The following is a 57,671-nucleotide window of genomic DNA, read 5'->3' on the forward strand; positions in this document are numbered from 1 at the left end:
CCGTCCCGCGCTGCCCGCCCGTGACGGCGCCCCGCTCTCCGGCGGCCCCCAGCAGACCCCCCAGCACGCCCCCCAGCCGCAGAACGCGCAGCTGGAGCAGACCGGCCGGCTCCCGCAGGTCCCCCCGGCCCCGGGTACCCCCGGCGCCCCGGGCGCCTCGCAGGTCCCGGGCCTCGACGGCATGCGCCCCGGCGGCGGTCTCGGCGGCGCCGCGAGCGCCATCCCGTCCCGTACGGACGTCTGGGGCAACCAGAGCGCTCCGGGCGGCCAGGGTCCCCACAACAGCCAGGGGTTCCAGGGCGGTCAAGGTCTCCAGGGCGGTCAGGGCATCCAGCCCGCCCCGCAGCAGCAGCCGCAGGGCCAGGTGCCGGGACAGCCCGCCGGGTACGAGTTCCCGCGCGCCGAGCTGCCCGGGGGCGCTCCCCAGGAGCCCCGCCCGCAGGCCCCGGCCTGGGGCGACCCGGCGCAGCAGCAGCCGGTGCGGCGCCCGCAGCAGGACATGACCCCGCTGGACGCCCCGCGCGGCCACGAGGAGCCGGAGACGACGGGAACGTTCCCGGTCCCGCAGGGCCCCGGCACGACGGGTCAGTACCCGCGCCCCGAGTTCGACGCGCTCCAGGGTCCCGGCACCACCGGCCAGTACCCGCGCCCGGACTTCGACGCGCCCCAGGGACCGGGCTCCACCGGGCAGTTCGCCCGCCCGGAGTTCGACGCCCCGCAGGGCCCCGGCACCACGGGCCAGTACCCGCGGCCCGAGTTCGAAGCGCAGGGTCCCGGCACCACCGGCCAGTACCCGCGCCCCGACTTCGACGCGCAGGGCCCCGGCTCCACCGGCCAGTACCCGCGCCCCGACTTCGGTGCCCCGCAGCAGCAGCCGCTGGGCCTCCCGCAGACCCCGCAGCAGGCCCCCGCTCCCCAGCAGGCCCCGCAGCCCCAGGCGTACCAGGGCGGTATCCCGGACCCGGCGGCCACGGCGCAGTTCCCGCGCCCGGACTTCGACGCGCCCCAGGGACCGGGCTCCACCGGGCAGTTCGCCCGGCCGGACTTCGGCGCCCCGCACGGCCCCGGCACCACGGGCCAGTACCCGCGGCCCGAGTTCGAAGCGCCCCAGGGTCCCGGCACCACGGGTCAGTACCCGCACCCGGACTTCGGCGCCCCGCAGGGCCCCGGTTCCACCGGCCAGTTCGCGCGGCCCGACTTCGGCGCCCCGCAGCAGCAGGCCCCGCAGGCGTACCAGGGCGGTCAGCAACAGCAGTTCGGCCGACAGCCGTTCGTACCGGGGGCCCCGCAGCAGCCTCAGCAGCCTCAGGCTCCCCAGCAGGCTCAGGAGCCGCGTCAGCCGCAGCTCCAGCAGCCGCGCCGACCGGAGGCACTGCCGCCGGCCGGGGGCGCGGGCGACGGGCGTACGCCGGTCTACGAGGCGCTGGAGACCAACTGGTTCCAGCAGGAGCAGGCCCAGCGACAGGGCCAGGCCCCGGCCTCCCCGCAGCAGCAGCCGGTCCGTCCGGCCGCCGAACCGGCCGCCGACGGCGGCCGCCAGAACGGTGGGGCCGCCTGGCGGTCCTCGCCCAACGACGAGCTGGTGCGCCAGGCGGAGCGGGTGCGCAAGCCCGCGGCCGGCGGCGTCACCACCTCCGGCCTCCCCCGGCGTGTGCCGAAGGCCAACCTCGTACCCGGGACCGCACAGGAGCAGGCGCACAGCGCCGGCCCCCAGGTCTCGCGTGCACCCGACGACGTCCGCGGCCGGCTCACCAATCTGCGCCGCGGCATCCAGCAGGGCCGCCAGGCGGGCAACTCGACCACGGGTAGCATCGACCTCGGTCCGAACCACCAGCAGGAGCGTTAGTTGAACGCGATGAGCCAGGCGGCGCAGAATCTGAACTGGTTGATCACCAACTTCGTGGACAACACCCCTGGGGTGTCGCACACGGTGGTGGTCTCCGCCGACGGACTCCTGCTGGCGATGTCCGAAGGATTCCCCCGCGACCGCGCCGACCAGCTGGCGGCGGTCGCATCCGGACTGACCTCGCTGACCGCGGGCGCGTCACGGATCTTCGAGGGGGGTCCCGTCGCACAGACCGTGGTGGAGATGGAGCGCGGCTTCCTCTTCCTCATGTCGGTCTCCGACGGTTCCTCGCTGGCCGTGCTCGCGCACCCGGAGTGCGACATCGGCCTCGTGGGCTACGAGATGGCGCTGCTGGTCGACCGGGCCGGCAGCGTCCTCACCCCGGATCTCCGTGCGGAGCTTCAGGGCAGCCTGCTGCACTAGCGGGCCATCCCCAGGAACGACCCCACATCCGCACGACTGATCGACAGGGCGGTACGCCCCTCCGTACCGCCTTGAAGCACTGTTCACCGTCCGGCCGCCCACATCCGGCCCCCCACCGGCCCCATCAGACGGCAGAAGTTCGCTGTCACGCCCGGAGGATTCATGACCCCGCCCCCCGCCTCTCACGATCCGTACGGCGCCTCAGTCGACGAGTACGGCCACGAGGGCGACCAGCCGCTGGTGCGTCCGTACGCCATGACCGGCGGCCGGACCCGGCCGCGCTACCAGCTCGCCATCGAGGCGCTGGTCAGCACCACGGCCGACCCGGCGCACCTCGCCACGCTGCTCCCCGAGCACCAGCGGATCTGCCACCTGTGCCGCGAGGTCAAGTCGGTCGCCGAGGTCTCGGCGCTGCTCTCGATGCCGCTCGGCGTCGCGCGCATCCTCGTCGCCGACCTGGCCGAGGCCGGCATGGTGGCGATCCACCAGCCGGGCAACGGAGAGACCGGCGGCACGCCGGACGTGACACTGCTCGAAAGGGTGCTCAGTGGACTTCGCAAGCTCTAGCGGCGGCTCGGCCCGTTCAACCACCAGCGCGAAGATCGTGGTGGCGGGTGGATTCGGCGTGGGCAAGACCACGTTCGTCGGAGCCGTCTCTGAGATCAACCCCCTGCGTACCGAAGCCGTCATGACCTCCGCCTCGGCAGGCATCGACGACCTCACCCACACCGGCGACAAGACCACCACCACCGTCGCCATGGACTTCGGCCGCATCACCCTCGACCAGGACCTCATCCTCTACCTCTTCGGCACCCCCGGACAGGACCGCTTCTGGTTCATGTGGGACGACCTCGTCCGCGGCGCCATCGGCGCCGTCGTCCTCGTCGACACCCGCCGCCTCGCCGACTGCTTCCCCGCCGTCGACTACTTCGAAAACAGCGGCCTCCCCTTCGTCATCGCCCTCAACGGCTTCGACGGAAACCAGCCCTACCAACCCGAAGAAGTACGCGAAGCCCTCCAGATCGGCCCCGACACCCCCATCATCACCACCGACGCCCGCCACCGCGCCGACGCCAAAAGCGCCCTCATCACCCTCGTCGAACACGCCCTCATGGCGCGGCTCAAGTAGGACGAGGGGCCGGTACGGGGGTCCTCCGGGGCACTCCGGGGGCGCTCTGTGTCCTTCGCCACGGGCGCCCGGTTGTTCATAACGTTTCGACAGAGAATGTGGGGCGCCTCGGACACCCGACGCATCCGATCGGTGTCACTGCGCTCACCTGAGCCCCGCCATTTGGCGGGGCTCGCTCTTTATGCCCGTTTTACGTCGGGTCCTGACGGGTCCTGAAGAGGCCCGGGTCTCCTTCCCACTGTTTGGAAGGGAACGCCTTCACGTGCTGCAATTCATGAACTCCCGAGTAGTACGGCCCTGAACGAAACACCGGCACAACGTAGGTGCCGACGCCGAGAGGTTGTTGGTCGAGTGAGGCGAAGCAAGGAAAGCTCCGCGGAGCAGGAGACGCGGGGCAACTTCACGCCGCCGTCACGCACGGCCGCGCCGCCCGCCGACGTGCCCGTCACGCCTCCGCCGACCGCACCCGCCGCCGCCAAGGGGAGCCCCGGCAAGCTGTCGCCGCGCAACTGGCGGGTGCCCACCCGGCTGAACGCGATCCTGCTCGTGCCCGCCACCGTCGGCCTCGTCATGGGCGGCTTCCAGGTCAAGGGGTCCGTCGACACCTGGCAGGAGGCCCAGGAGGCCGAGAAGACCGCGCTCGTCGTGCGGGCCGCCTCGGAGTACAGCACCGCCCTCCTCGACGAGCGCGACCTGACCGCCGCTCCCCTCCTCACCGCGCAGACGGCCGAGGACCGCAGGGTCGAGCAGGTCCAGCAGGCGTACGCGGCGACCGACGCCGCCCGCGCCAAGTTCGACGCGGCGGTCAAGGACCTGCCCCCGGGCGAGGGCCTGGAGCGCAGGCTGCGGCTCTTCAAGGACGAGGAGCCCAAGCTCGAAGCGCTCCGCAAGGCCGCGTACACCCGCTCCCTCGACCCGGTGAACACCCAGCTCGGCTACACCGGGGTCCAGCACTACCTCACCGAGTTCTCCAACGAACTCGGCCTCGGCACCGGCAACGTCACCTCCTACGGCCGCAGCGTCTACGCCATCCAGCTCGCCAAGGGCGCCGAGTCGCTCCAGCGGTCCATCGGCTCCCAGCTCCTGATCCGGCCCAGCCGTCAGGAGGACGTCTTCGCCCAGCAGTCCGTGGCGTTCAACTCGTACAACTACCTGGAGCAGATCGCCCTCGGCGAGTTCTCCTCCGGTGGCGCGCCCGAGGACGCCGAGCTGCTGAAGAAGGTCATGGCGGCCAAGGCGGCCGAGGGCGCCAAGCAGACGCAGTCCGCCGGCGTCGAGCCGCCCAAGGGCAAGGACGGCTCCGTCTACTCCGGGATGGCCTCCGCGATCGGCAGCGCCAAGAACCCGGAGGCCCTCGCGGCCCTGAAGGCCCGGGGGATCACCCCGCAGAGCTGGCTGACGGTCTCCACCGCCAAGTTCGCGGGCTACTCCGAGGTGGAGAAGACCCTCGTCGACAAGGCCGTGGCCGAGGCCGCCGGGATCTCCGACGACGCCCGGACGGACGCCTGGGTCGACGGCGCCATCGTCGTCATCGCCCTGCTCGCCGCCTTCGTGCTGGCCGGGATGATGGCCCGGCAGATGAGCCGCTCGATGCGGGAGCTGCGCACGGCCGCCTTCGGGATCGCCGAGCAGCGGCTGCCGATGCTGGTCGACCAGCTCTCGCGGACCGAGCCCGGCCGGGTCGACACCCGGGTGGAGCCCATCCCGATCGACTCCAGGGACGAGATCGGCGAGGTCGCCCGCGCCTTCGACCAGGTGCACCGGGAGGCCGTCCGGCTCGCCGCCGAGCAGGCCATGCTCCGGGGCAACGTCAACGCGATCTTCACCAACCTCTCGCGCCGCAACCAGTCGCTGATCGAGGGCCAGCTGACCCTCATCACCGATCTGGAGAACAACGAGGCCGACCCGGACCAGCTCCAGAACCTCTTCCGGCTGGACCACCTGGCCACCCGTATGCGCCGCAACGGCGAGAACCTCCTCGTCCTCGCGGGCGAGGACCCGGGCCGCCGCTGGGACCAGCCCGTCCCGCTGGTCGACGTGATGCGCGCCGCCGCCTCCGAGGTGGAGCAGTACGAGCGCGTCGAACTCGCGGGCGTCCCGGAGGCCGAGATCCACGGTCAGGCCGTGACCGACCTCGTGCACCTGCTCGCGGAGCTGCTGGAGAACGCCACCGCGTTCTCCTCCCCGCAGACCAAGGTCCGGGTCACCGCGACCCGGCTCCCCGACGGCCGGGTGATGGTCGAGATCCACGACAAGGGCATCGGCCTCACCGCCGAGGACTTCGCGGACATCAACCACAAGCTGGCCAACCCGCCGACCGTGGACGCGGCCGTCTCCCAGCGCATGGGTCTCTTCGTGGTCGGCAGGCTCGCCGACCGGCACGGCATCCGGGTCCAGCTCCGTCCCTCGGGCGAGCAGGCGGGGACGACCTCGCTCGTCATGCTGCCGGACGCGATCACCCACGGCGGTGGCGGCGAGCAGCCGCTCCAGGACGACTTCACGGTCTCCCAGATCATGCCGGAGCAGTCGGCCGGTTTCGAGGCGGCGCCGCCGCGGCAGCAGCCGGTGCTGACCGCCGCGGATCTCGGCTTCGACGATTCGCGCTACGAGCAGCAGCCGTCCGAGGAGGAGCCTCCGGCCGCCCCGGTGGGCCGCGTCTCGAAGCGGGAGGCCCGGCGCGCCGCCCTGGAGTCCCCGGCGCCGGACGGCGAGCGTCCGCTCTTCCGTGACGAGGCGGAGCCCTCGGCACCGGAGTACGCGCCCCAGTCGCAGTCCCAGCCGCAGCCGCAGCCGCAGCCGCAGTCCCAGGAGTACGCGCCGCAGCCGCAGGAGTACGGGCAGCCGCAGGGGGCCCCGGAGTACCCGGCGGAGCCGTATCCCGCGCAGGGGTACGCGCAGGCACCGGAGCACGGGCAGGGGCACGGGCAGGAGTACGGGCAGGGATACGGCCAGGAGTACGCGGGCTTCCCCCAGCAGAACGGTTACGCCTACCCCGAGCAGGGTTTCGAGGGGTATCCGCAGCAGGCCCATACGGAAGCTTCGTACACGGCTCCGGAGACCGAACACCAGCCGTACGACAGTGCGTTCGATGCCCAGCCCCATCAGGCAGAGTGGCAGGACCCGAGCGCGTACCGGAACGACTGGCCACAGGGGTACGGGACGGAATCGGAATCTGTTCCGGCCGCTCCCGAACAGGCCCCCGACCGCGTAGGCTTCGACCGTCCGGGTCCGACCCCGAGTGCCGCCCCGGATGCCGGTCACGAGCTGACCGGCGCCGGTCTGCCGCGGCGCGGCAGCGTCGCCCCGCCGAACCAGGGGGCGGCGCAGCGGACTGAGCCCGCGCAGCCGGTGCGGGAGCAGCAGCAGGAGGCCGACGGTTCCGAAGCATGGCGGTCGACGAACGACGAACGCTGGCAGCGGGCCGGGAAGCTCAAGGACCCGAAGGCGGGCGGGGTCACCTCGTCCGGTCTCCCCCGCCGGGTCCCGAAGGCCAACCTGGTCGAGGGCAAGGCCGAACAGACACCGCAGGGCGGCCCCCAGGTCTCCCGCGCGCCCGAGGACGTACGGGGCAGGTTGAGCAACCTGCGCCGGGGTGTCCAGCAGGGACGCAACGCGGGATCGGACACGAACGGATCGGGCTTCGGCCCGGGCAGTACCTACAACCAGGAGCGTTAGTGTGAGCATGAGCCAGGCGGCGCAGAATCTGAACTGGTTGATCACCAACTTCGTGGACAACACCCCCGGGGTGTCGCACACGGTGGTGGTCTCCGCCGACGGACTCCTGCTGGCGATGTCCGAGGGCTTCCCCCGGGACCGCGCCGACCAGCTGGCGGCCGTCGCCTCCGGACTGACCTCGCTGACCGCGGGCGCGTCCCGGATCTTCGAGGGGGGTTCGGTCAACCAGACCGTGGTGGAGATGGAGCGCGGCTTCCTCTTCATCATGTCGATCTCGGACGGTTCCTCGCTGGCCGTCCTCGCCCACCCCGAGGCCGACATCGGTCTGGTGGGCTACGAGATGGCCCTGCTCGTGGACCGGGCCGGGACCGTACTGACGCCCGACCTCCGGGCGGAGCTCCAGGGAAGTCTGCTCAACTGACAGATGGACAGTGCGTTCCGCGCCACCGCCCCGTAGGGTGCGGTGGCGCGGCTCCAAGGGACATGGACCGCGAGGCAGTCGGAGGAGGAGACGTGGGCACACCACCGGGTTCGCACCCTTACAACGGTTATGACGCGTACCAGGCCCCCTTGGGCGACACCGCGCACAACCGGTACAACTTCCCCTCCACCCCGAGCAGACCGGCCGCGACCCCGCCCTATCGGCAGTCGCCCGGACCCGCCAGGGGCGCGTACGGTTCCTCACGCACTTCTTCCTCCGCCGGTTCCGGCGGATCCGGCGTCCAGGGCGTCACCGGCGGACACAATCCGCTGGTGCGTCCGTACGCCATGACCGGCGGCCGGACCCGGCCGCGCTACCAGCTCGCCATCGAGGCGCTGGTCAGCACGACGGCCGATCCGTCAAGGTTGCAGGGGCAGTTGCCCGAGCACCAGCGGATCTGCCGGCTGTGCGTCGAGATCAAGTCGGTCGCCGAGATCTCGGCCCTTCTCACCATTCCCCTCGGCGTCGCCCGAATCCTCGTCGCCGACCTGGCGGAGGCCGGACTCGTCGCCATCCACCAGCCAGGCGGCGACGAGGCCGCCGGCGGTCAGCCAGATGTGACACTGCTCGAAAGGGTGCTCAGTGGACTTCGCAAGCTCTAGCGGCGGCTCGGCCCGTTCAACCACCAGCGCGAAGATCGTGGTGGCGGGTGGATTCGGCGTGGGCAAGACCACGTTCGTCGGAGCCGTCTCTGAGATCAACCCCCTGCGTACCGAAGCCGTCATGACCTCCGCCTCGGCAGGCATCGACGACCTCACCCACACCGGCGACAAGACCACCACCACCGTCGCCATGGACTTCGGCCGCATCACCCTCGACCAGGACCTCATCCTCTACCTCTTCGGCACCCCCGGACAGGACCGCTTCTGGTTCATGTGGGACGACCTCGTCCGCGGCGCCATCGGCGCCGTCGTCCTCGTCGACACCCGCCGCCTCGCCGACTGCTTCCCCGCCGTCGACTACTTCGAAAACAGCGGCCTCCCCTTCGTCATCGCCCTCAACGGCTTCGACGGAAACCAGCCCTACCAACCCGAAGAAGTACGCGAAGCCCTCCAGATCGGCCCCGACACCCCCATCATCACCACCGACGCCCGCCACCGCGCCGACGCCAAAAGCGCCCTCATCACCCTCGTCGAACACGCCCTCATGGCCCGACTGCGGTAACAGGCGGCTCCGTTCGCGTACCGAAGGCCGCGCTCCCCTCGCCGGGAGCGCGGCCTTCGGCGTCGAAACCGTTACCCCGGGCGCGCGCGTCCACTACGTTGTCGTCAGACCTCGGGGGAGGCGGTATGAGCGCGTACGACGGCACGGACCGGATCGGGAACTTCACGGTGGTCGGCACGCTGGGCCACGGCGGCATGGGCAAGGTGTACCTGTGCCTGACCCCGGCCGGTCAGCGGCTCGCGGTGAAGGTGATCCGCAAGGAGCTGGCCGACCTCCAGGACATCCGGCAGCGCTTCCTCCGCGAGGTGAACGCCCTCCTCGAAGTCCGCAGCCCCTACACCGTGCCGGTCTACGCCGCCGAGACCCGCCGCCCGCCCCTCTGGCTCGCCACCCGGTACGTCGCGGGGCCCACCCTGGAGAAGAAGGTCGTCCGGGAGGGGCCGCTGCCCGAGCGGAAGGTGATCGCCCTCGGCCGGATGCTGGCGGAGGCGCTCTCCGAGGTCCACGCGCGCGGGGTGATCCACCGGGACGTCAAGCCGAGCAACATCATCCTGGAGGGCGGCGAGCCCCGGCTCATCGACTTCGGGATCGCCCGTACGGCCGCCGGCAAGAAAGCGATCACCATCCCCGGCGCCGTCCTCGGCACCCACGGGTACATGGCGCCCGAGCAGGCCCAGGGGAAGGAACCGACGCCCGCCGTCGACGTGTTCGCGCTGGGCGCGGTCCTCGCTTACGCGGCGACCGGACGCCCTCCCTTCGGCGACGACCAGAGCGCGAGCGGCCCGGCCCTCCCGTACGAGCCGCCCCGTCTGACCGGGATCCGCGAGCCGCTCGCCGCGCTGATCTCCGCCTGCCTCGCCTACCTTCCGTCCGCCCGCCCCCGCCCCACCGCGCTCCTCGCCTCGCTGGGCGAGCTGCTCGTCTCCGAGCGCGGTCCCGGCTCCGGCCGCAAGCACGCCGAAGGGGCCCCGGAGCGCACCGTCCTGGTGGCCGCTCCCCCGCACCGCTGCCATGTGCCCGCCGAGGGCGGCGCGGGCGACCCGTGCGCCCTGCGCCCGGTCGCGGCCCGGATCCTGGCTTCCGGGCTCTCCCCCTCCCTCGTCCGGAAGGCGGTTCTGCGCCATGCCCGCTGACCATGTCGTCGAACTCCGCGACGGCTGGGTGCCGTTGGTACGGGAGTGGGCCCGCCGGATCGGCGAGCCCGTGACCGGGGAGGACGGCGCCCTCTATCTGGAGGCCGGGGCCGGGGGTCCGGCCGGTCCCCGGCTGGGCGTGGACATCAGCCCGGCGGGCCGCTCCCTGGTGGTGGCCGTCAGCGACGGGACGCTGGTCTCCCCCGACCGGCTGGCGCCCACGGTGGCGGCGGCGACCGCCTGGAACTCCCGCGAGGTCACCCCGACCGCCGTCCTGGGCGACGCCCGCAGCGAGGCGCCGCTGCTCTCCGCGGTCCTCACCCTGCCGCTCGCCTCGTATCTGACGGCCGACGGGTTCGCCACGACGCTGGACGCGCTGCTCGTGGACTCGCTCCGGCTGCTCTACGAATGCCACGACCTCGGTTTCGTCCTGCGGAACACCGATGACCTCGCGAACCGGGAGTGACCGGATGGAGTGGGTCGCCGTCTTATTGACGGTCACGGCGGTGCCCCTGGCGGCGGCGCTCGTCGTCATGTGGGTCAGTACGACCTCCTGGCCGCCGGGCTCCCGGGCCGAGAGGGCCCGCGCGGAGGCGGAGGAGGCGGCCCGCAGGGAGGCCGAACGCCAGGCCCGGGAGAGGGAATGGGCCCGCGCGATGGACCGGCGCCGGGAGGCGGAGGCGGCGGAGGCCCTGCGCGAGGCCCAGGAGCAGGCCCGGCGGGCGGCGGAGGTCCTGCGCGAGGCGGAGACCTTCCACAAGGCCGAAGTCCGGCGAGCGGCCGGCCTCCTCCCCGAGCCCGACGCCCTGCGCGGCCCGGACACCCTGCGCGGCCCGGACCCCCTGCGCGGCTCGGACCCCCGGCGTGGCTCGGACCCCCGGCGTGGCTCCGGCACCCGCCCAGGCGCCGACGCCTCGCAGGCCCCGCCCGCACTCCAGGGCCCCGCCGAGGAACCGCCTCCCACCGGCCCGGAGGCTCCACCGTCCCCCGGCCACCGCCCCGAGGTCGGCATCTGGTCGCCCGCCGACTCCTGGCCAGGGCCGGGAGGAGCGCCAGGCACCGGAGAGACATCGGGCAGTGACCGCGCACCGGGCTCCGGGGAGACCTCGGGGACGGGGAGTACGTCGGGGGCCGGGCGTACGTCAGGGGGTGGGCGTACGGCAGAGGCCGTCGCCCCGCCCGGAGCCGACACCGTGAACCTGCCCGTACCGCCCGGCACACCCGCACCGCCCTGCACACCCCCACCGCCGTACGAAGCCGCACCGCCGTACGAAGCCGCACCGCGATACGAGTCCGCGCCGCCGTACGAAGACCCGCCACCGTACGAGTCCACGCCGCCGTACGAGTCCACGCCGCCGTACGAGTCCGCGTCCTGTCCCCCGTCCGAATCCCCCGGAGGCCCCGCGAGCGGCCCCGAGGCCGTCCCCGGGGGGTCTGCCGCCCGGGGCTCCGACGAGGCGCGGGCTTCGGCGGTGTCCGGGCCCCGGCTGCGGGATCGCATCGGCCGGATCCTGGAGGCCGGACGGACCGCCCTCGACCACGCGGGTCCCGCCCACGACCGCGAACCGGCACCCCCGGTCCCCGACCCCCGGACCACCACCGCCCCACCCGCCCGGCGGGAGACCGACACGTCCGGCCACGGCAACCGGGAGACCGGCACATCCGGCCACGCCCAGCGGGAGACCGGTGCCTCCGGCCGCCACGGGCGGGAGACCGGTGCCTCCGGTCACGGCAGGCGGCGGGTCCTGGTGGCGGCCGTGACCTGGTTGCGGCCGTACGGCTACGTCGAGTGGGAGGGCGCCCTGTGCCGGGCCCGCTGGCAGGGTCCCCCTTCGCAGTACCCCCGTCCCGGCGATCTGGTCCGCGTCACCCCCGTACCGGAGTCCGACCCCCCGCTGCTGCACGCCGAGCCGCTGCGCGGCTGAAACCGCTCTCCCCACGCGTCGCATCCGCTCCCCCCACGCCACCCATCCGTCCCCATCGCTCCACGGAGTAGCCGTGACCGTCCCGCCCCAGCCCGACCCGCTCCCCGTGCCGTACATGGGCTTCGAGTTCGACAGCGCCCAGCGTCTGCCGCTCCTGCTCTGCCTGGACACCTCGACCTCCCTGAGCCGGCACGGCGCCATCGCCTCGCTCAACACGGCCCTGCGCTCATGGGCGGAGAGCCTCGCCGAGGACATGGCGCTCAGCGCCGCCGTCGACGTCGCCGTGATCACCTTCGGCGGCGTCGACCGCATCACCGTCTGGCAGGGGGCCACCCCGCTCGGCCCCGTCGCCCCCGAGTGGCCGCACAGCCCGTTCGTACCGGCTCACGAGTTCCGGCCGCCGGTGCTCAAGGCGGACGGCGTGACGCTCCTCGACCGGGCGCTGCGCCTCGCGATGAACGTGGTCGCCGACTACAAGGCGGGGCTCAGGGCCGAGGGCCTGACGTACTACCGGCCGCAGATCTGCGTCGTCACGGACGGGTTCCCCAGCGACGAGGAGGGCCGGCCCTCGCACGCGTACCGCGAACTCCTGCCCGATCTGCGCAAGGCGGAGGAGGAGCGCCGCTTCCGGCTGTTCGCGGTCGGGGTGGGGGAGCACCACCCGGGCGCGGAGGAGGTGCTGCGGGATCTGGCGCCGCACTACCACGCCTGGCTGGAGGGCTTCCCGTTCGCCGAGCTGCTGACCGCGATGTCGCACAGTGCCAAGGCGACGCAGGGCGGCGCTGCGGAGGCCGAGTTCCAGGAGATCTTCGCGCGGCTGAAGCGCCGTCGCGGCGGCGGCCAGGTCCCGGCGTGAACGGCCGGGGCGGGGCGCCCGCCGGCTGGCGGGTGCACGGGACCAGCGCCACCGGCTACCGGCACCAGCGGGAGCGGATGCCCTGCCAGGACGCCTGGGGGTTCCGGGAGTCCGCCGCGGGGCTCGTCCTCGCGGTGGCGGACGGGGCGGGGAGCGCCCCGCGCTCGCGGGACGGCGCCCGGCAGGCCGTGCGGCTCGCCCTCGACGCGTTCGAGCCCTTGGTGGCGCCCTGGCGGCTGCTGCCGGACGCCGCCGCCCGCAAGGAGGAGCTGACCAGGGCGTTCCGGGAGGTGCGGGAGACGTTCCTGCGCTGGTGCGCCGGGCCGCCGGGCCCGTACGCGACGACGCTGACGGTGGTGGTCCTGGCGGAGGGCTGGCTGGGCCAGGTGTCGGTCGGCGACGGCATCGTCGTGGTCCGGGCGGGCGGGACCGGGCCGGGCGCGGGGGCGGAGAGCGGGGAGCCCGCCTCGTACCATCTGCTCCCCCGCGCCCACACCGGCAGCGAGTACGCCAACGAGACCGTCTTCGTGGGCTCGGCCAACGCGCTCGGGCAGCTCCGGGTGGACTGCCTCCGCGACGGGGCGGTGGACGGGGTGCTGCTCTCCACCGACGGGCTGACCCACGCGCTGTTGCGGCGGGCGCCCGCCGTGCCCCACCCGCTGCCGCACGACGCGTTCCTCGGGCACCTCTTCGACCGGCTCGCCCGGCCCGACTACGACCACGACGAGGAGGAACGGCGGCTCTCCGACTTCCTCGGCTCGGACCAGATCACCCGGGTGACCGGGGACGACAAGACTCTCCTGTGGGCGATTAGGACATGACTTCCGCTGACCAGAACGCCGATGGGAACGCGAACGCCGCGACCACCGGAACCACCGAGGACACCGATCTGTACGGGTATCCCGAACTGACGCTCGGGGACGGCACCCGGGTCACCCGGGGTCCGAAGCCGCTGGGCTCCGGCGGCCAGGGCAGCGTGTGGGAACTCAACGAGCGCGCCGACCTCGCCGCCAAGATCTACGACCGGGCCCCCGACGCCGCCCGGCAGCGCCGGCTCGTCGCGATGCTGCGGGCCGATCCGCTGGCCCGGGAGACGCTGGCGCCGGGCCAGCCGCCGATGCTGGTGTGGCCGGTGGTGCTGATCCAGGCGGGTGAGCTGCCGATCGGCTACGGCATGCCGTATCTGGACCCGGCGGCGCACACCTCGCTGAGCGGGCTGCTCCAGAAGAAGGGGCGGCTGCGCCGCTTCGAGGGGCGGGCCGACTGGCGGTTCCTCCTGACGGTCGCGTCGAACCTGGCGTACATGACGGCCGAGCTGCACCAGCAGGGCTTCGTCGTGGGCGATCTGTCGAGCGCCAACGCCGTCGTCGACCGGAAGGGCTACGTCACCTTCCTCGACTGTGACTCGTTCTCCTTCACCGACTCCCAGACCGGCGAGTTCTTCGGCTGCGAGGTGCTGACGGACGACTACGCGAGCCCGGAGCGGCAGCGCGGGGAGGAGCCGACCCGCCAGTCCGACGACTTCGCGCTCGCCGTCCTCGTCTACCAGCTGCTCACCTGCGGCAACCATCCCTTCGACGGCACTCCGCGCTACGGGGAGACGGAGGCGATCCGCAAGGAGAACATCCTCGCCGGGCTCTCCTTCCTGGTCGTCCCCGACCAGGTGCAGGTGCCCGCGCGGCTGCTTCCCCCGGAGGTGCTGCCGCCCCGGCTCCTGGAGCTGGCCCGCCGCACCTTCGGTCCGGGCCTCGGGGATCCCCGGCGGCGCCCGTCCTCGGCCGCCTGGCTGGAGGCGCTCGACGAGGCGCGGGGCGAGGTGGCGTCGTGCGACACCGTCCCCGAGCACCGGTACGGCCGGCATCTCGCCGCCTGTCCGTGGTGCGCGCGGCGGGGGGCGGGGCAGCCGGACCCGTTCGTCGCGACGGCGGGTGGTCCGGGGACGGCGTCCTGGGGGCCGGACTCCCCGTCGGCCGGGGCGTCGGCGGGGGCGTCTGGCGGGGCGTCGGCGGCGGCGTCTGGCGGGGCTTCCGTGAGTCCTTCGGTCCCGGCGGGGCCCTCCGCCTCGGTGAAGCCCTCGGTCTCCGTCCCGGCGGGCTCCTCGGTTCCCGCCGGGTCCCCGGGCGGCGCCACCGAGCGGTCCGGTGCCGGGTCCCGGGAGGTGAAGCCGCTGACCAGGGGCGACATCGCGTTCGCCGGGGCGGCCCTCGTGATCCTGCTCGGTCTCGTCGCGGCCGCCGTCTGGGGCGTGATCGCGCTGGCCCATGTGATCTGGCCGTAGGGCCGGGGCCACGGCGAAGGGCCGGGCCCCGGTGGTGTTCACCGGGGCCCGGCCCTTCGCCGTACGGGACGCGTACGGGATCCCTACGCGGTCCGTACGGGACGCGTACGCGATCCGTACGCGGTCCCTACGGGATGCGTGCGGGGGTCAGCGCCAGCTGTGCGGGGCGCGGAAGCCGTGCTCGCGCTCCAGTCGGCGCCAGCGGGCCGTGGTGCGGCCGTGGTGGTCCGCCGTCGGGGCCTCGTCGGCACGGGCGGCGGCGCGGGCGAGCAGCACCGCGGTGATCGCGGCCAGCTCCTCGGGGTCGGCGTGGCCCTTCTCGACGCGGAGAAGGTTGGCAGGGGTGCTCACGTGGATGACTCCTCTTACTGAGGCGGGTTGCCGTGCTTGCGGGACGGCAGGTCGGCGTGCTTGGTGCGGAGCATCGCGAGGGACTTGATGAGGACCTGGCGGGTGTCGGCGGGGTCGATGACGTCGTCGACGAGACCGCGCTCGGCCGCGTAGTACGGGTGCATCAGTTCGGCCTTGTACTCCTTGACCATGCGGGTGCGCATGGCCTCGGGGTCCTCCGCTTCGGCGATCTGCTTGCGGAAGATGACGTTGGCGGCGCCCTCGGCGCCCATCACCGCGATCTCGTTGGTGGGCCAGGCGTAGGTGAGGTCGGCACCGATGGACTGGGAGTCCATGACGATGTAAGCACCGCCGTACGCCTTGCGCAGGATGAGGGAGATCCGGGGCACGGTCGCGTTGCAGTAGGCGTAGAGCAGCTTGGCGCCGTGCCGGATGATCCCGCCGTGCTCCTGGTCGACGCCCGGCAGGAAGCCGGGGACGTCCAGGAGGGTGACGATCGGGATGTTGAAGGCGTCGCACATCTGGACGAAGCGAGCCGCCTTCTCGGAGGCCTCGATGTCCAGGACGCCCGCGAGGGTCTGGGGCTGGTTGGCGACGATGCCGACGACCTGACCGTCGAGCCGGGCCAGGGCGCAGATGATGTTGCGGGCCCAGCGCTCGTGGATCTCCAGGTAGTCGCCGTCGTCGACGAGCTCCTCGATGACCTTGTGCATGTCGTACGGGCGGTTGCCGTCGGCGGGCACGAGGTCGAGCAGGACGTCGGAGCGGCGGTCGGCCGGGTCCTCGGAGGCGACGGCCGGGGGGTTCTCTCGGTTGTTCTGCGGGAGCATCGACAGGAGGTAGCGGACCTCGGCGATGCAGGTCTCCTCGTCGTCGTACGCGAAGTGCGAGACACCGGAGACACCCGCGTGGACGTCGGCGCCGCCCAGACCGTTCTGGGTGATCTCCTCACCCGTGACCGCCTTGACGACATCCGGCCCCGTGATGAACATCTGCGAGGTCTCACGGACCATGAACACGAAGTCGGTCAGCGCCGGACTGTACGCCGCGCCACCCGCGCACGGGCCGAGCATCACACTGATCTGCGGGATCACACCCGAGGCACGCGTGTTGCGCTGGAAGATGCCACCGTAACCGGCGAGCGCCGAGACACCCTCCTGGATACGGGCACCCGCACCGTCGTTCAGGGAGACCAGCGGCGCACCCGCCGCGATGGCCATGTCCATGATCTTGTGGATCTTCGTCGCGTGCGCCTCGCCCAGCGCACCACCGAAGATCCGGAAATCATGCGCGTACACGAAGACCGTCCGGCCCTCCACCGTGCCCCAGCCGGTGATCACACCGTCCGTGAACGGCTTCTTCGCCTCCAGGCCGAAGCCCTGGGCGCGGTGCCGGCGCAACTGCTCGACCTCGTTGAACGAACCCGGGTCGAGCAGCAGCTCGATCCGCTCGCGCGCGGTCAGCTTGCCCTTCGCGTGCTGTGCCTCGGTCGCCCGCGCGCTCGGCCCCTGGAGGGCCTGCTCGCGCAGGACACGCAGTTCGGCTACCCGGCCACGGGAGTCGACGGGCTCGCTCGGGATCTGGTCCACAACGGTCATGTATCGACCCTACGAAGTCGGGCAAGAAAACTCCGCCGTCGACTCCGTACAGTCTCGCGTGTCGATTCCTGGTGGGGACGGACAGAAGGACCCCCTGATCGACCTGAGTCGACAGTCCAGGACCCCTCGCCTTTGTACGGTTCCTCTAAGCACCCTTGACAGGGTCCCTCACAGGAGAGCCCCCTGCGGCCTGCCCGAGGGGACGGGTCGCAGGGGGCTCCCGGAGGCGGTGGCGCGGGTCAGCAGCCGCCGCAGTTGTAGAAGATCACATCCCAGTGGTTGCCCTCGTCGGCGTAGACGTTGCCCGCCCCGGACTGCCACTGCGGGGCACCGTCACTCCGGACGCCGATGTACGTGAACGTGTTCTTCACGTAGTTGGTCAGACAGGTGGCCTTGGCGAAGTCGAGCTTGTAGCCGTTCCAGTGGGAGTACGTGCCGCTGGAGTGCCCGGTCTCGGTGCCGCCGGTGATGTTGAGGGCGCAGCCTCCGGCGCTCTTGAGGGTCTGGGCGCCCTGGGCGGTGGCCAGGTTGAGCTGGTCGAAGGACGTGCAGGTGGAGACGTTGCGGTCGGAGCAGTTGCCGGACGAGGACCAGGTGATCCCGGAGGAGCGGAACATCGAGGTCGCGGTGGCGTGACTGATCTTGCTCGCCGCGTGGGCTTCGCCGGGCGCGGCGAGGACGCCGACACCGGGCGCGAAGAGCGCGCCCAGGACGAGGGCGAGCGCGGTGAGGACGGAGCGGATCTTCATCGGGTGTGCCTCCTGCTGATGACCGTGACGGTGAGGGGAACGGCGGTGCAGGTGGTGCCGAGTACCCCGCGTGGCGGGGGTCGCAGGGAGATGGTGCCGCAGCTCTCCGTGCGTCCGGAAGGGGGCGTCGGCGCCCGGCGCCCTCCTCTCCGGGCGAATGCGCCTGAGCGCCCCCCTCCCCTGCTCGCGCGCCCCCACCCCCGCCCCCGAGGCTCGTCGCCCGGCATCCGGCATCCGGCCCGCCCGAAGCGCCCGAATCCAAGGAAGGTTGAAAGTTGAACGGAATGGGTCTACAGTCATTCTCGTTGAAGGTTCAACAAGCGCCGATCCGATCGGCACCACCATTCCGATCAAGGAGCAGTCAGTCATGGGTCTCTTCAACCGCAAGAGCAACGCGTCCACCGCCACCACCGCCGCCCGCCCCGTGGACCCGGCGCTCGCCGCCCTGACCGGCGACTACACGATCGACCCGGCGCACAGCAGCATCGGCTTCACCGTCCGCCACGCGATGGTCACCAACGTCCGCGGCACCTTCTCCGAGTACGAGGGCGCGCTGAAGCTGGACGGCAAGAACCCCGCCGTCTCCACCGCCTCCATCGAGGTGAAGATCGCCTCCATCGACACCGGCATCGGCGACCGTGACGGGCACCTGCGCAGCGGCGACTTCTTCGACGCCGAGCAGTTCCCGCTGATGACCTTCCGCTCGACCACCGCCGAGCAGCTCGGTGGCGACACCTACCGCATCACCGGCGACCTGACCATCAAGGACGTCACCAAGCCGCTCTCCATCGACCTGGAGTTCAACGGCTCGGCGACCGACGTCTACGGCAACGAGCGCGTCGGCTTCGAGGGCTCCGCCGAGATCCTGCGCTCCGCGTGGGGTCTGACCTGGAACGCGGCCCTGGAGACCGGTGGCGTGATGGTCAGCGACAAGGTCAAGCTGAACTTCGACATCTCCGCGATCAAGAACGCCGCCTGATCCGGCCCACACCGCCGGGCACCGGACGCCTGACCCCGACCGCCTGACCTCGGCCACCGGGCGTCGGACACCGGGCGTCGGGCGTCGGACACGCGCAGGGCGTCCCCGCTTCCCTTACGGGATGCGGGGACGCCCTGTTTCGCGTGGAGCGGGGCCCTAGAACCCGCCCCCGCCGTCGAAGCCGCCGCCACCGCCACCGCCGAAGTCGCCGCCGCCGAAGCCCCCGCCGTCGCCGAAGCCGTCACCGCCGAAGTCCGACGGGGAGAAGTCGGCGCCGGAGAAGTCGCCGCCCTGGAAGTCCCCGCCGCCGTACTCGGAGGCGTACGCCGGGGTGGCGAGCATCGAGCCGAGGACCGTGCCCATCAGCAGCCCCGGGAGCATGCCGCCGCCGAAGTAGCCGCCCGCCCAGGGGCCGTAGGCGGGGCCCGCCTCCCAGTAGGGGCGGCGGCCCGCGTCCGTCTCGACCGTGCGGGCGTGCGGGTCGAGGCCGTCGTCGAGCCTGGCCGCGTCGGCGGCGCAGACCGGGACCTCGCGGGCGGCGCCGCCGGCCGGGGTCCAGACCCGGTCCACGGTGGAGGGGCCGTGGCGCGGGTCGAAGAAGCAGGGGGCCCTGCGCTCGGGAAGCGGGCGGTGCTCACGGCGGGCCGCGAGGACGGCGAGGGAGTAGCGGCCGTCCTCCAGGGTCTCGGTGACGCCCCGGACGTCACGCGGCCGGGCGGCCGAGGCCATCAGGGACTTGGCCCGGTCGTAGGAGTCGAGAGCGCGCTCGTAGTCTCCGCGCATGGCGTCGTCGGCGCCGGGCTCGCCCGGGTGGAAGTCGAGCCGGTCGAGTTCCTCGCCGAAGGCGGTGATGTCCTCGTCCACGACGACCCTGAGCCGGTCGAGGGCGGCGCGCTCCTCGGCCTCCTTGCGCCGCCGGTTGCGGCGCGTGATCGCGTAGGCGCCCGCACCGCCCGCGACGACGACCCCGCCGAGGACGGCGAGCCCGGCGACCGGGGTCCCCGAGTCCCCGCCGCCTGCACCCCAGCTCGCGGGGGCGGAGCCACGCAGGGAGGGCAGGGCCTGGTCGACGAAGTCGTTCAGCTCGGTGGCCGTGTCGACGCCGGGGGCCCGGACGGCGGTGACGAGGTTGCGGACCGCCCGCGAGGGCATGACCGCCCGGTCGGCGCCCGCGTCGAAGCCGCCGCCGAGGCGGACGGCGTACAGACCGGTGACGCCGGTCCTGGTCCGCAGGTCGGCGAGGAGGTTCTCCGGCGGGAACTGGGCGTTCGCCGGGAGGACCGCGACGAACAGCGGCTTGCCCGCGTCCTTGATCTTCTTCGCGAGGGCGTCGGCCTCGGCCTTGGACAGCTGGCCGGCCGCGCCCGGGTCGACGTACACCGGCCCCTGTCTCAGGGCGGCTGCCGCGTCGGAGAGGCCCGTGGTCCCGGCCCCCGCGGTGGGGGCCAGGACCAGGAGCAGGAGCAGTGTCAGCCCGGCGAGGGCCGACGAAACGGTGAGCGGCCTGGTCCTCATGGTCCGACGCTACCCGAACGGCGCCGAACGGGGCATGGCGGGAGGTACCGGCGGTTACCCTTCCGGCACCTCGGCCGCCCGCGCCTCGGCCGTCGGTGCTCCGGCCGCCCGCGCCCCGGCCGTCGGCACCTCGGCGGCCCGTGCCCCCACCGGCTCCCCCACCGGTCACCCCGCCGGTTGCTCCCCCGGCTACTCCGCCGGTTCGACGCCCGCCCGGAGCAGGCCGTAGGTGAAGGCGTCCTCAAGGGCCTGCCAGGAGGCGGCGATCACGTTCTCGGCGACGCCGACCGTGGACCACTCGGTGTTGCCGTCGCTGGTGGTGACCAGGACCCGGGTGGTGGACTCGGTGCCGTGGCGTCCTTCGAGGATGCGGACCTTGTAGTCGGTCAGCTCGAACTTGGCGAGCTGCGGGTAGATCCGCTCCAGGGCGACCCGCAGCGCCCGGTCGAGGGCGTTGACCGGGCCGTTGCCCTCGGCGGTGGCCACGATCCGCTCGCCCTTGGCCCAGAGCTTCACGGTGGCCTCGTTGGCGTGGACGCCGTCGGGGCGGTCCTCGACGATGGCCCGCCAGGACTCCGTACGGAAGTAGCGGCGGGCCCGGCCCTCGGCCTCCTGACGCAGCAGCAGCTCGAAGGAGGCGTCGGCGGCCTCGTACGTGTAGCCCTTGAGTTCGCGCTCCTTGACCCGGGCGACGACCCGGCCGATGAGTTCGCGGTCGCCGCCGAGGTCGACGCCGAGTTCCTTGCCCTTGAGTTCGATGGAGGCGCGCCCCGCCATGTCGGAGACCAGCATCCGCATGGTGTTGCCGACGAGTTCGGGGTCGATGTGCTGGTAGAGGTCGGGGTCGACCTTGATGGCCGAGGCGTGCAGTCCGGCCTTGTGGGCGAAGGCGGAGACGCCGACGTACGGCTGGTGGGTGGAGGGGGTGAGGTTGACGACCTCGGCGATGGCGTGCGAGATCCTGGTCATCTCGGCGAGGGCGCCTTCGGGCAGCACCTTCTTGCCGTACTTGAGCTCCAGGGCTGCGACGACGGGGAACAGGTTGGCGTTGCCGACCCGCTCGCCGTAGCCGTTGGCGGTGCACTGGACGTGGGTGGCGCCCGCGTCGACGGCGGCGAGGGTGTTGGCGACCGCGCAACCGGTGTCGTCCTGGGCGTGGATGCCGAGCCGGGCGCCGGTGTCGGCGAGGACGGTGGCGACGACCGCCTGGACCTGGGCGGGCAGCATGCCGCCGTTGGTGTCGCAGAGGATGACGACCTCGGCGCCCGCCTCGTGCGCGGCGCGGACGACGGCCTTGGCGTAGTCGGGGTTGGCCTTGTAGCCGTCGAAGAAGTGCTCGCAGTCGACGAAGACGCGGCGGCCCTGGGAGCGGAGGTGGGCGACGGTGTCGCGGACCATCTCCAGGTTCTCGTCCAGGGTGGTGCGCAGGGCCAGCTCGACATGCCGGTCGTGCGACTTGGCGACGAGGGTGACGACCGGGGCGCCGGAGTCGAGGAGGGCCTTGACCTGCGGGTCCTCGGCGGCGCGCGCTCCGGCCCTGCGGGTGGCGCCGAAGGCGACGAGCTGCGCGTTCTTGAACGCGATCTCCTGCCGGGCGCGGGCGAAGAACTCCGTGTCGCGCGGGTTGGCGCCGGGCCAGCCGCCCTCGATGAAGCCGACGCCGAACTCGTCGAGGTGGCGGGCGATGGTGAGCTTGTCCGCGACGGTGAGGTTGATGCCTTCACGCTGCGCCCCGTCGCGCAGCGTCGTGTCGAAGACATGGAAGCTGTCGTCGAGGCTCGTGCCCCCGGCGTTCTCCGTGGTCATGACTGTGATGGCTCCTGTCGGATGTGGCTCCGGAAGGTCTGGATCCACTTGCCCCCATTCTCACGCGCCGTCCGTTTCCGGCGTGGGTGGGGCCGGAAAACGAAAAAACCCCTCGCGGGTGCGAGAGGTCTGCGCGCGGGTCTGGGGCACGATGTCCGCCTGCGTGGGGGTCTTTCCACGCTTCAGCGGTCACTGCGGACCGGCGCGCTGCTGCCGATAATCATCGTGGTAGCAAGCACGCCGGAAGTCTGACACAGGTGACGGCGCGGGGGGACGCCGATCTCACGATACGGGCAGCTCGTCCCGTCGCCCATGTGCGGGCGGCGCGGGCGCGGGCCGGTGAGGGAGGGTGGGGGGGCACGGTCGCGAACCGGTGGGCGGCACGGGCGCGGGCCGGTGGTTCACGGGCGGGCCGACAGTTCCTCGTCCAGGAACTCCCGTACGTGGTCGAGGACCCTGGCCCTTCCGGTGCCGGGCAGTCCGACGGCGACATGGACGCTGAAGCCGTCGAGGAGGGCCCTGGTGCGGGCGGCGAAGCGGCCGGTGTCGACGGGGCGGAACTCGCCGCGCGCGATGCCCTCGGTGAGCAGCGTGACCAGATCGTGGTGCCAGGACCCCTCGATGGACGCCTGGCGCGCGCGGGCGTCGGCGGCGGCGTTCCGCGAGCGGTTCCAGACCTCAAGCCAGAGCGTCCAGTGCGGGTCGCCGGGCCCGTCGGGCACGTACAGGTCCACGTACGCGTCGAGTCGCGCGCGGACGGTCCCCGGGCGGGACAGCAGGGCGTCCCGCTCGGTCCCGAGGCGTCCTTCGCTCCACTCCAGGGTCCGCAGGAGCAGCTCGTCCTTGGTGCGGAAGTAGTAGAGCAGGTGCCCGCTGCTCATGCCGACCCGGCGGCCGAGCCCGGCCATGGTGAGGCCGTCGAGTCCGTGCGCGGCGATGGTGTCCATGGCGGCGGCGAGGACGTCCTCGCGGGGCGGCGCGGCCTGGTGGCGCCGCCGGGAGGGGTTGCTGCTCTGACTCACTCGTATCGTTCTACAGGATGGGTCAGGGCTTCGGCTGCTGCTGGGTGATGCAGTGGATGCCTCCTCCGGCGGCGAAGACGGCACGGGCGTCCACGAGGACGACCTCCCGTTCGGGGAAGAGACGGCGGAAGATCGCGGCCGCCCGTTCGTCGTGCGGGTCGTCGAAGGCGCAGAGGATCACGGCGCCTTCGCACAGGTAGTGGTTGATGTAGGAGTAGTCGACCCAGTCGCCTTCCTCGTCCTTGAGGACGGTGGGCGCGGGGACCTCGACGACCTCCAGGGGGCGGCCCCGGGCGTCGGTCCGGCCGCGCAGCAGCTCGACGTGGGTGCGGGAGCGCTCGAAGTCGGGGTGGGCCGAGTCCTGCTGGCTGTGGACGAGGACGGTGCCGGGGCGGGCGAAGGCGGCGACGATGTCGACGTGGCCCTGGGTGCCGTAGCGGCCGTAGTCGGCGGTGAGGCCGTGCGGGAGCCAGATCGCCTCGGTGGTGCCCAGCTTGGCGTGGATCTCCTCCTCGACGCGCTCGCGGGTCCAGTCGGGGTTGCGGCCCGCGCCGAGCTGGACGGTCTCGGTCAGCAGGACCGTGCCCTCGCCGTCGACGTGGATCGCGCCGCCCTCGTTGACCAGCGGGGACGGCAGTACGGGGACGCCTGCCAGGTCGGCGACCTCGCGGGCGATCGCGGAGTCGTGCTCCCAGCGGGCCCAGTCCTGGGCACCCCAGCCGTTGAACACCCAGTCGACGGCGGAGAGCCGGGTGCCGTTCGTGACGAAGGTGGGGCCGATGTCCCGCATCCAGGCGTCGTCGAGTTCCCGCTCGACCAGCTCGACGTCGGGGCCGAGGAGGGCGCGGGCCTCTTCCGTCCCGCCGGGCGGGACGACCATCGTGACCGGTTCGAAGCGGCGTACGGCGCGGGCCACCGCCGCCCAGGCGGTACGGGCGCGGGCCAGTGCCGCCGGGTCGGCGAAGGTCGCGTTGGGGCTGGGCCAGGCCATCCAGGTGCGCTCGTGGGGCGCCCACTCGGCGGGCATGCGGAAGGTCATGGGGCGGGTCCTTGGGGGTACGGGGCCGGGCGGGTGTCAGAGGAAGTAGAGGCGGTTGAGGGAGACGGAGTCGGCGGGCGCGGAGCGGAGCGGGTCGCCGTCGAGGGAGACGAGTCCGGAGCGGCCGTCGACCTGGACGTCGCCGACCCGGGAGTTAAGCCGCAGGTCGGCGGGGCCGATGCCCCGGGTGCCGCGCACGGGGACGCGGCGGCGGCGGGTCGGCATCAGGTCGGCGCCGAGGTCGACGGCCGCCCGCGCGACGAACGCCACGGAGAGGTCGGCGGCGGTGGCGCCGTGGGCGCCGAACTGCGGGCCGAGGACGAGCGGTTCGCAGGAGTCGGTGGCGGCGTTCGGGTCGCCCACCACTCCGTACGCGGGGAAGCCGGACTTCAGCACCAGCTGCGGCTTCGCGCCGAAGAACTCCGGCCGCCACAGCACGATGTCGGCGAGCTTGCCGGTCTCGATGGAGCCGACCTCGTGCGCGAGGCCGTGGGCGATCGCCGGGTTGACGGTGAGCTTGGCGAGGTAGCGCAGGACGCGTGCGTTGTCGTCGTGCGGTCCGTCGTCCTCCAGGGGGCCGCGCTCGGCCTTCATCTTCCCGGCCATGGCGAAGGTCCGGCGCACGGTCTCGCCCGCCCGGCCCATCCCCTGCGCGTCGGAGGAGGTGATCCCGATGGCGCCGAGGTCGTGCAGGACGTCCTCGGCGCCCATGGTCCCGGCCCTGATCCGGTCGCGGGCCATGGCGGCGTCGCCGGGCAGGTCGGTCTTCAGGTCGTGGACGGAGACGATCATCCCGTAGTGCTCGGCGACGGCGTCCCGGCCGAAGGGCAGGGTGGGGTTGGTGGAGGAGCCGATGACGTTCGGGACGCCCGCCATCCGCAGGACGTTGGGGACGTGTCCGCCGCCGCAGCCCTCGATGTGGAAGGCGTGGATGGTCCGCCCCTCCAGGACGCGGAGGGTGTCCTCGACGGAGAGGCATTCGTTGAGCCCGTCGCTGTGCAGGGCGACCTGGACGTCGTACTCCTCCGCGACCCGCAGGGCGGTGTCGAGGGCGCGGGTGTGGGCGCCCATGTCCTCGTGGACCTTGAAGCCGGACGCGCCGCCCTCGGCGAGGGCCTCGACCAGCGGCGCCGGGTCCGAGGAGGAGCCCCGGGCCAGGAAGCCGATGTTGACCGGCCAGGCGTCGAAGGCGTTGAACGCGTGCCGGAGCGCCCAGGGCGAGTTCACGCCCACTCCCCAGACGGGGCCGAACTCCTGGCCGATGACGGTGGTGACGCCGCTGGCGAGCGAGGCTTCCATGATCCGGGGCGAGAGCAGGTGCACATGGGTGTCGATGGCCCCGGCGGTGGCGATGAGGCCCTCGCCGGAGACGATCGAGGTGCCGGTGCCGACGACGACGTCCACCCCGTCGAGGGTGTCGGGGTTCCCGGCCCGTCCGATCGCGTGGATACGGCCCTCGCGGATGCCGATCGACGTCTTGCGGATGCCCTGGACGGCGTCGATCACCAGGACGTTGCTGATGACGACGTCACAGGTCTCGCGGACGGCGGCGGCCTTGAGGTGCAGTCCGTCGCGGGCGGTCTTGCCGAAACCGGCCAGGAACTCGTCGCCCGGCTTCTGGGAGTCGGACTCGACCCGGACGACGAGCCCGGAATCGCCCAGGACGACCCGGTCGCCGGCGCGGGGGCCGTGCACGGAGGCGTACTCGTAGGGGTCCATCACTCGTCCTCGCTTCCTGCGGCGCCGGTCGCCGGGGTGCCGGTTCGCGGGGCGCCTGTTCCTGCGGTGCCGATTGCTGCGGCGCCTGTTCCTGCGGTGCCGCCTTCCGGAGGGGTGCTGCCTTCTGGAGGGGCGCCGCCTTCCGGAGGGGTGCTGCCCAGATAGCCGCACGCCCGCGCACGGCGCAGGGCCTCTTCCTTCGCGCCGGGTGCGTCGAGGGGGCCGTCGACCAGGCCCGCGAAGCCGATGGCGACGCGGGCGCCGCCGATCGGCACGAGTCCGACCTCCGCCGCGCCGCCCGGGTCGAAGCGGAAGGAGGCTCCGGCGGGGACGGCGAGGCGCATGCCGTAGGCGGCGGCGCGGTCGAAGTCAAGCCGGGGGTTGGCCTCGAAGAAGTGGAAGTGGGAGGTGACGCTGACGGGGACGGCGGCCGTGTTCCGTACGAGGAGGGTGAGCGCCGGTTCGTCCTCCGGGTGGCCGGGGCCGGGGAGCAGCGCGCCGGGGGCCGCCGGGCCGAGTCCGCCGCCGCCGATGGGGTCGGAGACGATCGCGAGCCGGGAGCCGTCGTCGAAGACGGCCTCCACCTGGACCTCGGTGACCACGTCGGCGACGCCGGGGAGGACGTCGTCGGGGCCGAGGACCGCGCGGGCCGCCTCGATCGCCTCGGCGAGCCGCCTGCCGTCGCGGGCCGCCTCGCAGACGGTGTCGGCGATGAGGGCGGTGGCCTCGGGGACGTTGAGCCGCAGGCCCCGGGCCCGGCGGGCGCGGGCGAGTTCGGCGGCTCCGAAGAGCAGCAACCGGTCGCGTTCCGTAGGGGTCAGTCGCATTGCCCCGGGCACCTCCTGCACTGGCCTGCATGGATTTGAGTGCCACTCTAAATCCCGGAACGACGGATTCCAAGGGGGTGGGGCGGTGGCGGGGTGGCACCGGACAGGGCGACGCGCACGCGCGGCCGGGCGTCCCCGGGTACGCGGCCGGGCGTCACCAAGTACGCGGCCGGGCGTCACCAAGTACGCGGCCGGGCGTCACCAAGTACGCGGTCCGGCGTCCCCGGATGCGACGGAGCCCGCTCACGGCCGGGCGCCACCGGATACGACGGAGCCCCCGGCGCGGTGTGCGTCCGGGGGCGTGTCGGAGAGCGAGGGGGCGGGGTCCGTCAGCCCAGCTCGTGCATCCAGCCGTGCTTGTCCTCGGTCTTGCCGGTCTGGACGGCGAGCAGCGCCTCACGCAGCTTCATGGTGATCTCGCCGGGCTCGCCGCCGGACTGCTTCCACTCGCCGCGCTCGGACTTGACCGTGCCGACGGGGGTGATCACGGCGGCGGTGCCGCAGGCGAAGACCTCGGTGAGGGTGCCGTTCGCGGAGTCGGCCTGCCACTGGTCGATGGAGACGCGGCCCTCCTCCGGCTCCAGACCGAGATCGGCCGCCAGGGCGAGCAGCGAGTCACGGGTGATGCCCGCGAGCAGCGAACCGGTGAGGGTGGGGGTGATCAGCTTGTTCCCGTACACGAAGTACAGGTTCATGCCGCCCAGCTCCTCGACCCACTTGTGCTCCACGGCGTCGAGGTAGGCGACCTGGTCGCAGCCCTTCTCGGCGGCTTCGGCCTGGGCGAGCAGGGAGGCGGCGTAGTTGCCGCCGGTCTTGGCGTCGCCGACGCCGCCGGGGACGGCGCGGACGCGGTTCTCCGAGAGCCAGATGGAGACGGGCTTCACGCCGCCGGGGAAGTACGGGCCCGCCGGGGAGGCGATGACGACGAAGAGGTACTCGTTCGCCGGGCGGACGCCGAGACCGACCTCCGTCGCGATCATGAAGGGGCGCAGGTAGAGCGAGGCCTCGCCGCCGTGCTCCGGGACCCACTCCTTGTCCTGCCGGACGAGGGCGTCACAGGCCTCGACGAAGGTCTCGACGGGCAGCTCGGGCATGGCGAGCCGGCGGGCGGAGGCGACGAAGCGGCGCGCGTTGGCGTCCGGGCGGAAGCTGGCGACCGAGCCGTCGGGGCGGCGGTAGGCCTTGAGCCCCTCGAAGATCTCCTGCGCGTAGTGCAGGACGTTGGTGGCCGGGTCGAGGGCGAGCGGACCGTACGGGACGAGCTGGGCGTCGTGCCAGCCCTGCGCCTCGGTCCACCGGATGGTGACCATGTGGTCGGTGAAGTGGCGTCCGAATCCCGGGTTGGCCAGGATCGCCTCGCGCTCCGCCGCGGAGAGCGGGGTGGAGGTGGGCTTCAGCTCGATCGTGGGCGTCGTCATGAGTGCGTGTCCTTCACCGGTTGTATGGGCAGGACCGCGCGCGTACGCCCTCGTCGCCGGGGGACGGCTGTCCCCGGCGCACCGGACGTCCGAGCATGCCCGCATGCCGCGGCCCCACGTTCGATTATCGCTCGCGGGGACCGCTGGGTGAAACGGGTGACACGGTCCGAATTCAGAGGATGTCGCCCGGTGACCGCACAAGGGGGCAGCCGCCGGGCGCTGGGGCGACCCGACGGCTGCTGAGGATGTCAGTCGGCGCGGGTCAGCTCGCTACTCGCGCGGCGAGCGCGTCGCCGATCTCCCGCGTGCCGCGGACGCTGTCGCCGCGCTCGGTGAGGTCGGCCGCGACGGCCTCCTCGACCCGGGTGGCCTCGGCCTCGTGACCGAGGTGGCGCAGCAGGAGGGCGACGGAGAGGACGGTGGCCGTGGGGTCGGCCTTGCCCTGGCCCGCGATGTCCGGCGCGGAGCCGTGGACCGGCTCGAACATGGACGGGAACTCGCGGCTCGGGTTGATGTTGCCCGAGGCGGCGACGCCGATGCCGCCGGAGACGGCCGCGGCGAGGTCGGTGATGATGTCGCCGAAGAGGTTGTCGGTGACGATCACGTCGAAGCGCGCCGGGTCGGTGACGAGGAAGATCGTCGCCGCGTCGACGTGCAGGTAGTCGGTGGTGACCTCGGGGAACTCGGCCGCGACCGTCTCGAAGATGTTCGTCCAGAGGTGCCCGGCGAAGGTCAGCACGTTGTTCTTGTGGACCAGCGTGAGCTTCTTGCGCGGGCGGGCCTGGGCGCGGGCGAAGGCGTCCCGGACGACTCGCTCGACACCGAAGGCGGTGTTGACCGAGACCTCGGTGGCGACCTCGTGCGGGGTGCCCTTGCGGATGGTGCCGCCGTTGCCGGTGTACGGGCCCTCGGTGCCCTCGCGGACCACGACGAAGTCGATCGCGGGCTCACCGGCGAGCGGGGTGGCCACGCCGGGGAGCAGCTTCGAGGGGCGCAGGTTCACATGATGGTCGAAGGCGAAGCGGAGCTTGAGCAGGAAGCCCCGCTCCAGGACGCCGGAGGGCACCGACGGGTCGCCGATGGCGCCCAGCAGGATGGCGTCGTGCTTCTTGAGGGAGTCGAGGTCGGCGTCGGTGAGGGTCTCACCGGTGGCGTGGTAGCGCTTGGCACCGAAGTCGTATTCCTCGGTCTCCAGCTTCACGTCCTGGGGAAGGACGGCCGCGAGGACCTTGAGGCCCTCGGCCACGACCTCCTGGCCGATGCCGTCGCCGGGAATGACTGCGAGATTGATGCTGTGAGACATGTCGGCACCCTACTCTCCGTCCCACGGTCTGACACGACTACGTCCACCATGTGGACCAATGAAGCCGGTCGACCGGCGGGGAGGCCGATGTCGGCGGCCGGTGTCAGCGGCCCGCGCCAGTGGCTCGTGTCAGTGGCCCGTGTCAGTGGCCGGTGGATCCGCCGTTGTCACGGCGGTCGAGGGCGCGCTGGAGGGCGGCGGCGGCGTTCTGGCGGGCGTCGTCGCTGGGACGGCCGGCGGAGTGGCGGACGCGACGGGTGGGCTGAGCGGCCATGGGGATCGACTCCTTGGGATCGGTGGTGATCCGGACGTACGGAGATCAGCGGAGATCCGTGGTGATCAACGGAGATCAGAGGTGATCGAAGGCGCCGGAGGGGGCGGGGAGCGCGGCCACAGGGGTTACCTGCTCGAAGGGCATCGCGCTCTCGACCGCCATTCGCTGATGAAGCGAGACGTTCGGCTTCTACAAAGCTAGGGCAGGAGACCGCATCTGTCTCCACAATTACTCGGACTTCCTACTATCTGAGACGGCGAAGCCGCCGGAGTCCGTACCAACCCCCTCAGGCCCCCGGCCCGGCACCCTCTGACCGTCCCCCGCCCTCAGGTCACGTCCCCGTCCCGCCAGTCGAAGACGAGGGCGGCTGCCGGGTCGGGCCGTTCGCGTCCGGGCGTCGGGCGCAGGAAGACGGAGCCCTCCTCCTCGGCGAGCCTGACGGTTCCCGAGGGCGTGAGCACCTCGATGTGTCCCGGCCAGGTCCACCAGCCGCGCGCCCGGTAGAGCGCGGCGCCCGCCCGGGACGCGGAGAGGGCCCCGAAGTGGTGCGTTCCCTCGATGATCCGTTCCAGCTCGGCCATCACGGCGCCGCCGAGTCCCTGTCGGCGCAGGTCGGCCCGGACGGCGACCCCTTCGACGTATCCGACGCGGTACGAGCGGCCCCGGTGCAGCAGGCGTCGCTGGACGACGGCCCCGTGGGCGGCGATCCCCCGCTCGTCCTCGGCCCAGACGTGGACCCCGCCGAGGGCGTGGTCCCAGTCGTCCTCGGAGAAGTCCCCCTCGAAGGCCTCGTCGAGCAGGGTCCGTACGGCCCGGAGCCGGTCGGCGCCGAGCCGGTGGGTGGGGGCGGTCCGCAGAAGCATGATCCCAGCGTCTCACGCACGGGTCCGCCCCTGCCGGACACGGAACCGCCCCGGAAGAAGCGGTGGCCCCGGGGAAATGGGAACCGCCCGCCTTCCCGGTTGGGGGACCGGGAAGGCGGGCGGTGGTCTGTGCCGCCCGAGGGCGGCGGGAGGGCGTCAGCCCATGTGCGGGTAGCCGTACTCGGTCGGCGGAACCAGGGTCTCCTTGATGGCGCGGGTCAGCGTCCAGCGCATCAGGTTCTGGGGGGCACCGGCCTTGTCGTTGGTGCCCGACGCGCGGCCGCCACCGAAGGGCTGCTGGCCGACGACGGCACCGGTCGACTTGTCGTTGATGTAGAAGTTGCCCGCCGCGAAGCGGAGCTTCTCCATCGTGTACGCGGCCGCGGCGCGGTCGCCGGAGATGACCGAGCCGGTGAGGGCGTAGTCCGAGACCGACTCCATCTGGGTCAGCATCTCGTCGTACTTCTCGGCAGAACTGTCGTCGTAGACGTGGATGGCGAGGATCGGGCCGAAGTACTCGGCCTTGAAGACCTCGTTCTCCGGGTCGGAGCACTCGATGACGGTCGGGCGGACGAAGTAGCCCACCGAGTCGTCGTAGGTGCCACCGGCGATGATCGTGCAGCTCGGGTCGGCGGTCGCACGGTCGATCGCGGCCTTGTTCTTGGCGAACGAGCGCTCGTCGATGACGGCGCCGATGAAGTTCGACAGATCGGTGACGTCACCCATGGTGATGCCGTCGATCTCAGCGGCGAACTCCTCCTTGAAGCCGTCGTTCCAGATGGACGCCGGGACGTACGCACGCGAGGACGCGGAGCACTTCTGGCCCTGGAACTCGAAGGAGCCGCGGGTCAGGGCGGTCTTCAGGATGGCGCGGTCGGCGCTGGGGTGGGCGACGACGAAGTCCTTGCCGCCGGTCTCGCCGACGATCCGCGGGTACGAGCGGTACTTCTCGATGTTGTTGCCGACGGTCTTCCACAGGTGCTGGAAGGTCCGGGTCGAACCGGTGAAGTGGATGCCCGCGAGGTCGCGGTGGTTCAGGGCCACCTCGGAGACGGCGATGCCGTCGCCGGTCACCAGGTTGATGACGCCCTTCGGCAGGCCGGCCTCCTCCAGAAGCTCCATGAGGAGCACGGCGGAGTGGGTCTGCGTCGGGGACGGCTTCCAGACCACCACGTTGCCCATGAGGGCGGGGGCGGTGGGCAGGTTGCCCGCGATGGCCGTGAAGTTGAACGGCGTGATCGCGTAGACGAAGCCTTCGAGCGGGCGGTGGTCCAGACGGTTCCACACGCCCGGCGAGTTGGCCGGGGGCTGCTCGGCCAGGATCTGGCGGGCGTACGCCACGTTGAAGCGCCAGAAGTCGACGAGCTCGCACGGGGTGTCGATCTCGGCCTGCTGGGCGGTCTTCGACTGGCCGAGCATGGTGGACGCGGCCAGCGTCTCGCGCCACGGGCCGGCCAGCAGCTCGGCGGCGCGCAGGATGATCGCGGCGCGGTCGTCGAAGGACATCGCGCGCCAGGCCGGAGCGGCGGCCAGGGCCGCGTCGATGGCGTCCTGGGCGTCCTGCTCGGTGGCGCCGCGGAAGGTGCCGATGACCGCCTTGTGATTGTGCGGCTGGACGACCTTGAACTCTTCGCCGCCGCCGAGGCGCTTCACGCCGCCGATGGTCATCGGCAGCTCGCGCGGGTTCTCGGCCAGCTCCTTGAGCTTGATCTCAAGGCGGGCACGCTCGGGCGAGCCGGGGGCGTAGCTGTGCACCGGCTCGTTGACCGGAGCGGGGACCTGGGTGACAGCGTCCATGAGTCGCGTAACTCCTTCTGAGGGGTGGTGGGCTCAGCCCTTGGTGAGGATGGAGCGGCCGAAGAAGAGCAGGTTGGCCGGCTTCTCCGCGAGACGGCGCATGAAGTAGCCGTACCAGTCGGTGCCGTAGGCCGTGTACACGCGCATGCGGTGGCCCTCGGCGGCGAGGCGGTGCTGCTCCTCGCTGCGGATGCCGTACAGCATCTGGAACTCGTACTGGTCCAGCTTGCGGCCGGCGCGACGGGCCAGCTCCTGGCCGATGGCGATCAGGCGCGGGTCGTGCGAGCCGATCATCGGGTAGCCCTCGCCGTCCATCAGGATCTTCAGGATCCGGACGTACGCCTTGTCGATCTCGGGCTTCTCCTGGATGGCGACGGAGGCGGGCTCCTTGTAGGCGCCCTTCACGATCCGCACCCGGGAACCGTTCGCGGCGAGGCGACGGGCGTCGTCCTCGGTGCGGAACAGGTAGGCCTGGATGACGCAGCCGGTCTGCGGGAAGTCCTTCCGCAGCTCCTCGTGGATGGCGAACATCGAGTCGAGGGTGGTGTGGTCCTCGGCGTCCAGGGTGACCGTGGTGCCGATCTCGGCGGCGGCCTCGACGACCGGGCGGACGTTGGAGAGGGCCAGCTCGTGCCCGTTCTCCAGCGACTGGCCGAACATCGACAGCTTGACGGACATCTCGGCGCGCTCGCCGAGGCCCAGCTCCTTGAGGCGCCCGATGAGCTCCAGGTAGGCGTCACGGGCGGCGTACGACTGCTCGACGGTGGTGATGTCCTCACCGACGACGTCGAGCGTGACCTCCAGGCCGCGGTCGCTCAGTTCCTGGACGATCGGGACGACGTGGTCGACCTTCTCGCCGGCGATGAAGCGGGCGACGACCTGCTTGGTCCCGGGCGCAGCCGAAACGAAACGGCGCATCTTGTCGCTGCGCGACGCGGCGAGGATCACGGGACCCAGCACGGGGCACCTCCAAAGGAGCAAGGGTAGAACGGGGCCATATCCGGATCAAGGGAATGAACCGGTAACAGCACGGAGAACCACCGTGAAACCTATGGATCGCTCCGATCGTCCGCCATCTACAGCTGTCACGCATCCGTGGCCCACCTCTCAGACAACTGTCTGAAGGATCCGGGGAGGGGTGCGAGAATGGGCCCGTGAAGGGCGATTACCAGGAGCTGGTGGACGAGATCTCGGCGCTGCTCGGCGCCCCCGCGACCCTGGAGAACCGTGATTTCGGCCTGATCGCCTTCGGCGCCCACGACAGCGACGACGACAGCGCCATGGACCCGGTCAGGACCCGCTCGATCCTCACCCGCAAGTCCTCCCCGGCGGTCCGCGCCTGGTTCGAGGGCTTCGGTATCACCCGGGCGACCGGCCCGGTCCGCATCCCCGCCGCCCCCGACGCGGGCGTCTTCCGGGACCGCGTCTGCCTCCCCGTACGCCATCGGGGTGTCGTCCTCGGATACGTCTGGCTGCTCGACGACGACCCCGGGCCCTCCCCCGAGCGGCTCGCCGCCGCCATGGAGGTCGCCGAGCGCATCGGCGTCCTGCTCGCGGCCGAGGAGCGCGCGGGCTCCGACCTCTCCCGGGAGCTGCGGGCGGCCCTGACGGCGGAGCGCGGCTGGCCGTACGACATGGCGCTCGCCGCGCTGCGGACGGCGCTCGGCCCGGACGCGGAGGGGCTGCACACCCTGGTGTGTCTGGCGCCCTGGCCGACGGAGGACAGCCCTTCGCCCCGCACGGTCCCCGCCGCCGCGGCCCTGTGCACCCTGCCCTGGCGGCTTCCGGCGGCCGACGGCGGGACGCCGCCCCGGGCCCTCGCCGCCCTCGTCCGGCTCCGCTCCGCCGACAACCTCTCCCCCGCCACCACCGCCGCCGGGCGGCTGCGCACCACGGCGGGCTCCACCGGTGTCGCGGGGATCGCCACGTCCCGGCGCGGTCTCGCGGATCTCGACGGCGCCTGGCGCGAGGCCGGCTCGGCGGCGCTCGCCGCGCACGCGCAGCCGCTGCTCGGGCCGCTCGCCGAATGGACGGCGATCGGCCCCTACCGGCTGCTGACCGCCCTGCCCCGGGCGGAGCCGGACCCGGCGGTGCGCGCCCTGCTCTCCCCCGCGCACACGGAACTGGCCCGCACGGCCGAGGAGTTCCTCGACCACGCGGGCCAGGCGGGCCGCACGGCGGCGGCCCTGGGCATCCACCGGCAGACGCTGTACTACCGCCTCTCCCGGGTCGAGCAGCTCACCGGTCTCGACCTGGACGCGGGCGAGGACCGGCTGCTGCTCCACATGGCCCTCAAGGCGGCCCGGCTGTAGCCGTGGCCGGGGCGGGCGGGGTCAGGCGCCGACGAGTTCGGCCTTGTTCATGGCGACCGTCTGCGGGGCGGGCGCCTCGGCGGTCGCCTTGGCGAGCTGGGCGGCGCCGCCGATGAGCAGTGCGGCGGCGAAGAGTCCGGCGAGGATCCTGGCGGTACGGCGCTGGGGCATGGGGCCTCCTGGGGTGATGCGCTCGGGCGCGTTCCCCGCCATGACAGCAGCGTCGGGGGTCCGGAGGCGACACCTCCGGACCTCTGTGACGATTCCGGGACAGAGAGGACGGAGGAGATGGGCCTGGTCGGCCCGGCTCCGCTCCCTTGTCCCCGGAGGGCCCTGCCGCCGGGCCCTCGCCACTGGTGGCCCTTGCCCCCAGGGCCCCTTGTTCGCCGGGGCCTCGTTCGCCGGAAAGCCCCGTCGCCGGAAACCCCGTCGCCGGAGGCTCCGTCGCCGGAGGTCCCCTTCAGCGGGGGCCCGTCACCGGGGGCCCTCGCCGTCCGGGGTCCGTACGGTCCGTCAGACCAGGTTGACCGTGCTCGCCGAGTTGGCGCCGATCTCGGCCGCGATCTCCGCGAGGACCGGAGCCGGGAGCGTGTCGTCGACGGTGAGCACGACGAGCGCCTCGCCGCCCTCCTCCGCGCGGGAGACCTGCATGCCCGCGATGTTCAGACCGGCCTCGCCGAGGATGCGGCCGACGGTGCCGACGACACCCGGACGGTCGTCGTAGCGCAGGACGACCATGTGGTCGGCGAGCGCCAGGTCCACGTCGTACTCGCCGACGGCGACGATCTTCTGGAGGTGCTTGGGTCCGGCCAGGGTGCCGGAGACGGAGACCTCCTCGCCGTTCGCCAGCGTGCCGCGCACGGTGACCACGTTGCGGTGGTCGGGCGACTCGGAGCTGGTCGTCAGGCGCACCTCGACACCGCGCTCCTGCGCGAACAGGGGGGCGTTGACGTACGACACCGTCTCGTCGACCACGTCCTCGAACACGCCCTTGAGCGCCGACAGCTCCAGCACCTTCACATCGTGCTGGGTGATCTCGCCGTACACCTCGACGTCGAGGCGCGAGGCGACCTCGCCCGCGAGCGCGGTGAAGATCCGGCCGAGCTTCTCGGCGAGCGGCAGACCCGGCTTGACGTCCTCGGCGATGACTCCGCCCTGGACGTTGACCGCGTCCGGGACCAGCTCGCCCGCGAGCGCGAGGCGCACCGACTTGGCGACGGCGATACCGGCCTTCTCCTGGGCCTCGTCCGTGGAGGCGCCGAGGTGCGGGGTGCAGACGACCTGGTCGAGCTCGAAGAGCGGGGAGTCCGTGCAGGGCTCCTTGGCGTACACGTCGAGGCCCGCGCCCGCGACCCGGCCTTCCTTGAGCGCCGAGTACAGCGCCTCCTCGTCCACGATCCCGCCGCGCGCGGCGTTGACGATGCGGACGGAGGGCTTGACCTTGTGCAGCGCCTCGTCGCCGATGAGACCGAGGGTCTCCGGGGTCTTCGGCAGGTGGACGGTGATGAAGTCGGCGACCTCGAGGAGTTCGTCCAGGGCCAGCAGCTTCACCCCCATCTGGGCGGCGCGGGCGGGCTGCACGTAGGGGTCGTACGCGACGATCTTCATGCCGAAGGCGGACATGCGCTGGGCGACCAGGACGCCGATGCGGCCGAGACCGACGACACCGAGGGTCTTCTCGCTCAGCTCGACGCCGGTGTACTTGGAGCGCTTCCACTCGCCGTTCTTCAGGGCGGTGTTGGCCTGCGGGATGTTGCGCGCGGTGGCGACGAGGAGGCCGCACGCCAGCTCGGCGGCGGTGACGATGTTGGACGTCGGGGCGTTGACGACCATCACGCCGGCCTTGGTGGCGGCGGAGACGTCGACGTTGTCCAGACCGACACCGGCACGGGCGACCACGCGCAGCTTGGTCGCGGCGGCGATGGCCTCGGCGTCCACCTTGGTCGCGGACCGGACGAGGATCGCGTCCACGTCGGCGATGGCGGGGATCAGCTCGGCGCGGTCGGCGCCGTTGCAGTGCCGGATCTCGAAGTCCGGTCCCAGCGCGTCGACGGTGGCGGGCGACAGCTCTTCAGCGATGAGTACGACAGGTTTCGAGCTCACGTGAGTCCTCACAGATCCAGTGCGGACGGCCGTCCCGACGGCCGCAGGCGGTGGAGGGGGCTTGCCGCGTGAAAGCGCACGACGCTGTGGGCCTGAACGCGAATGTTGTTTGAGCAGTGTAGTGCTGGGGCGGCGGCGCGCGTGCGCCGCGTTGGAAGGATCACCCGTCCGTGGTTGGACGGGGTGTCCAAGGGTGTGGGAAGGGGCCGGACGTACCGTCCGGCCCCGACCCTGAGGACTTACGCCTCTTCGTCGTTCACCCAGCTCATGAGCTTGCGCAGCTCCTTGCCGGTGGTCTCCAGGAGGTGGTTGGAGTCCTGCGACTTGTACTCGTTGTACTTCTTCAGACCGCCGTGGTACTCGGCCATCCACTCCTTGGCGAAGGTGCCGTCCTGGATCTCCGCGAGGACCTTCTTCATCTCGGCCTTGGTGGCGTCGGTGATGATCCGCGGGCCGGTGACGTAGTCGCCCCACTCGGCGGTCTCGGAGACCGACCAGCGCATCTTCTCCAGGCCGCCCTCGTACATGAGGTCGACGATGAGCTTCAGCTCGTGCAGGCACTCGAAGTAGGCGATCTCCGGCTGGTAGCCGGCCTCGGTCAGGGTCTCGAAGCCCGCCTTGACCAGGGCCGCGGTGCCACCGCAGAGGACGGCCTGCTCACCGAACAGGTCGGTCTCGGTCTCCTCGGTGAAGGTCGTCTTGATGACGCCGGCGCGGGTGCCGCCGATGCCCTTGGCGTACGAGAGCGCCAGCTCGAAGGCCTTGCCCGTGGCGTCCTGCTCGACGGCGGCGATGCACGGAACGCCGCGGCCCTCCTCGTACTGACGGCGGACCAGGTGACCCGGGCCCTTGGGGGCGACCAGGGCGACGTCGATGCCCTCGGGCACCTTGATGAAGCCGTAGCGGACGTTCAGGCCGTGACCGAAGAAGAGCGCGTCGCCCTCCTTCAGGTTGTCCTTGATGGACTCCTCGTAGACCTGGGCCTGGATCGGGTCCGGGGTCAGGATCATGATGAGGTCGGCCTCGGCCGCGGCCTCGGCCACGGAGACGACGCGCAGGCCCTGCTCCTCGGCCTTGGCCTTGGACTTGGAACCCTCCTGGAGACCGACGCGGACGTCGACACCGGAGTCACGGAGCGACAGCGCGTGGGCGTGGCCCTGGCTGCCGTAGCCGATCACCGCGACCTTGCGGCCCTGGATGATGGACAGGTCGGCGTCGTCGTCGTAGAACAGCTCGGCCACTGGTATCTCCTTGAAGTGCTGGTGTTGCGTCCCACCGTACGGCGGGGTGCGTGAGGAAGGTTTTCGGGTCTCGTCAGTCGGACCGCTATGCGGACACGCGGTCGACCGTCGGGCTCAGGCGCTGCGGTCGAGGGCCCGCAGGGACCGGTCCGTGATGGACCGGGAGCCACGCCCTATGGCGATCGTGCCGGACTGCACCAGCTCCTTGACGCCGAACGGCTCCAGCATCTTGAGCATGGCTTCGAGCTTGTCGCTCGAACCGGTGGCCTCGATGGTGACCGCCTCGGGCGAGACGTCCACGGTCTTGGCGCGGAACAGCTTCACGATCTCGACGATCTGGGAGCGGGTCTCGTTGTCGGCGCGGACCTTCACCAGGACGAGCTCGCGCTGGATCGCAGCGCCGGGCTCGAGTTCGACGATCTTCAGGACGTTGACCAGCTTGTTGAGCTGCTTGGTCACCTGTTCGAGGGGCAGGTCTTCGACACTCACCACGATGGTGATGCGGGAGATGTCGGGGTGTTCGGTGACGCCGACGGCGAGGGAGTCGATGTTGAAGCCGCGGCGGGAGAACAGGGCGGCGATCCGGGCGAGGATGCCGGGCGTGTTCTCGACGAGAACGGAGAGCGTGTGCTTGGTGGACATGGTCTGGGTCTCTTCCTTTTCGCTCTGCTGCGTTCCGCGCTTCAGTCGTCTTCGCCGTCGCCGAAGTCGGGGCGGACGCCCCGGGCGGCCATGACCTCGTCGTTCGAGGTGCCGGCGGCGACCATCGGCCACACCTGGGCGTCCTCGTGGACGATGAAGTCGACCACGACCGGACGGTCGTTGATGGCGTTGGCCTCGGCGATGACCTTGTCCAGGTCCTCCGGGGACTCACAGCGCATCGCGACGCAGCCCATGGCCTCGGAGAGCTTGACGAAGTCGGGGACGCGGGTGCCCTTGTTCTCCTGGATGTCGTCCGGGCCGGAGTGCAGGACGGTGTTGGAGTAGCGCTGGTTGTAGAAGAGGCTCTGCCACTGGCGGACCATTCCGAGGGCGCCGTTGTTGATGATGGCGACCTTGATCGGGATGTTGTTCAGGGCGCAGGTGGTGAGTTCCTGATTGGTCATCTGGAAGCAGCCGTCGCCGTCGATCGCCCAGACCGGGGTGTCCGGCAGGCCCGCCTTGGCGCCCATCGCGGCGGGGACCGCGTAGCCCATCGTCCCGGCGCCGCCGGAGTTCAGCCAGGTGGCGGGCTGCTCGTAGTCGATGAAGTGGGCGGCCCACATCTGGTGCTGGCCGACGCCCGCGGCGAAGACCGTGCCCTCGGGGGCGAGCTTGCCGATGCGCTGGATGACCTGCTGCGGGGAGAGGCTGCCGTCCTCCGGCAGGTCGTAGCCGAGCGGGTAGGTCTCGCGCCAGCGGTTCAGGTCGCTCCACCAGTCGGCGTAGCGTCCGGCGGCGGCGTCGCCGAGGGCGCCTTCGCTGTGCTCGGCCTGGACGGCCTGGACAAGGTCGGCGATGACCTCGCGGGCGTCGCCCACGATCGGGACGTCGGCGGTGCGGTTCTTGCCGATCTCGGCCGGGTCGATGTCCGCGTGGACGATCTTGGCGTACGGGGCGAAGCTGTCGAGCTTTCCGGTGACGCGGTCGTCGAAGCGGGCGCCCAGGGCGACGATCAGGTCGGCCTTCTGGAGCGCGGTGACGGCGGTGACGGCGCCGTGCATGCCGGGCATGCCCACGTGCTGCGGGTGGCTGTCGGGGAAGGCGCCCAGGGCCATCAGGGTGGTGGTGACGGGGGCGCCGGTCAGCTCGGCGAGGATCTTCAGCTCGGCCGTGGCACCGGCCTTGATGACGCCGCCGCCGACGTACAGGACGGGCCGGCGGGCCGCGCTGATGAGCTTGGCCGCCTCGCGGATCTGCTTGGCGTGCGGCTTGGTCACCGGGCGGTAGCCGGGCAGGTCGGTCTGCGGCGGCCAGGAGAAGGTGGTCTTCGCCTGGAGGGCGTCCTTGGCGATGTCGACCAGGACCGGGCCGGGGCGACCGGTGGAGGCGATGTGGAAGGCCTCGGCGATCGTCCGGGGGATGTCCTCGGCCTTGGTGACGAGGAAGTTGTGCTTGGTGATCGGCATGGTGATGCCGCAGATGTCCGCCTCCTGGAAGGCGTCCGTGCCGATCGCCTTGGAGGCGACCTGACCGGTGATCGCGACGAGCGGGACGGAGTCCATGTGCGCGTCGGCGATCGGGGTGACGAGGTTGGTGGCACCGGGGCCCGAGGTCGCCATGCAGACGCCGACCCGGCCGGTGGCCTGGGCGTAGCCGGTGGCCGCGTGGCCCGCGCCCTGCTCGTGGCGGACCAGGATGTGGCGGACCCGCCGGGAGTCCATCATCGGGTCGTAGGCGGGGAGGATCGCGCCGCCGGGGATGCCGAAGACGGTGTCGGCGCCCACTTCTTCAAGAGAGCGGATGAGGGACTGCGCACCCGTGACGTGCTCGACGGGGGAGGCGGCCGTCGCTCCGTTGCGGGGCCGCGGCTGCGGATGGTGCCCGGTGGCCTGCTCGGTCATCAGTGTCTCTTCTCGAAGCTGAGGGTTTGTGCAGGGTGGTTTGCCAGGTTTTGCACCGACTTCGGTAGGTCATCGGTGCAACAAAAAACCCCTCGTGCCGGGAGGCAAGCGAGGGGAGCGCGTCGGTGCGTTCTCAGCAGGCCCGGAGGGGGCCCTGCTTCAGCCGACGCGCTGTCCAAGTACGAGAATTCGGGTGCGCATGGCACTGACCCTCCCTCTCAGCCCTTGTTACTGTCAAGTGGGTGGGACGGGCGTCTCATCATGTGAGCGGAGCGGGGGGTGGTTCCCGGACTGCGCGGGGACCGCTCCGGGCAGTGGGTACTCGTCCCGTACGAGGGCCCTGCGCAGCCGGTACTCGTCGAGCGGGCCGGAGAAGGCCATGCCCTGGGCATGGCCGCATCCCATCGCCCGGAGGGTGGCGACCTGTTCCGGGGTGTCGACGCCGTCGGCCACGGTCTGGAGGCCGAGTTCGGCGGCGGTACGGAGCACCCCTCGGGTGATCTTGCGGAGCCGGGGCGATTCGACGATGCCGTCGACCAGTCCCCTGTCGAGCTTCAGGAGGTCGACGGGGAGGCGGCGGAGCGCGTGGAGGGCGACGTGTCCGCTGCCGAAGCCGTCGAGCGCGATCCGTACGCCGAGGCGGCGCAGGGTGGTCAGGCGCTCCTCCAGGGCGTCGAGGGAGACCCGGGGGTCACTGTCGGAGAGTTCGACGATCAGTGCGCCGGAGGGCAGTCCGTGCCGGGCGAGCAGGGATTCCACCGAGCCGAGGGGCAGCGAGCGGTCGAGGAGCCGGCCGGCCGAGAGCCGGATGGCGACGGGGGCGCGGTGGCCGATGCCGGTGCGCTCGGCGGCCTGTTCCACGGCTTCTTCGAGGAGCCAGCGGCCCAGTTCGGCGGTGCGCTCGCCGTCGTCGACGACCCGGAGGTACTCGGCGGGGGTGAAGAGGATGCCCTGGCTGGAGCGCCAGCGCGGCTGGGCGCTGACGGCGGAGATCCGGCCGGTGGCGAGGTCGACGACGGGCTGGTGGAGCAGGGCGAACTCGCCGTCGTGGAGGGCGCTGCGCAGCCGGGCGGCCAGCTCGGTGCGGCGCAGGACCTCGGCCTGCATCTGGGGGGCGTACAGCTCGACGCGGTCCTTGCCCGCGGCTTTGGCGCGGTACATGGCGAGGTCGGCGTTGCGCAGGAGGTCGCCCGCGCCGATGCCCGGTTCGGCGAAGGCGACGCCGATGGAGGCGGCGACCCTGACCTCGTTCTCGCCGCCGACGCGGTAGGGCCGGGAGAGGGTGAGCCGGAGCCGGTCGGCGATCTCCTGGACCTGGCCCTCACGGGCCGTGCGGTCCCGGTTGCCGTCGCCGAGGATGAGGGCGGCGAACTCGTCGCCGCCGAGGCGGGCGGCGGTGTCCCCGGCGCGTACGGAGTCGTGGAGGCGGCGGGCGGCCTGGACGAGGAGGTCGTCGCCCGCCTGGTGGCCGAGGCTGTCGTTGACGCCCTTGAAGCCGTCGAGGTCGATGAAGAGGACGGCGGTGCCGGGGTCGGAGGCCCGGCGTCCGCCGAGTGCCTGGCGGACGCGGTGGGTGAACAGGGCGCGGTTGGGCAGTCCGGTGAGCGGGTCGTGCTCGGCGTTGTGCTGCAACTGGGCCTGGAGGCGTACGCGTTCGGTGACGTCCCGGCTGTTGAAGATCAGGCCGCCCTGGTGCCGGTTGACGGTGGATTCGACGTTGAGCCAGTCGCCCCGGCCGGAGCGGAAGCGGCATTCGATGCGGGTGGTGGGTTCCTCTGCGGGTGAGACGGCGAGGAAGCGGCGGACCTCGTGGATGACGGCGCCGAGGTCTTCGGGGTGGATGAGGGCGGCCAGTTCGGAGCCGGTCAGTTCCTCGGCGTCGCGGCCGTAGACCCCGGAGGCGGCGGGGCTGACGTAGCGGAGTACGCCGGTGGGCGCGGCGATCATGATGACGTCGCTCGACCCCTGGACGAGGGAGCGGAAGTGGTTCTCCTTCTGGGCCAGTTCGTGGGTGAGGGCGATGTTGTCGAGGAGCATGATGCCCTGCCGTGCGACGAGGGCGAGGGCGACGGCGCAGCCGGTGAGGACGACGAAGCGGTCGACCCGGCGGCCCTGGACGACGTTGTACAGGATGCCGAGGGTGCAGACGGCGGCGGCGAGGTACGGGGTGAGGGCGGCGAGCGAGCCCGCGACGGGGCGGCTGTGCAGCGAGGGCCCGCGGGCGTGGGCGTCGCCCTCGGGGAGGCGGCGCACCCCCCAGGGGGCGTAGGCGAGGAGCAGGGAGCCGGCGAACCAGCCCGCGTCGAGGAGCTGTCCCGAGACGTAGTTCTCGCGGAGCAGCGGCGAGGTGAACAGGGCGTCGCACAGGACGGTCAGGGCGAGGGCGGCGATGGCGGTGTTGGTCGCCGAGCGGTTGGCCTGGGAGCGCCGGAAGTGCAGGACGAGGACCATGCTGACGAGGACGATGTCGAGCAGCGGGTAGGCGAGCGAGAGGGCCGCCTGGGCGACCGGTTCGTTCTGGAAGTGGGCGGTACGGGCGAGGGCGAGGCTCCAGGAGAGGGTGAGGAGGGAGCCGCCGATGAGCCAGGCGTCGAGTCCGAGGCAGAACCATCCGGCCCGGGTGACGGGTTTCTTGGCGAGGACCAGGAGGCCGACGATGGCGGGGGGCGCGAAGAGTAAGAAGCAGAGGTCCGCGACGGAGGAGGCGGGTACGTGGGTGCGGAGCACGACCTCGTACCAGCCCCAGACGGCGTTTCCGGCGCAGGCCATGAACGAGGAGAAGGAGAAGAGCAGCCAGGCGGGGCGGTCGCTGCCGCGGTGGGCGCGGGCGTAGAGGAAGCAGGAGACGGCGGCGGTGAGGGCGGCGGCGCTGAGTCCGAAGTCGCCCATGACGAGGGCGAGGCCCGGGGAGCCCCAGCCGAGGGAGGCGCCGGTCGTGTAGCCCGCGCAGATCAGTCCCAGGGTGATCTGCGCGAGGATGGCGCCGAGACCGGGACGCTCGGGGGCGGGGCGTCCGGGGGTGCCTTCGCCGGGTCCGGCCGGGGGGCGGGTGAGCACCGCCCCCGGCGCGTTCACCCTCGCCTCCGGGGCGACACCGCCGCACGCCGCCGCGTCGTGCGGGCGCGCGGCCGGTTCGCCGGGGGCGCCGGGGGCGTGTCCGTCGCAGTCGTGGGGCCCTGCGGGGTCCCGCACGGAGGAGGGCCGGGAGCCGGACCGGGCCTCTCCCTCGGCCCAGGGCCCACTCCCGGGAGACCCGGCCGCACGACCGGCCCGGGATCCGGCACCACCCGCGCCCCCGGGCCCGGCCTCTCCACCAGGTCCGGCGTCACGACCGGCCCAGGACCCGCCGGGTCCCGCGTCACGACCACACCAAGCCCCACCGGGTCCCGCGTCACGACCGCCCCAAGGACCACCCCCGGGAGACCCGGCCTCTCCGCCGGCCCGGGGTCCAGCCCCTCCCCCGCCGTCGGGCGCTCGACCGGACCGGGGACCGTCCCCGGCCGCATGGCCGGCCCGGGAATCACCCCCGGCCGCACGACCGGACCCGGGATCGCCCCCGGGTCCGGGTGTCGGTGGTGGGGCCGGGTGATGGGTGCGGTGGTGTGCTCCCTGGTCCGGCACGGTACGCGCGAGGCGGTCGGTGAGGTGCGGAGGTCCCTCCGGCTGCGGCGCCGCCGCGTCGGATCGTCGGTCCTCCGGCCGTGCCTCACCCGGCGCCCCCCTGGAAATCTGATGGCCCGTCACTTCGCTCCCCAGCGTCAGCCCTTACTCGACGCAGTCCCCCGCTCCGGGACGATACACCAGGACCGTCACTCAGGGACAGGGTTGATCTACGCTCCGTGACAAGCAAGGGCTTGCGCGGGAGCCCTCCCGGTGTGTTCACCCGGAGGAACTCCTACCCGCTCAGCCGGTGGTGAGCAGCACGTTCACCGGATCCTCACCCGCCGCGAACCGCCGCAGCTGCGCGGCGATCAGCCGCTTGGCGCGGGGCATGAAGGCGGAGGTGGAACCGCCCACATGGGGGCTGACGAGCACCCCGGGGGCGTGCCAGAGGGGGTGTCCGGCGGGCAGCGGCTCCGGGTCGGTGACGTCGAGCGCCGCCGTGATCCGGCCGGTCCCGACCTCCTTGAGCAGGGCCGCCGTGTCGACGACCGGGCCCCGGGCCACGTTCACCAGGAGCGCGCCGTCCTTCATCCGGGCGAGGAACCCGGCGTCGGCGAGATGCCTGGTCTCGGGGGTGAGCGGGGTGGAGAGGACGACCACGTCGGCCTCGGGGAGCAGCGCGGGCAGTTCCGTGAAGGCGTGCACGGGGCCGCGCTCGGTGGTGCGCGCGGAGCGTGCGACGCGTGCGACCCGCGCGCACTCGAAGGGGGCGAGCCGGTCTTCGATGGCGGCGCCGATCGATCCGTACCCCACGATCAGGACCGACTTGTCGGCGAGGGCGGGGTAGAAGCCGTCCCGCCACTCCTCCGCGTCCTGGCCTCGGACGAAGCCGGGGATGCCGCGCAGGGAGGCGAGTATCAGGGCGAGGGTCAGTTCGGCGGTGCTGGCCTCGTGGACGCCCTTGGCGTTGCAGAGGGCGACGCCGGGCGGGAGCAGTCCGAGTCCGGGGGTGACGTGGTCGATGCCCGCCGAGAGGGTCTGCACCACGCGGACCGAGGTCATCGCGGACAGGGGGCGTACGGCGACCTCCATGCCCTTCATGTACGGGACGACGTAGTAGGCGCAGCGCGCGGGATCGGCGGGGAAGTCCGGTCCGCCGTCCCAGAAGCGGTAGTTCAGGCCCGAATCGCCCGGCTCGGGGAGTCCTTCGATCTCCTCCGCCGGAATCGGAAGCCACACGTCGACGGTCGTGTCTTCGAATCTCATGTCCGGGAGGCTATGCGAAGAATCCCGCCGGTCATTGGTTACTTTGGGGGGCGGCACGAGGGAGGGGTACCGGCAGGTGGAGCGCAGGACTATCGGGGCGACGGCGCTCGACGTGGGTGCGGTCGGCCTGGGGTGCATGCCGATGAGCTGGGCGTACAGCCGGTCGCAGGCGCGGGGGGACCGCTCGCTGCGGACCCTCCACGCGGCGCTCGACGCCGGGGTGAGTCTGCTCGACACCGCCGACATGTACGGGCCGTTCACCAATGAGCTGCTGGTGGGCAGGGTGCTGAAGGAGCGGCGGGCGGAGGCTTTCGTCTCGACGAAGTGCGGGCTGCTCGTCGGGGACCAGCATGTCGTGGCCAATGGCCGGCCGGGCTATGTACGCCGGGCGTGTGATGCCTCGCTGCGGCGGCTCCAGACGGATGTGATCGATCTCTACCAGTTGCACCGGGCCGATCCGGAGGTGCCGGTGGAGGAGACCTGGGGCGCGATGGCCGATCTGGTGACGGCGGGGAAGGTGCGGGCGCTCGGGCTGTGCGCGGTCGGCACCCGTACGGCCCGCCGGGGCGCGACCGGTGTCGCCCGGGACGGTTACGAGGGGACGATGCGCCAACTGGAGCGCGTCCAGCAGGTGTTCCCGGTGGCGGCGGTGCAGGCGGAGCTTTCGGTGTGGTCGCAGGAGTCGCTGGTGCGGCTGCTTCCATGGTGCGCGGCGCGGGGGGTGGGTTTCCTGGCGGCGATGCCGTTGGGGAGTGGTTATCTGACCGGGACGCTGACCACGGGCGGCGGTTTCGAGCCCGACGATCCCCGGGCCCGCCATCCCCGGTTCACCGCCGAGATGATGGCGGCGAACCAGCCGCTGGTGGCGGGGCTGCGGCGGGTGGCCGCCCGGCACGGCGCCGAGGTCACTCCGGCGCAGGTGGCGCTCGCGTGGGTGCTGGGCCGGGGGCGGCATGTGGTGCCGGTGCCGGGGGCGAAGCGGGAGCGGTGGGTGGTGGAGAACGCGCGGGCGGCGGAGCTGCGCCTGACGGCGGCGGACCTGACGGAGATCGCGCGTCTTCCGGCGCCTCGGGGGTCCTGGGACTGAGCGGGCGCGCGGGGTCCGCGCGTCCTGCCGGAACCCGGGAGGGTCGTACGGGCATCCGGGAGGGAAGGGAAGGAACCACCCGCCCCCGTCGAAGGGACCCGTGCCGTGAGCCGTCCTGCCGTGAGGAACGCCCTGTGGGGCGCCGCCCTGTCCGTACTGATCGCGGGGTGCGTGCCGAACTCCCCTGCGGACGGACCGGCCCGCTCGGCCACGACGAGGCCACCCGCTCCCCCGGGCGGTGCGAAGGTCACGGGCACGCTCGCCGAAGGGCTGCCGTCGCCCTGGGGGCTGGCCGCGCTGCCCGGTGGGGATCTGCTGGTCTCCTCGCGCGACGAGCGGACGGTGACGCGGATCGACGGGCGGACCGGGGCGCGGAGCCCGCTGGGCGAGGTGCCGGGGGTGGTGCCCGGCGGCGAGGGCGGTCTGCTGGGGCTCGCGGTGCGGGACGGCTGGGTGTACGCGTATCTGACGGCGGAGTCGGACAACCGGATCGTACGCATGCGGTACGGAGGTGGGGCGGGCGATCGGCTGGGGGCGCCGGAGCCGGTGTTCACGGGCATCCCGAAGGGGCGGATCCACAACGGCGGGCGGATCGCGTTCGGGCCGGACGGGATGCTCTACGCGGGGACGGGCGAGACCGGCAGGACGGGTCTGGCGCAGGACCGGTCCTCGCTCGGCGGGAAGATCCTGCGGCTGACCCCGGAGGGCGCGCCCGCGCCGGGCAACCCCTTCCCCGGGTCGCCGGTCTACTCGTACGGGCACCGCAATGTGCAGGGTTTCGCCTGGGACGGGGACGGGCGGCTGTGGGCGGCCGAGTTCGGGCAGGACACCTGGGACGAGCTGAACCTGGTGGAGCCGGGGCGGAACTACGGCTGGCCGGTGGTGGAGGGCCGGGCCGGACGGGCGGGTTTCGTGGACCCGGTGGCCCAGTGGCGCACGTCGGAGGCGTCGCCGAGCGGGATCGCGTACGCGCGGGGCGCGATCTGGATGGCGGGGCTCAGGGGCGAGCGACTGTGGCGGATCCCGCTCTCGGGCGAGGAACGCTCGGGGGACCCCCGGGCGTTCCTCATCGGGGAGTACGGACGGCTGCGCACGGTCCTCGCGACGGGCGGCGGCGGGCTCCTCGTGGTGACGAGCGAGACCGACGGCAGGGGGACCCCGGAGCCCGGGGACGATCGGATCCTCCGTGTCGAGGTCGACTGAAGGAGACGATGACCTTGTTCGGCCCGATAGCGGACCTGTTCGCCCCCGGTCGCAGACACCTGGCGGAGGAGCAGCGCCGCCAGGCCCTGACCCGCGAGGACCCGGGCGACGCCGACCCGGCACGCGGCCCGGTCGACCTGACGTCGGGCCGAGTGACGATACGCCTGCCGGGCGGTTCTCCGGCGCGCGGCGGGGAGCAGGAGGCGACGGGCGGGGACGAGGTGCCGCCCGAGGCGGCGGGCGGGGACGAGGGGGTTCCCGGCCCGGCGGAGAGCTAGACGACGGCCACAGCCCTCGTCGCCCCGCTCTGGGAACCTGACCTCATGCGTGCGGACCGGCTCCCCTCCGAGGACCTGCCGAGTGCGCCCCGGACCTGGAGCGAACGGTCGGCGCCGCGCGGGCAGGGGCCGGGCACTGGGCCCTGCCGTGGCCGCGCCCCGACCTCACGCCCGTACGGCCTGGGTGAAGGCCTTCCGCCAGGCCCTCCCTCCGAAGCCGAAGACGAAGAACACGTAGCCGCTGTAGAAGGCCCAGATACCCAGCAGCGCACCGCCCTCGCCCCAGGTCGCGGCCACGGCCATCAGGGTGAACAGTGCCAGCAGGGCGAAGGCGAGCCCGGCTCCCGGCCAGAAGTCGGGGCGCAGGGCGTCGTAGCGGCGGAAGGCCGCGACCACTGCGACGGTCTCGGCGGCCAGCAGCGGCAGGATCAGGACCATCCGGGTGCCCGCCGGCAGGAGCAACCCGTTCGTCCCGTCGCACAGCACGCTCACCGCCAGGGCCAGCAGCCAGGGCACCACGACCACTCCGAGGATCAGCGGAACCCACCCTCGCCCGACCGACCTCATGGCAGCTCCCCCCGGAGTGGCATCGCCCGACGGACTCACGCTACTCCGCCGTGCCCCGTCCGGTCGGGGGACCTCAGGATCCGGCGGTCGGCAGGCCGAAGAACAGGTCGAAGTAGATGCCGGCCGAGAGGATCACGCCGAGGGCGCCGAGGACCGCGCCCGCGACGGCGACCGCGCGGACCCAGGTGGGGCGGGCGGGGAGGATCAGGACGAGGATGGCGACGAACAGGGCGACGAAGGCGAAGACGCCGTTCACCAGGGCGGTGCTGTGCCAGGCGTCGCCGTAGATCTCGGAGATCTGCTGGGCCGGGGTGCCCGTGCCGGACGTGTGGATCTGTCCGATCAGCGTCTCTCGTTCGGCGACGATCCGGCCGCTCCAGGTGCCGGTGAGGGCGACGGCGCCGAGCGCGGCGGAGACCACGGCGGCTGCCGCGCCCGCGATGCCGGAGGAGGCGGGGGCGGCCACCGCCTCCTCCTCCGGGAGCAGTTCGTCGTCCTCGGGGCCTTCGGAGGAGCCTTCGGCGGCTTCGGAGGTACCGGTGGTCTCGCCCGCCGTGCCCTCGGTCTTCTTCAGGGTGTCCAACGGCTCCGGCGCGTCGGCGGAGTTCTCGGCGGGCGTGTCGGTCGTCGTCTTGGTGTCCATGGGGCCGCACGCTAGGCGGCACACATGAGAACGCCCTTAAGGCGAGGCGGCGAAGCTCAGGAAGCCGCGGTCTTCGCCTCGCGCCACTCCGGGGCGAGGACCGACCAGACCTCGGTGTCCGTGCGGACGCCCCGGTGCGGGTAGTTCTGGCGCAGGACGCCTTCCTTCGTCATCCCGAGGCGGCGGGCGACGGCGATGCTCGGCTCGTTGCCCGTGGCGGCGTGCCACTCGACGCGGTGGATGCCCCGCTCCTCGATCGCCCAGTCGATGATCACCCGGCAGGCGCGGGTGACCAGGCCCTTGCCGGCGGCGGAGGGCTCCAGCCAGCAGCCCGCCTCGGCGGTGCCGTAGACCGTGTCGAAGGTGCGGAAGAGGACGCCGCCGACGAGCGTGCCGTCGGTCCAGATGCCGTAGAGGCGGCCGGTGTCGCTCGCCGTCTTCTCCGCGTACGTACGGAGGTAGGCGCGGGTGGAGTCGAGGTCGGCGACGACGTCCGGGAGGCCGATGTGGCGGCCCACGAAGTCCCTGCCCCGGTCCATGTGGGCCAGCAGTTCCTCCGCGTGCCCGATCTCCAGGGGCCTCAGCTCGGCACCGTCGTCACCCAGCGATATCGCGAACATCGTCTTCTCTCTCCTTCATGGCGCTCTCCTGCACGGCGTTCTCCTGCACGGCCAGGGCCGTCACACACGGTACGGGGATCCGCGCACGGGTGTCCGCCGGGTCGGGCGGCTCGATGCTGATGCGGGGAAGCAGCCGGTCGAGCCAGCGGGGCAGCCACCAGTTCGCCCCGCCGAGCAGGTGCATGAGGGCGGGGACGAGGAGGGTCCGCAGGACGAAGGCGTCGAGGGCGACGGCCGCCGCGAGAGCGATGCCGAACATCGCGATGACCCGGTCTCCGGTGAGCACGAAGGCGAGGAAGACCGAGATCATGATCACGGCCGCCGAGTTGATCACCCGGCTGGTCTCGGCGAGGCCGATGCGGACCGCCCGCCGGTTGTCGCCGGTCTCGCGCCACTCCTCGTACATCCGGCTGACCAGGAAGACCTGGTAGTCCATGGAGAGCCCGAAGAGCACCGAGACCATGATCACGGGGAGGAAGGGTTCGATCGGGCCCGCGCTGCCGAGGCCGAGCAGTTCGCTGCCCCAGCCCCACTGGAAGATCGCGACGACGACGCCGAAGGCGGCGGCGACGGCCGCGATGTTCATGGCGGCGGCCTTGATCGGGATGCCGAGGGAGCGGAAGGCGAGCAGGAGCAGCAGGGAGCCGAGGGCGATGACGGAGCCGACGAAGAGCGGCAGCTTGCCGACGATGATCCCGGCGAAGTCGTCGTACGAGGCGGTGACCCCGCCGACGTACACGGTGAGGGAGGTGCCTGCGGCGGCCTTCGGCAGGACGTCCGCGCGGAGCCGGTCGACGAGTTCGCTGGTGGCCTTGGACTGCGGCGAGGAGTCGGGTACGACGGTGAGGACGGCGGTGTCGCCGGGGCCGTTGTAGGTGACCGGGGAGACGGAGGCGACGCCCCGGGTGGCGGCGAGGGTGGCCGGGAGCCGGTCGAGGGCGACCCGGTCGTCGGCGCCGTCGACCGCCGCGACGAGGGTGAGGGGGCCGTTCACGCCGGGCCCGAAGCCTTCGGCGAGCCGGTCGTACGCCTTGCGGGTGGTCGCCGTGGCCGGGTTGTTGCCCTGGTCGGAGGTGCCGAGGTGGAGGGAGAGCACGGGCAGCGCGAGGACCGCCATGACGAGGACGGCGAGGGCCCCGAGCAGCTTGGGGCGCCGCTCGACCAGGGCCGACCAGCGGGCCGCGAAGCCGGTGGGCGGTTCGGGCCGGGGTCCCTGCTCGGCCAGGATCCGCCGCTCGCGCCGGGACAGGGCGCGCGGGCCGATGAGCGAGAGCAGCGCCGGGAGCAGGGTGACGGAGGCGGCGACCGTGAGGAGGACGGTGAGGGAGGCGGCGAGGGCGACGCCGTTGAGGAAGCCGAGCCGCAGGATCAGCATGCCGAGCAGCGAGATGCAGACGGTGGCCCCGGCGAAGACGACGGCGCGGCCGGTGGTGGCGACGGCGGTCTCGGCCGCCTCGGCGACGGGGAGTCCGCGTTTCAGGCCCTTGCGGTGGCGGGTGACGATGAAGAGGGCGTAGTCGATGCCGACGCCGAGACCGACGAGCATGCCGAGCATGGGCGCGAAGTCGGCGACGGTCATGACGTGCCCGAGGAGCACGATGCCCGCGTAGGCGGTGCCGACGCTGACGAGGGCGGTCGCGAGGGGCAGGGTGGCGGCGGCGAGGGAGCCGAAGGCGAGGAAGAGGACGACGGCGGCGACGGCCACGCCGACGAACTCGGCGATGTGCCCGCCGGGGGCTTCGGTCAGGGCGACGGCGCTGCCGCCCAGTTCGACGGTGAGCCCTTCGCTCTCGTCGGCCGCCGCCTTCGCCGTGTCGACGAGGGCCCGCGCCTGGGCGGGCGGGATGTCCTCGGACGGGTGGTGGAAGGTGACGGTGGCGTAGGCGGTGTGCCCGTCCTCGCTGAACTGCCCGGCGGCTGGGCTGATCTGCGCGGCGGGGGCCGGGCTGTCCTTGGCGGGGGCTGCGCTGTCCGTGGCGGCTGCGCCGTCCGTGGCGGGGGCTGCGCCGATCTGCCCGGCGGCGGCTGCGCTGGTCTGCCCGGCGGCGGCTGCGCCGTCCGAGGCGGCGGCCGGACTCATCTGCCCGGCGGCGGCCGAGCTGTCCATGGCAGGGGCCGAGGCGTCCGTCGCGGAGGCCGAACCGTCCCTCGCGGCGGCTGCGCCGTCCGTGGCGGGGGCTGGGCCGTACGGGGTGGTGACGGCGGCGATGCCGGGCAGGGCGGCGACCTGTTCGAGCATCGCCGTCATGCGTCGTTCCACGGCGTCGGCGCGGACGCTGCCCCGGTCGCTGTGCCAGACGATGGTGTCGGTGTCGCCGCCGAGTCCGTGGAAGCCTCGGTCGAGGAGGGCGGTGGCCCGGCCGGACTCGGTGCCTGCGGCTTCGTAGTCGTTGGAGTAGGCGCTGCCCGCGAGGAGCGCGGAGGTGCCGGCCCCGCCGAGGGCGAGGAGCCACAGCAGGACGACGACGAGGCGGTGCCTGATGCACCACCGTGCGATGGCTGCCAACGGACGTGCTCCCTGGGGGATGCGTGGATCTGTCACGGGGAGTGGCCCGGAAAGAACGCGTGACCCGCGTGGGGCCACTCTTACAGCGAATCGTGATCGTTTGCCCGTTTCGTGTCGATGCTCACAGCAGTGCCCGGGGCCGGACGCGGGTCCGGTCCCCGGGCACGAAGGCGAGGTGCGGCCGGTCAGCCGGAGACGCTCGCGTGGCCGTTCTCGATGTGGCCCATCAGGCGGCGCCGGAAGCCGTCGGGCGCGGTCACCTCGATGTCGTACCAGCCGTGCGCGTCGGCGGCCGAATGGACGACGGTGCGGGACTTGCCGGGCTTCACGGTGACGGTACGGGCCCAGTCGTGGCGGTCCTCGGGGTCCACGTAGCCGAGCGGCCGGACGGTGTAGGTGACGGCGGACCTGCCGGTGTTGCGGAGGGTGAGGTGCAGGTCCCGGTCGTGGTGGTCGATCCGGGAGGTCACCTCGGCGCCGGGGGCCGTAGGTGCGGCGGGTCCTTCGAACTCGCGCCGGAAGCCGTTGGGGCCGGTGACCGTGAAGCGGTAGCGGTCGCCGGGGACGGGGACGGTCCACTCGGACGTGCCCCGGACGTCCCGGTGCTGCGGGGCGGCGAACTCGCCCGCGTACGGGTAGAGGGCGAAGTGCGCGCTCGCCTTCCCCGTGTTGGCGAGCCGTACGCGGACGGCGCCGGGTCCGACGGTCGCGGAGGCGTCCGGCTGGTACGGCAGCGGGCGGGCGGGCCGGACGCCCGGTTCCTGGACGGGCATCCGCTGGACGGCCGGGGGCTGTGGCCGCCACCGTCCGGTGAAGGGCGGGACCGGGCCGGGCCGGTCGACCTCGGGCTGCCGGTGGGTGCGCCGGAAGTCGAAGGCGGAGGTGAGGTCGCCGGTGACGGTCCTGCGCCAGGGGGTGATGTGGGGCTCGGCGACCCCGGTGAGCTTCTCCAGGAAGCGGATCACGGAGGTGTGGTCGAAGGTCTCGGAGCAGACGTAGCCGCCGACCGACCAGGGGGAGACGACGAGCAGCGGGACCCGGATGCCGAGGCCGGTCGGCTTGCCCTGCCAGCGTTCGTCGGTGTCGTCCTGCGGCGGGACCGGCGGCGGCACGTGGTCGAAGAAGCCGTCGTTCTCGTCGTAGTTGATCAGGACGACGGTGTGGCGCCAGACCTCCGGGTGGGCGCCGAGGGCGTCGAGCACCTGGTAGACGAGGCTCGCGGAGGCGACCGGCGAGGAGGCGCCGGGATGCTCGGAGTCGATCGCGGAGGGCACGAGGTAGGAGACCTCGGGGAGGGTTCCGGCGGCGACGTCGGCGCGGAAGGCGTCGGCGAGGGTGCCGCTCTCGACCCGGCGCAGTCCCCGCTCGAAGAGGGAGCGCTCGGCGCGGGTGAGCCCGGCGACGCCTTCCTCCAGGAGGGTGAGGAGCCTGGTCCGCTCGGCGGGGTCGGCGGTCTCGCGGACGGCGGCGTAGAAGGACTCCATGAAGGTGTGCCCGCCGGTCCTGGCGAGTGCCTTGCGGGCGATCTTCTTGAAGGTGGTGAAGAACTCGATGTTGTTGTCGGTGAAGTTCTCCCACTCGGTGTACGTCTTCCAGCTGCGTCCGGCGGCTTCGAGCCGTTCGGCGTAGGTGGGCCAGCCGTAGCCGGGGTGGGTGCCCTCGTCGTAGGCGGCGTTGGTGACGGCGCGGCTGCCGTCGGCCTCGTAGCCGGTCCAGCCGGACCACAGGTGGTTGCGGTTGGGGCTGGTGGAGGTGTGGATGGAGGAGTGGTAGGCGTCGCAGACGGTGAAGGTGTCGGCGAGTTCGTAGTGCAGCGGGATGTCACGGCGGTCGTAGTACGCCATGGTGGCGGCGGTCTTGGCGGTGACCCAGCCGTCCATCCAGCCGCCGTTCCAGGCCTTGCCGCCGCCGCCCCAGGAGTGGTCGAGGTCCCCGATGTACTGGAGGTCCTTGCGCTGGGTCTCGGCGGCGCCCCGGACGGGGAAGGGGAGCACGGTCCGGCCGGGCCCGGCCGGCTGTTCGAAGACCGGCCGGCCGGAGGGCAGCTCGACGGCGTTGCGGTCACCGAAGCCCCGAATGCCCCTGAGGGTGCCGAAGTAGTGATCGAAGGAACGGTTCTCCTGCATGAGGATCACCACGTGCCGGATCGACGCCAGCCCTCCGGCGGGCGGCTCGGCGGCCATCGCCGCCTGGAGCGAGGGCGGCAGCAGCGAGCCGACGGCGGCGGCGCCGAGGGCGCCTCCGCCCAGAGCGAAGAGCCTTCTGCGGGACACATCGGATGACAAGACCGGCCTCCAGTCGACGCCCCCTGGTTCGCCTTCGAACGCGGGGTGGTACGCCGGGGACGGTAGGGAGACCGGGTGACGGGAAGGAGACCTGACGGGAGCATGACGGTGAACGTTGACGGGAACGCGCCGGAGGGACGTACGATTTCCGGCCACGGCTCCGGGACGGCTCCGGGTGCGACTCCGGGTGCGGCTCCGGGCCGTCACACCTCCCGCCCCCTCCCCCGCACGGCTCCTCCCCGTGGCCCCCTACGGGGTACCGCTCCCCTGGTCTGGAACGGGAGGCTGGAGATCGACCGGAGACTCCGCAGCGCCGTGGATGTCACCGCTCGTGGCGTCCACGGTGGCGGACTTCAGCATGTCGCCGTCGCGGGCCGCCAGACGCCAATGGATGTGCCACTGGTCTGCGTGCCGCTCGACCAGGTAGACGGCCTCTCCGCGCTCGCCCTGGCCGGGCTTGAGCCTGTAATGGGCCTCGAACTTCTTCCACGCCGCTTCCCTGCCGATGCCGATCCGAGGCAGCTTGGGATCCTCGACGTCTCGGGCGATGAGGTCGGTCAGCCGGCCGGAGGGCTCGATCAGAATGTCCAGGCGCATGGGCATGAGGAGTTCGCCCTGCCGTCGTCGCCACTCCACGACCCAGCCGAGATCCTTGACGCTTGCGTCGACCGGCCACACCTTGATCTGCGCGTCCCGCAGCGCCCAGGGCGTGTGGCGTCGGGCGAACAGGGTGGCGACGGACTGGGCCTCCTGCGCGGTGCGCACGGGGCGGCTGATCCCTGGGATCCAGTAGGCATGGACCCCTTCGCCCTGGCTGGTGGGGGTGAAGTGGACGGTCAGCTTCTGACGGTCCGGCCAGGTCAATTCGGCGTAGCCTCCAGGAAGCGGCGCGTTGACGGTGTCGGGTCCGTCGATGTTGTTGTGGAAATTGGCCCGGTCGACGGTGTAGGCGTCGCCGAAGGTCTGGGCCAGTGCGGTGTTCAGAGCGCGCACCTGCTGCGGGGTGGCCGTAGGAACCTCGGTGGGCAGGACAGCGCGTACCGGCTCGATGACAGACGCCCATGTTGCCGCGATGAGCAGGGACACAGCTGCGCAGGCGAGGAGGGTACGCCGGACAGCGGCCTGGGCGAGGCCCTTGCCGTAGTGGGTCCTGCGGCAGATGAGAGCGCCTACGGCTGCTCCGGCGAGGATGCCGACCGTATTGGTGACCAGATCGTCCGTGTCGCAGAGACGAGCGATGAAGGGCACCGTGGCCTGGGCGGTCTCCAGCGTCGCGGTGAACAGGACGCCGATCGTGACACCGAAGAGGAAGCGCCGGGTGGCGAGGACGACGAACAGGCCGAACGGGACGAAGAGTACGACGTTGAGCAGGCCCTGAGGGGTAGTGAACGGCTCGGCCAAGGCGGGATTGATCGTGCAGCGATAGTCGAGGATCCCGCTTCCGCCCCAGGTGGTGAGGGCGATCGGACCGACCGTCGAGGAAGCCCACAGGCCGTGGAAAACGGCGGGAGCACGGTCGGTACGCCGTGCGGCGACGACGTACACGACGAAGCCCGCAGCGAGGGTGGTCGCGATGGCGAGCGCGAGAAAGACCGGATGGTCCTGGAAGACGGCTTTGATCATGTGAGGCGCCTTGTTCGTGGGTAAGGCCCGTGTCACGCGTGGAACGCCTCGGCCTCAGGATCGGCAGAGCCGCCTCGACGGCCACACGATCAGCGGCTTCGGTCAGGTCGTCTCAGGCGTCACACAATGCGGCCCCTTCGCCAGCACCCGCTTCTCCGCGTACAGGTCGACCAAGGACCCCTTGGCCGCTTCCTTCGCCCTCCAGCGGCCCTCGGCGAAGAGGGGGCGCAGGTAGCCGTCGTTCCGGGAGGCGCAGTCGTGGTTGGCGATCTCGCTCGCGTACGCGTCCAGGACGAGTTTCCCGTTCCTCGACGTGAACGTCATCTGGCGCCGTACCGCGACCCTCGCCACCTCGGGGAGGCCGATCATCACCTGGGGTGCGTCCACCGCCCCCACCAGCGCGTACACGAAGGTGTAGTCGGTGTGGACGACCAGTTCCCCGGCAGTGGAGATCTCGTAGGTCATCTCGCCACGGGACCGGATGCCGTCGCGCTCGATGCGGTAGAGCCCGGGTTCGAAGCGGGTGACGATGTCCTTGCGGACGGCGTCGTCCACGCCGCTCGGGTCGAGCAGGGGAGGCACTTCTCCCGCCATGAGGCCCCCCGGGATGTTGGTCGCGGTGAGGAACTTCTTCACGTCGTCGAAGACGGCGGTCATCTCCTTGGCGGTGAACTTGCCCCCGGGTACGGCCATCGGGGTGTAGATCCCGTCGGCGTCGCTCGCCCAGCCGCGCGCCGGGGAGTTCCGGTACGGCATCCCGACCGAGTAGGGCCAGTCGGCGGGCCACATCTTCTCGTCGAGCGTGTGCGGGCTGGACGCCTCGTACGGTGGGCGCTCCCCCGTCGAGTCGGCCAGCCAGTAGCCGAACCCGCCGAGGACGACGAGCCCGGCGCCGGTCATCAGCGCGTACCGGCGGCGGCGCGCCTTCCGTTCGCGCCGCAGCGCCTCCTCGCGCGCCGGGTCGTCCGCCTCCGCGCGCATCCGGGCGACGTAGTCCGTGGGCTCCACCGACATGTGCTGCTTCCTCCCCGACTCCCTCCCCACCGGGACCGAAGGGGAGGGAGCGGAGCTTCTCACACGCCGGAGCGGCAAGCCCCGTCAGGTCACATCCAGTAGAGCCGCACGGCCTCCATGGGGATCCCCTGGCCGGTGGTGCCGATGATCTCCTCGGCGTCGCAGCCGGGGCGGTACGTGTGGAGCGGCGACGGACCGGAGTTGACGGTTCCGACGTTCCGGAGGTGGCCCTGCGCGCCGAAGTACCCCGAGCCGCAGTGGTAGAACGAGATCGCCTCGATCGCCGCGTTCATGCCCGTCGTGCCGATCTCGGCCGCGTGCCCCGGCTCCGCGCACTGGTACGTCGAGTCCCACCCGTAGCCGGAGCGGTGGGCGCGCAGACAGACCTTGCCCGCGCTGACGGTCACCCGCAGCGCCTCCAGGTTGCGGCCCTCGCCGATCGAGCCGGCCCACTGCCCGTTGCACTGCTCAAGCTTCCAACCGACGTTCTGCACATGCGGCTTGTAGCACACGTCGGCGGTGGCCGCCTGCGCGGTTCCGGCGGTGCCGCCGACTCCGAGCGTGGTCGCGGCCACCAGTCCGATGGTGCCCAGTGCCTGCGTCGCCT

General features: G+C 72.1%; 47 protein-coding genes and 2 pseudogenes (1 of these 49 running past the window's edge). 19 read left to right on the top strand and 30 right to left on the bottom strand.

Features of this window, described 5'->3' with window-relative positions:
- From BU197_RS19710 to BU197_RS19775, 14 genes and pseudogenes are all read left to right on the top strand, one after another.
- Positions 1 to 1,846: pseudogene (locus tag BU197_RS19710) on the top strand (hypothetical protein); the annotation flags it as partial.
- 9 nt (positions 1,847 to 1,855) lie between these two features.
- Positions 1,856 to 2,269: a roadblock/LC7 domain-containing protein gene (locus tag BU197_RS19715; RefSeq protein WP_030496942.1), complete on the top strand. Its 414-nt coding sequence runs from the start codon at positions 1,856 to 1,858 to the stop codon at positions 2,267 to 2,269.
- A 162-nt stretch (positions 2,270 to 2,431) separates the two neighbouring features.
- Positions 2,432 to 2,836, top strand: coding sequence for a DUF742 domain-containing protein (locus tag BU197_RS19720; RefSeq protein ID WP_017235980.1), 405 nt, complete (start codon positions 2,432 to 2,434; stop codon positions 2,834 to 2,836).
- On the top strand, positions 2,817 to 3,398 hold the full coding sequence (locus BU197_RS19725; protein WP_188269601.1) for a GTP-binding protein: 582 nt from the start codon (positions 2,817 to 2,819) through the stop codon (positions 3,396 to 3,398). The genes BU197_RS19720 and BU197_RS19725 overlap by 20 nt, the downstream gene beginning before the upstream one ends.
- A gap of 351 nt (positions 3,399 to 3,749) precedes the next feature.
- A complete protein-coding gene (locus BU197_RS19730; protein WP_188269602.1) occupies positions 3,750 to 7,073 on the top strand; it encodes a nitrate- and nitrite sensing domain-containing protein in 3,324 nt (1,107 codons plus the stop codon).
- Positions 7,074 to 7,080: 7 nt separating this feature from the next.
- Positions 7,081 to 7,494, top strand: a complete 414-nt coding sequence (locus BU197_RS19735) for a roadblock/LC7 domain-containing protein (protein WP_033321188.1) — start codon at positions 7,081 to 7,083, stop codon at positions 7,492 to 7,494.
- A gap of 92 nt (positions 7,495 to 7,586) precedes the next feature.
- Positions 7,587 to 8,156, top strand: coding sequence for a DUF742 domain-containing protein (locus BU197_RS19740; protein WP_188269603.1), 570 nt, complete (start codon positions 7,587 to 7,589; stop codon positions 8,154 to 8,156).
- Positions 8,137 to 8,718: a GTP-binding protein gene (locus BU197_RS19745; protein ID WP_188269604.1), complete on the top strand. Its 582-nt coding sequence runs from the start codon at positions 8,137 to 8,139 to the stop codon at positions 8,716 to 8,718. The genes BU197_RS19740 and BU197_RS19745 overlap by 20 nt, the downstream gene beginning before the upstream one ends.
- Before the next feature lie 125 nt (positions 8,719 to 8,843).
- On the top strand, positions 8,844 to 9,851 hold the full coding sequence (locus BU197_RS19750) for a serine/threonine-protein kinase (protein ID WP_188269605.1): 1,008 nt from the start codon (positions 8,844 to 8,846) through the stop codon (positions 9,849 to 9,851).
- Positions 9,841 to 10,317: a hypothetical protein gene (locus BU197_RS19755; protein WP_188269606.1), complete on the top strand. Its 477-nt coding sequence runs from the start codon at positions 9,841 to 9,843 to the stop codon at positions 10,315 to 10,317. Before BU197_RS19750 ends, BU197_RS19755 begins: the two co-directional genes overlap by 11 nt.
- Positions 10,295 to 11,776, top strand: coding sequence for a hypothetical protein (locus BU197_RS19760; protein ID WP_188269607.1), 1,482 nt, complete (start codon positions 10,295 to 10,297; stop codon positions 11,774 to 11,776). Before BU197_RS19755 ends, BU197_RS19760 begins: the two co-directional genes overlap by 23 nt.
- A 73-nt stretch (positions 11,777 to 11,849) precedes the next feature.
- Positions 11,850 to 12,632 (top strand): hypothetical protein, encoded by a 783-nt coding sequence (locus BU197_RS19765; protein WP_317452261.1) that lies wholly within the window; start codon positions 11,850 to 11,852, stop codon positions 12,630 to 12,632.
- Positions 12,629 to 13,453, top strand: coding sequence for a PP2C family serine/threonine-protein phosphatase (locus BU197_RS19770; RefSeq protein ID WP_317452260.1), 825 nt, complete (start codon positions 12,629 to 12,631; stop codon positions 13,451 to 13,453). The genes BU197_RS19765 and BU197_RS19770 overlap by 4 nt, the downstream gene beginning before the upstream one ends.
- Entirely contained in the window at positions 13,450 to 14,910 is a 1,461-nt protein-coding gene (locus BU197_RS19775; protein WP_188269608.1) for a protein kinase domain-containing protein, read from the top strand. Before BU197_RS19770 ends, BU197_RS19775 begins: the two co-directional genes overlap by 4 nt.
- A 147-nt stretch (positions 14,911 to 15,057) precedes the next feature.
- On the opposite strand, the gene BU197_RS19780 is transcribed toward BU197_RS19775, so the two are convergent.
- The 3 genes from BU197_RS19780 to BU197_RS19790 form a co-directional block, all read right to left on the bottom strand.
- Positions 15,058 to 15,261, bottom strand: coding sequence for an acyl-CoA carboxylase subunit epsilon (locus BU197_RS19780; RefSeq protein ID WP_188269609.1), 204 nt, complete (start codon positions 15,259 to 15,261; stop codon positions 15,058 to 15,060).
- Between the two features lie 14 nt (positions 15,262 to 15,275).
- The gene (locus tag BU197_RS19785) at positions 15,276 to 16,859 is read right to left on the bottom strand and encodes an acyl-CoA carboxylase subunit beta (protein WP_188269610.1); all 1,584 of its coding nucleotides are present in this window, start codon (positions 16,857 to 16,859) and stop codon (positions 15,276 to 15,278) included.
- Between the two features lie 239 nt (positions 16,860 to 17,098).
- Positions 17,099 to 17,608: a hypothetical protein gene (locus tag BU197_RS19790; RefSeq protein ID WP_188269611.1), complete on the bottom strand. Its 510-nt coding sequence runs from the start codon at positions 17,606 to 17,608 to the stop codon at positions 17,099 to 17,101.
- A gap of 367 nt (positions 17,609 to 17,975) precedes the next feature.
- Between BU197_RS19790 and BU197_RS19795 the strand changes: the two genes are divergently transcribed.
- Positions 17,976 to 18,587 carry a YceI family protein gene (locus tag BU197_RS19795; RefSeq protein WP_188269612.1) on the top strand — a complete coding sequence of 204 codons (612 nt, stop codon included), beginning with the start codon at positions 17,976 to 17,978 and terminating at the stop codon, positions 18,585 to 18,587.
- A 156-nt stretch (positions 18,588 to 18,743) separates the two neighbouring features.
- Here BU197_RS19795 and BU197_RS19800 read toward each other — a convergent pair whose 3' ends face one another.
- The 12 genes and pseudogenes from BU197_RS19800 to BU197_RS19850 all read right to left on the bottom strand — a co-directional run bounded on the left by BU197_RS19800 (position 18,744) and on the right by BU197_RS19850 (position 33,130).
- Positions 18,744 to 20,102 (bottom strand): hypothetical protein, encoded by a 1,359-nt coding sequence (locus BU197_RS19800; protein WP_188269613.1) that lies wholly within the window; start codon positions 20,100 to 20,102, stop codon positions 18,744 to 18,746.
- 189 nt (positions 20,103 to 20,291) lie between these two features.
- The gene (cimA, locus tag BU197_RS19805) at positions 20,292 to 21,908 is read right to left on the bottom strand and encodes a citramalate synthase (protein ID WP_188269614.1); all 1,617 of its coding nucleotides are present in this window, start codon (positions 21,906 to 21,908) and stop codon (positions 20,292 to 20,294) included.
- Positions 21,909 to 22,309: 401 nt separating this feature from the next.
- A complete protein-coding gene (locus BU197_RS19810) occupies positions 22,310 to 22,855 on the bottom strand; it encodes a TetR/AcrR family transcriptional regulator (RefSeq protein WP_188269764.1) in 546 nt (181 codons plus the stop codon).
- A gap of 97 nt (positions 22,856 to 22,952) precedes the next feature.
- Positions 22,953 to 23,969 carry an agmatine/peptidylarginine deiminase gene (locus BU197_RS19815; protein ID WP_188269615.1) on the bottom strand — a complete coding sequence of 339 codons (1,017 nt, stop codon included), beginning with the start codon at positions 23,967 to 23,969 and terminating at the stop codon, positions 22,953 to 22,955.
- A 36-nt stretch (positions 23,970 to 24,005) separates the two neighbouring features.
- On the bottom strand, positions 24,006 to 25,688 hold the full coding sequence (locus BU197_RS19820) for an urease subunit alpha (RefSeq protein WP_188269616.1): 1,683 nt from the start codon (positions 25,686 to 25,688) through the stop codon (positions 24,006 to 24,008).
- A 152-nt stretch (positions 25,689 to 25,840) separates the two neighbouring features.
- Positions 25,841 to 26,515, bottom strand: a pseudogene (gene ureA / locus BU197_RS19825) (urease subunit gamma); the annotation flags it as partial.
- Between the two features lie 329 nt (positions 26,516 to 26,844).
- Positions 26,845 to 27,933, bottom strand: coding sequence for a branched-chain amino acid aminotransferase (locus BU197_RS19830; protein WP_188269618.1), 1,089 nt, complete (start codon positions 27,931 to 27,933; stop codon positions 26,845 to 26,847).
- Between the two features lie 262 nt (positions 27,934 to 28,195).
- Complete coding sequence (locus tag BU197_RS19835; protein ID WP_188269619.1) at positions 28,196 to 29,236, bottom strand: 3-isopropylmalate dehydrogenase; 1,041 nt, start codon at positions 29,234 to 29,236, stop codon at positions 28,196 to 28,198.
- A 142-nt stretch (positions 29,237 to 29,378) separates the two neighbouring features.
- Positions 29,379 to 29,510 carry a hypothetical protein gene (locus tag BU197_RS31060; protein ID WP_262928261.1) on the bottom strand — a complete coding sequence of 44 codons (132 nt, stop codon included), beginning with the start codon at positions 29,508 to 29,510 and terminating at the stop codon, positions 29,379 to 29,381.
- Between the two features lie 326 nt (positions 29,511 to 29,836).
- Complete coding sequence (locus tag BU197_RS19840) at positions 29,837 to 30,373, bottom strand: GNAT family N-acetyltransferase (protein ID WP_188269620.1); 537 nt, start codon at positions 30,371 to 30,373, stop codon at positions 29,837 to 29,839.
- 156 nt (positions 30,374 to 30,529) lie between these two features.
- Positions 30,530 to 32,170 carry an L-glutamate gamma-semialdehyde dehydrogenase gene (gene pruA / locus BU197_RS19845; protein WP_188269621.1) on the bottom strand — a complete coding sequence of 547 codons (1,641 nt, stop codon included), beginning with the start codon at positions 32,168 to 32,170 and terminating at the stop codon, positions 30,530 to 30,532.
- A gap of 33 nt (positions 32,171 to 32,203) precedes the next feature.
- On the bottom strand, positions 32,204 to 33,130 hold the full coding sequence (locus tag BU197_RS19850; RefSeq protein ID WP_188269622.1) for a proline dehydrogenase family protein: 927 nt from the start codon (positions 33,128 to 33,130) through the stop codon (positions 32,204 to 32,206).
- Positions 33,131 to 33,324: 194 nt separating this feature from the next.
- Here BU197_RS19850 and BU197_RS19855 point away from each other — a divergent pair, with 194 nt between their 5' ends.
- Positions 33,325 to 34,482 (top strand): helix-turn-helix domain-containing protein, encoded by a 1,158-nt coding sequence (locus BU197_RS19855; RefSeq protein ID WP_317453399.1) that lies wholly within the window; start codon positions 33,325 to 33,327, stop codon positions 34,480 to 34,482.
- 21 nt (positions 34,483 to 34,503) lie between these two features.
- On the opposite strand, the gene BU197_RS19860 is transcribed toward BU197_RS19855, so the two are convergent.
- The 7 genes from BU197_RS19860 to BU197_RS19890 form a co-directional block, all read right to left on the bottom strand.
- Positions 34,504 to 34,653 (bottom strand): hypothetical protein, encoded by a 150-nt coding sequence (locus tag BU197_RS19860; RefSeq protein ID WP_188269623.1) that lies wholly within the window; start codon positions 34,651 to 34,653, stop codon positions 34,504 to 34,506.
- 342 nt (positions 34,654 to 34,995) lie between these two features.
- Positions 34,996 to 36,585, bottom strand: a complete 1,590-nt coding sequence (gene serA, locus BU197_RS19865; protein WP_188269624.1) for a phosphoglycerate dehydrogenase — start codon at positions 36,583 to 36,585, stop codon at positions 34,996 to 34,998.
- Between the two features lie 239 nt (positions 36,586 to 36,824).
- The gene (gene ilvC / locus BU197_RS19870) at positions 36,825 to 37,826 is read right to left on the bottom strand and encodes a ketol-acid reductoisomerase (RefSeq protein WP_188269625.1); all 1,002 of its coding nucleotides are present in this window, start codon (positions 37,824 to 37,826) and stop codon (positions 36,825 to 36,827) included.
- Between the two features lie 114 nt (positions 37,827 to 37,940).
- Positions 37,941 to 38,468, bottom strand: a complete 528-nt coding sequence (gene ilvN / locus BU197_RS19875; protein WP_188269626.1) for an acetolactate synthase small subunit — start codon at positions 38,466 to 38,468, stop codon at positions 37,941 to 37,943.
- Between the two features lie 41 nt (positions 38,469 to 38,509).
- A complete protein-coding gene (locus BU197_RS19880; RefSeq protein ID WP_188269627.1) occupies positions 38,510 to 40,369 on the bottom strand; it encodes an acetolactate synthase large subunit in 1,860 nt (619 codons plus the stop codon).
- A 234-nt stretch (positions 40,370 to 40,603) separates the two neighbouring features.
- Positions 40,604 to 43,444 (bottom strand): EAL domain-containing protein, encoded by a 2,841-nt coding sequence (locus BU197_RS19885; protein WP_188269766.1) that lies wholly within the window; start codon positions 43,442 to 43,444, stop codon positions 40,604 to 40,606.
- Between the two features lie 828 nt (positions 43,445 to 44,272).
- Positions 44,273 to 45,238 carry a 2-hydroxyacid dehydrogenase gene (locus BU197_RS19890; protein WP_188269628.1) on the bottom strand — a complete coding sequence of 322 codons (966 nt, stop codon included), beginning with the start codon at positions 45,236 to 45,238 and terminating at the stop codon, positions 44,273 to 44,275.
- 76 nt (positions 45,239 to 45,314) lie between these two features.
- Here BU197_RS19890 and BU197_RS19895 point away from each other — a divergent pair, with 76 nt between their 5' ends.
- The 3 genes from BU197_RS19895 to BU197_RS19905 all read left to right on the top strand — a co-directional run bounded on the left by BU197_RS19895 (position 45,315) and on the right by BU197_RS19905 (position 47,806).
- On the top strand, positions 45,315 to 46,325 hold the full coding sequence (locus tag BU197_RS19895; RefSeq protein ID WP_188269629.1) for an aldo/keto reductase: 1,011 nt from the start codon (positions 45,315 to 45,317) through the stop codon (positions 46,323 to 46,325).
- A 105-nt stretch (positions 46,326 to 46,430) separates the two neighbouring features.
- Positions 46,431 to 47,528 carry a PQQ-dependent sugar dehydrogenase gene (locus BU197_RS19900; protein WP_188269630.1) on the top strand — a complete coding sequence of 366 codons (1,098 nt, stop codon included), beginning with the start codon at positions 46,431 to 46,433 and terminating at the stop codon, positions 47,526 to 47,528.
- An 8-nt stretch (positions 47,529 to 47,536) separates the two neighbouring features.
- Positions 47,537 to 47,806 (top strand): DUF6191 domain-containing protein, encoded by a 270-nt coding sequence (locus tag BU197_RS19905; RefSeq protein ID WP_188269631.1) that lies wholly within the window; start codon positions 47,537 to 47,539, stop codon positions 47,804 to 47,806.
- A 165-nt stretch (positions 47,807 to 47,971) separates the two neighbouring features.
- Here the strand turns inward: BU197_RS19905 and BU197_RS19910 are convergent, their stop codons facing one another.
- The 8 genes from BU197_RS19910 to BU197_RS19945 form a co-directional block, all read right to left on the bottom strand.
- Positions 47,972 to 48,373 (bottom strand): hypothetical protein, encoded by a 402-nt coding sequence (locus tag BU197_RS19910; RefSeq protein ID WP_188269632.1) that lies wholly within the window; start codon positions 48,371 to 48,373, stop codon positions 47,972 to 47,974.
- A 73-nt stretch (positions 48,374 to 48,446) separates the two neighbouring features.
- Positions 48,447 to 49,016, bottom strand: a complete 570-nt coding sequence (locus tag BU197_RS30605; protein ID WP_223183237.1) for a hypothetical protein — start codon at positions 49,014 to 49,016, stop codon at positions 48,447 to 48,449.
- A 56-nt stretch (positions 49,017 to 49,072) separates the two neighbouring features.
- Positions 49,073 to 49,636 carry a GNAT family N-acetyltransferase gene (locus BU197_RS19920; protein ID WP_188269633.1) on the bottom strand — a complete coding sequence of 188 codons (564 nt, stop codon included), beginning with the start codon at positions 49,634 to 49,636 and terminating at the stop codon, positions 49,073 to 49,075.
- Positions 49,614 to 52,142 carry an MMPL family transporter gene (locus tag BU197_RS19925; RefSeq protein ID WP_188269634.1) on the bottom strand — a complete coding sequence of 843 codons (2,529 nt, stop codon included), beginning with the start codon at positions 52,140 to 52,142 and terminating at the stop codon, positions 49,614 to 49,616. Before BU197_RS19925 ends, BU197_RS19920 begins: the two co-directional genes overlap by 23 nt.
- Before the next feature lie 185 nt (positions 52,143 to 52,327).
- Positions 52,328 to 54,427, bottom strand: a complete 2,100-nt coding sequence (locus BU197_RS19930; protein ID WP_188269635.1) for a phosphocholine-specific phospholipase C — start codon at positions 54,425 to 54,427, stop codon at positions 52,328 to 52,330.
- A 249-nt stretch (positions 54,428 to 54,676) separates the two neighbouring features.
- On the bottom strand, positions 54,677 to 56,050 hold the full coding sequence (locus BU197_RS19935; RefSeq protein ID WP_188269636.1) for a VanZ family protein: 1,374 nt from the start codon (positions 56,048 to 56,050) through the stop codon (positions 54,677 to 54,679).
- A 102-nt stretch (positions 56,051 to 56,152) separates the two neighbouring features.
- Complete coding sequence (locus BU197_RS19940; protein WP_188269637.1) at positions 56,153 to 57,064, bottom strand: hypothetical protein; 912 nt, start codon at positions 57,062 to 57,064, stop codon at positions 56,153 to 56,155.
- Between the two features lie 89 nt (positions 57,065 to 57,153).
- Positions 57,154 to 57,671, bottom strand: the 3' portion of a protein-coding gene (locus tag BU197_RS19945) for a hypothetical protein (RefSeq protein WP_188269638.1). The gene runs 10 nt beyond the window's last position; 518 of the gene's 528 nt are visible here — the last part of the coding sequence; the start codon falls outside the window, past its right edge; it ends in the stop codon at positions 57,154 to 57,156.

Source organism: Streptomyces sp. CBMA291 (assembly GCF_014596525.1).
Lineage (GTDB): Bacteria > Actinomycetota > Actinomycetes > Streptomycetales > Streptomycetaceae > Streptomyces.

Coding starts and splice junctions, on each gene's coding strand:
- BU197_RS19735 (WP_033321188.1), top strand. CDS start 7,081: ATGAGCCAGGCGGCGCAGAATCTGAACTGGTTGATCACCAACTTCGTG.
- BU197_RS19775 (WP_188269608.1), top strand. CDS start 13,450: ATGACTTCCGCTGACCAGAACGCCGATGGGAACGCGAACGCCGCGACC.
- BU197_RS31060 (WP_262928261.1), bottom strand. CDS start 29,510: ATGGCCGCTCAGCCCACCCGTCGCGTCCGCCACTCCGCCGGCCGTCCC.
- pruA (WP_188269621.1), bottom strand. CDS start 32,170: ATGGACGCTGTCACCCAGGTCCCCGCTCCGGTCAACGAGCCGGTGCAC.
- BU197_RS19920 (WP_188269633.1), bottom strand. CDS start 49,636: ATGTTCGCGATATCGCTGGGTGACGACGGTGCCGAGCTGAGGCCCCTG.
- cimA (WP_188269614.1), bottom strand. CDS start 21,908: ATGACCACGGAGAACGCCGGGGGCACGAGCCTCGACGACAGCTTCCAT.
- BU197_RS19880 (WP_188269627.1), bottom strand. CDS start 40,369: ATGACCGAGCAGGCCACCGGGCACCATCCGCAGCCGCGGCCCCGCAAC.
- BU197_RS19790 (WP_188269611.1), bottom strand. CDS start 17,608: ATGAAGATCCGCTCCGTCCTCACCGCGCTCGCCCTCGTCCTGGGCGCG.
- BU197_RS19715 (WP_030496942.1), top strand. CDS start 1,856: ATGAGCCAGGCGGCGCAGAATCTGAACTGGTTGATCACCAACTTCGTG.
- BU197_RS19835 (WP_188269619.1), bottom strand. CDS start 29,236: ATGTCTCACAGCATCAATCTCGCAGTCATTCCCGGCGACGGCATCGGC.
- BU197_RS19860 (WP_188269623.1), bottom strand. CDS start 34,653: ATGCCCCAGCGCCGTACCGCCAGGATCCTCGCCGGACTCTTCGCCGCC.
- BU197_RS19905 (WP_188269631.1), top strand. CDS start 47,537: ATGACCTTGTTCGGCCCGATAGCGGACCTGTTCGCCCCCGGTCGCAGA.
- BU197_RS19910 (WP_188269632.1), bottom strand. CDS start 48,373: ATGAGGTCGGTCGGGCGAGGGTGGGTTCCGCTGATCCTCGGAGTGGTC.
- BU197_RS19935 (WP_188269636.1), bottom strand. CDS start 56,050: ATGATCAAAGCCGTCTTCCAGGACCATCCGGTCTTTCTCGCGCTCGCC.
- BU197_RS19755 (WP_188269606.1), top strand. CDS start 9,841: ATGCCCGCTGACCATGTCGTCGAACTCCGCGACGGCTGGGTGCCGTTG.
- BU197_RS19795 (WP_188269612.1), top strand. CDS start 17,976: ATGGGTCTCTTCAACCGCAAGAGCAACGCGTCCACCGCCACCACCGCC.
- BU197_RS19750 (WP_188269605.1), top strand. CDS start 8,844: ATGAGCGCGTACGACGGCACGGACCGGATCGGGAACTTCACGGTGGTC.
- BU197_RS19810 (WP_188269764.1), bottom strand. CDS start 22,855: ATGGACACCATCGCCGCGCACGGACTCGACGGCCTCACCATGGCCGGG.
- ilvN (WP_188269626.1), bottom strand. CDS start 38,468: ATGTCCACCAAGCACACGCTCTCCGTTCTCGTCGAGAACACGCCCGGC.
- BU197_RS30605 (WP_223183237.1), bottom strand. CDS start 49,016: ATGGACACCAAGACGACGACCGACACGCCCGCCGAGAACTCCGCCGAC.
- BU197_RS19940 (WP_188269637.1), bottom strand. CDS start 57,064: ATGTCGGTGGAGCCCACGGACTACGTCGCCCGGATGCGCGCGGAGGCG.
- BU197_RS19830 (WP_188269618.1), bottom strand. CDS start 27,933: ATGACGACGCCCACGATCGAGCTGAAGCCCACCTCCACCCCGCTCTCC.
- BU197_RS19890 (WP_188269628.1), bottom strand. CDS start 45,238: ATGAGATTCGAAGACACGACCGTCGACGTGTGGCTTCCGATTCCGGCG.
- BU197_RS19800 (WP_188269613.1), bottom strand. CDS start 20,102: ATGAGGACCAGGCCGCTCACCGTTTCGTCGGCCCTCGCCGGGCTGACA.
- BU197_RS19720 (WP_017235980.1), top strand. CDS start 2,432: ATGACCCCGCCCCCCGCCTCTCACGATCCGTACGGCGCCTCAGTCGAC.
- BU197_RS19760 (WP_188269607.1), top strand. CDS start 10,295: ATGACCTCGCGAACCGGGAGTGACCGGATGGAGTGGGTCGCCGTCTTA.
- BU197_RS19785 (WP_188269610.1), bottom strand. CDS start 16,859: ATGACCGTTGTGGACCAGATCCCGAGCGAGCCCGTCGACTCCCGTGGC.
- BU197_RS19820 (WP_188269616.1), bottom strand. CDS start 25,688: ATGGACCCCTACGAGTACGCCTCCGTGCACGGCCCCCGCGCCGGCGAC.
- BU197_RS19840 (WP_188269620.1), bottom strand. CDS start 30,373: ATGCTTCTGCGGACCGCCCCCACCCACCGGCTCGGCGCCGACCGGCTC.
- BU197_RS19815 (WP_188269615.1), bottom strand. CDS start 23,969: ATGACCTTCCGCATGCCCGCCGAGTGGGCGCCCCACGAGCGCACCTGG.